The sequence below is a fragment of the Bradyrhizobium sp. HKCCYLRH3099 genome (assembly GCF_051167855.1).
Taxonomy (GTDB): Bacteria; Pseudomonadota; Alphaproteobacteria; order Rhizobiales; family Xanthobacteraceae; genus Bradyrhizobium.
Genome location: NZ_JBNPTW010000009.1, coordinates 112,762 through 169,086, shown reverse-complemented (window position 1 = coordinate 169,086; position 56,325 = coordinate 112,762). Strand labels below are relative to the sequence as shown.

Genomic DNA, 56,325 nt, shown 5'->3' with positions numbered 1-56,325 from the left:
CTGGTAGTGATGCGCGCGGTCAAGGCGGGGCTGCTGGCGGTGGCCCATCTCGACCTGCCGAAGCGGCACTTCTACAGCCTGCGGCACAAGGAGCATCACCAGACGCAGGCGGCGCGGGAGTTTCTGCGGATGGTGGGAGAGGTGGTCGCTGTTTGAGGCACCGTCATCGCGAGCGTAGCGACGCGATCCAGACTCTCACCACCCGTGCGGTCCTGGATTGCGTCGCTGCGCTCGCAATGACGGCAGAGAGGTCAGTGCCTGCCCAACGACGCAAGCACTTCCTTGGCCGCCCGCTCGCCCGAGTCGCGCGCGCCGTGGGCGGTGGAAAAGAAATCCGGCGGCGTGGCCTCACCGGCGAAGAACAGCCGATTGTCGACCGGTGCGGCCAACACCGCGCGTTTGTCGGCGTGGCCGGGGAGCGCGTGCGAATAGGCGCCGCGCGCGAACGGGTCGGCACCCCAGCGCGACTCGGCCAGCGGACGCAGGCTCTTGCGGACACCGTTGCCGAGCAGGGCTGCGACATCGTCGATCGCCTGCGCAGCCAATGCGCCCTCGCCCGCCGCCTCGATCTCGCGCGCGAAGCTGCCGCCGTAAAACCCTTCGATACAGGGCTGGCCGAAGGGGCGGAGCTGAAAGCTGCCGACGCGCGCGGTGTGGCTACGGCCGCGCATGCCGGAATCCTTCGGCAGGTGATCCCAGCCGTCGAGCGCGAGCGTCACCTTGTTGTCGAGGCCGAGCGGCAGGCCGGCGGCGGCTTCGACCTTCGCCGGCAGGGCCGGCATGAAGCGGAGCGCTTCGTCGGCGATCAGATTGGTCGGCACGGTGACGATGACCTTGTCGGCGGTCAGCGTGCCCTCCGACGTCGTCAGGCGGACTCGCTTGTCGCTGTGGTCGATGAGGGTCACGTTGCAGTTCAGCGCGATCGGCAGGCCGGCCCCATAGGCCGAGACCAGCGCGCCATAGCCGCGGCGGATGCGCCAATTCAGCTCAGTGTCCTCATAGGCCTCGAAATCGAGCAGCGACATCTGGTCGAGCTCGCAGCCGTTGAGATAGGTGCAGATCGCATCGATCATGCCGTTCCAGCGATTGCCGGGCTCCAGGCAGATGCTCGCGGGCGCGTCGCGGTCGCTTGCGGCAGCCTCCGCCGTGCGCGTGAAGAAGGCCTCCAGCGCGCCGAGGAAATCGTCGCGCTCGGCACGCGGGAACGCCGCCTCATAGGCCTGGTCGCGCCAGGGCGGACGGGATTTGTCGATGGTGAAGGCGAGCCGCTCGGCGATGGCGACGAAGGAGTTGCGGTCGGCCGAATGCAGCCAGCCGCAGCCGAGGTCAAAGGTGACGTCGGGCGACGCCATGATCGTGTGCGCCCGGCCGCCGATGCGGCCGCGCGCTTCGAGCACGATGAAGGAGACGCCCTTGTCGCGCAGCGCATGCGCGGCGCCGAGGCCGGCCGCGCCGGCGCCGATGATGGCGATGTCGATGGAGGATGGGAGGCTGCTCATGAGGCGGCTGCGGCTCCTACGATGGAGGCCCGGCTATCACCTCACCACTGCTGTCATCACCCGCGAAAGCGGGTGATCCAGTACGCCGAGACGGGCGTGTGACCCCGAGGGGCCGCGGCGTACTGGATGCCCCGCCTGCGCGGGGCATGACGGCGGAGGATGTCGAGACACTGCGCTCGACAAGCGAGGCATGACGAGAGCGGATGTTGCGCCACCACGCCCTGCCCCACTGAAGCGGTCGAGTGGCTTACGCCACCGCTTCCTTCTGCTTCTCGGCGCGCTTGCGCTCGTTTGGATCGAGGTGCTTCTTGCGCAGCCGGATCGACTTCGGGGTGATCTCCACCAGCTCGTCGTCCTCGATATAGGCGAGCGCCTTTTCCAGCGTCATCCGGATCGGCGGGGTGAGGCGGACGGCCTCGTCCTTCGAGGTGGTGCGGATGTTGGTGAGCTGCTTGCCCTTCAGCACGTTGATCTCGAGATCGTTGTCGCGGGTGTGCTCGCCGACGATCATGCCCTTGTAGACCTTCCAGCCCGGCTCGATCATCATCGGGCCGCGATCCTCCAGCTTGAACATGGCATAGGCCACGGCCTCGCCCTGGTCGTTGGAGATCAGGACGCCGTTGCGGCGGCCCTGGATCGCGCCCTTGTAGGGCATGTAGTTGTGGAACAGGCGGTTCATGATCGCCGTGCCCTTGGTGTCGGTCATGAGTTCGCCCTGGTAGCCGATCAGGCCGCGGGTCGGCGCGTAGAACACCAGGCGCAGGCGGTTGCCGCCGGACGGGCGCATCTCGATCAGCTCGGCCTTGCGCTCGCTCATCTTCTGCACGACGACGCCGGAATGCTCCTCGTCGACGTCGATCACGACCTCCTCGATCGGCTCCAGCGTCTGGCCGGTGGCCGGGTCCTTCTCGAACACGACGCGCGGACGCGACACGGAAAGCTCAAAACCCTCGCGGCGCATGGTCTCGATCAGGATCGCGAGCTGCAACTCGCCGCGGCCGGACACTTCCATCGCGTCCTTATCCTGGGACTCGACGACGCGCAGCGCGACGTTGCCCTCGGCCTCGCGCAGCAGGCGGTCGCGGATCAGGCGGCTGGTGACCTTGTCGCCTTCGGTGCCGGCCAGCGGCGAGTTGTTGACGATGAACGACATCGACACCGTCGGCGGATCGATCGGCTGCGCCTGCAGCGGCGTCTCGACGGTAGGGTCGCAGAACGTGTCGGCCACGGTGCCCTTGGTCAGGCCCGCGATGGCGACGATGTCGCCGGCCTCGGCGAAGTCGAGCGGCTGGCGCTCGAGGCCGCGGAAGGCCAGGATCTTGGTGATGCGGCCGGTCTCGATCAGCTTGCCGTCGCGCGACAGCACCTTGACGGCCTGGTTCGGCTTCACCGAGCCCGACGCGATGCGGCCGGTGATGATGCGGCCGAGATAGTTGTTGGCCTCGATGATGGTGCCGAGCAGCCGGAACGGGCCTTCCTCGACCACCGGCGGCGCCACGTGCTTGAGCACGAGATCGAACAGCGGCTTCATGCCGTCCTCATGGGAGCCGTCGGGCGAGGTCGCCATCCAGCCGTTCTTGCCCGAGCCGTAGAGGATCGGGAAATCGAGCTGCTCGTCGGTCGCGTCGAGCGCAGCAAACAGGTCGAACACCTCGTTGACGACCTCGGTGATCCGGGCGTCGGGGCGGTCGACCTTGTTGATGGCGACGATCGGCTTCAGGCCGAGCTTGAGCGCCTTGCCGACCACGAATTTTGTCTGCGGCATCGGGCCTTCGGCGGCGTCGACCAGCACGATCACGCCGTCGACCATCGACAGGATGCGCTCGACCTCACCGCCGAAATCGGCGTGGCCGGGGGTGTCGACGATGTTGATCTGGGTGTCCTGCCACTGCACCGAGGTGCACTTGGCCAGAATGGTGATGCCGCGCTCGCGCTCCAGGTCGTTGGAATCCATCGCGCGCTCAACCGTGCGCTGGTTCTCGCGATAGGTACCGGACTGCTGCAGGAGCTTGTCGACCAGGGTTGTCTTGCCGTGGTCGACGTGGGCGATGATAGCGATGTTGCGGAGGTTCATGGTCGGTGTCTTCTAAGCTTTCTCAAGAGCCCGTGCTCTGTCCCCGGCGGGGCGCGCGCTTTATGATAGTCGAATCAAGCTGTTAGCTTTGCGACGCGCGCTCGCGAAACTCGTTCGGCGGAAGGGGCCGGCAGCCCCAAATAGGAAACCCGGCCAATCGACCGGGCAGACCTCGCGCGTTGCGGCGCAATATAGGCAGAAAATGCCAAAAAACAATGACTGCTTTCAGGAATGAGGAGCGGATCCGGGCGGGTCGGCCGGGGGATCGACGGACGCTCCGTCCCGCATGCGCTGCCGGGCCGCCCGGAAATAGAGGATTCCGATCACCCCGGCGGGGAGCCCGATCGGCAGCAGGGGAGACTGCAGATGGTTGATCCAATAGAGGCGGCTGAAACCGTACAGGACGGCATACGCGCCGGGGATCAGGAGCAGGAGGCCGGTTGCCAGGACCAGTCCGGCGGCGCCAGAGGGAATACTGTCCCAGGTGATCAATGTGATGCCGGCCGCACCGGCCAGCAAGCCGGTGAGGATCATGCCTTGCGAGGCCATGTCGCCGCCTTCAGGCAAGCTGAGCGCAGATGAACCGAACAGCAGCGAGCAGAGCCCCGGCAACAGGAGCAACAGTCCGATGAACCCGAGCAGCGCGGTCAGCCCCTCTCGTGCCACCGACGCGACGAAGGTCCGCGGCCTGGGTGGCCGACGGCCGCGGCCGTAGCCGATGAAGCATGCACCGAGCGCCACCGCAGCAAGACCCGCCAGGAAAAACCCGAAATAGCCGCCCATCGTCCATCTCGGCACGAGGGCGAGATAGATGGCCGCGTACAGCCCCCAAGCCATCAAGCCGAGGCTCCCGACCATGATCAGCGGGGTGAGGCAGCCTTTGCCGCGCGGCCGCTCCTCATCCGGAATGCCGCCGGGCGGGCCCTTCCAGCGCTCCTTCGGCAGCGGCGGGATAGCGCGAGTCTCCGAGCCAGGACGGTCGGGTGACGTCATCTGACCGGACTCAGCCCCAACGGCGGCGCACCGCCAGCACGATCATCACCAGTCCCGCGACGGCCATGCCGGCCAGGATCACCCCGGGGCCGAACAGGCCGCCGAACTCATTCCACTCGCGGCGCATCAGCGCCATCACGCAGCCGAACGGAAACATCAGGGCAAGGCCGCCGAGGATCGCTCCGACCGTCGCCGCCAGGCCGGCGGGCTCCCGCGCCCGACCCACCTCCTCCAGGAAGGGCGACAGTGGCGGACGGCGGTGGAAGGGATCATCATCCATGGCGGCGCGGCATCATCAGGCGAATCGCGGCAAAGACCAGCAACAAGCCGAGCATCACGGCACCAAGCGCAAGCGCGGCAAGCAGGCCCGAGAGATTCCGCTCGATGATCAAACATAGCAAGCCGGGCGCGAGCAGCACCAGCCCGATCAGCAGCATCAGGATGGACGCCACCGCCGTAAGGCAACCACGCGCAGCCGACGGCGGCGCAGGCGACGTCATGCAGGCCCCCGCCCCCGCCTGACGGCGAGAACGATGAGCACGACGCCGGCGAGTGCAGCGCCGATGAACAGCAGTCCGATCGGATCGACCAGATCATTGCGCGTGATCTGATTGGGGAAGATGACGAGGACGCAGGCCATCGGAAACAGCAGGATCAGGCCGGCAATGATGCCAAGCGCAGCAAGACAACCGGAGCGTTGCTGCTGCGGCGGGAGCTCGGGGGGAAGAATCGGGCGTTCCGTCATGGCGACCACGCTTGAAGCGGCCGAACGACACGGATGGGCGCTTTGCTCATATCGGCCCCTTCCCCATACGCGCGCGGATGCCGTCGATGGCGCCGTTGCGGTAGAACAGGTTGTAGGTGTCGAACGGGATGATCTCGCCGCGCTCGGTGACGAAATGGATGCAGGAGCGCTTGACGTTGCCGACACAGAAATTGAAGCGGTCGAGAAACTGCACGATGGTGACGCGGAAGACGTGCTCATAGCCGAGATTGTCGGGCACCTGCACGGATGGCAGGCAGCAGAGGAATTCGGCGACGCGCTCGCCGGTGTTCAGCGGCCCCGACGACAGCGAGAACAGCTCGACGAATTTGTCCCGCAGCACCGGATATTTCTCCGGGCTGATCGTGTTCGGCATCACCGACAGCAATTCCTCTTGCGGCACCATCGAGGTCAGCGGCAGCACGGTGGTGCCGTTGCGCAAACCATAGCCGATCGAGATGCTCTCGGGATTGCAGGGCAGCGGGATCATATCCTGCTCGCCGAACACGCCGGTCTCGATCACGCGGCGGCGGATCTCCGACAGCATGATGCGGTCGGTGTCCTTGTTGAAATCGGCGTTGCGGCCGGCGTCCTGCACCGGCTGCAACGTCACGCCGCGCACGCATGTCCATTCCAGCGCGTGGCGGACGATGTCGCCGATCTCGTCGTCGTTGACGCCGCGCTTGATGGTCGCGACCAATGTCGTCGAGAGGCCCGCGCGCTCGAGGTTCTCCAGCGCCTGCTGGCGGATGCGGCGCAGATCGGCGCCGCGGATGTTGGTGAGGCCGGCGCGCGACAGCGAATCGAACTGCAGATAGACCTCGAGCCCGCGCTTGTTTTCCGCGAGCTTCGCCACGAACTCCGGCTCGCGCGCGATGCGCAGGCCGTTGGTGTTGATCATGACGTGGCGGATCGGGCGCGCACGCACCGCGGCGAGGATGTCGAAGAACTGGGGATGCAAGGTCGGCTCGCCGCCGGAGATCTGCACCAGGTCCGGCTCGCCCTCGCTTTTCACCAGCGCATCGAGCATGCGCTCGACGGTCGCCAGCGGGGTGAAATGCGCGCGCTGCGGCGAGGACTCGGCGAAGCACACCGGGCAGGTCAGGTTGCAGTGATCGGTGATCTCGATGAGCGCCAGGCAGGAATGCTGCTCGTGATCGGGACACAGGCCGCAATCATAGGGGCAGCCATATTCGGTGCGGCGCTGGAAGCTGAGCGGCGTGTCGCCCGGCTTGATGAAGGACTTGCAGCGCCGCCAATAGGCGGCATCGTCGGAAACCAGGGTCGACTGTACGCCGTGCTGCTTGCAGCGCTTCTCGTACCAGACCTCGTTGTCGAGGATCTGGATCTTGGTCGGCACCAGTTCGAGGCAGGTCTCGCACAGGGATTGCGTCTGCCCCCAGAACACATAGGGGCGAGACTTACGCAGCGGCGCGTTCATGCAGGGCCTTCGGTTGCGGCGCGGTCGACAGCATGACCGCGGCGTAGGCGGCGATCGCGAGCGACAGCAGGTGAAACAGGGTGAGCGGGCCGATCACCGGCCCGTAGGGCTTGAGGAATTCCCAGGCGAAGCGCTGCAGGCCGTAGACCAGCAGCGCGAGATAGAAGCCGTTGGCGATGATGGAGCCGCTCCGCCTGAAGACCGCGATGATGTAGAGCACCGCGAAGGCCGCCATCGCCAGACTTTCATAAAGCTGCACCGGATGACGCAGAACGCCGTCGCCAAAATCGTGGCCCCAAGGCAGGGACGTCGGCGTGCCATAGGTGAAATCATCGAGCCCTGCCACGTAGCAGCCGATACGGCCGACCGCGATGCCGACCGCCAGCGGCAGCGCGAAGCGCGCACCGGTGCGCAGGGCAATGCCGTGCCGCCATTTGTAGAGCTCGACCGCCACGATGCCGCCGGCGAGCGCGCCTTCGACCGAGCGCGCCAGCCCGGTCATGCCGGACAGCCACAGGTTCAAGGTCCCGAACAGATAGGCGCCCAGCCCGGCGCCGAACACGAGCGCGGCGACATAGGGCCATTCGGTCGACTGCTTGGGAAAGCTGACGCGCGCCCCTCGCGCGAGCCACCAGCCGGCAGTGGCCGCGCTGAGCCAGGCGGCGACGTCGAAGATCGCATGAAGAACGGCGCCGTCCATGACTCCCATCGTCCGGTTTCATCCGGACTATGGCAAGGTCCCGGCGCCGAAGGCAATGACGTGTTCGTCTCAGCCTCGGTTGATATCAGCCGGTGGCCGCCTGCTCGGTCGGATAGACGCCGCGCAGGACCTCCTCGAAATGGGTCTTCACCGCCTCGTTGCACAGGCAGGAGCGCTGCTTCAAGGCATCGAAATCCCGCACCATGAAGGCGCCGCGCCTGGTTTCGAGAATGCCCTCGGCGCGGAAGGTCTGGACGACACGGCTGACATAGGAGCGGCCGACGCCGAGCAAGGTCGCGAGTTGCTCATGCGTCAGCGGCACGATCGGCTCGCCATCGGTGCGGTCCATCGCCGCCACGATCCATTTCGCCGTGCGCTGCTCGATCGAGTGAATGGCGTTGCAGGCGGTCGACTGGAACATCTGCGCCAGCATGCAATCGGCATAGCGCGCGAATACGTTGCGCAGCGTCTTCGATTGCAGCTTGGCCGCGGCGAGGCGTGACAGGGGCAAGCGGACGAACGGGCCGCCGAACTTGACGACGATCCGCGTATAGGCCGGCAGGAAACCCTCGCTGACGATGCCGCCGACCGCGCCCTCGCGGCCGACCAGAATGGTCTCGACGTCGCGACCGTCCTCGTTGGGAACCAGGTAGGATGTCAGCGCCGGGCCGCAGGGAAAATGCACGATCTGCACGTCGTCGCCGGGGCGATACAGCAGTTCGCTCGGCATCGCCTGGTCCTCGACCAGGTAGGGCGCGATCAGAGCATAATCCGGTGGACTCAACCGGCGCAGCAGATTGTTATAGGGTCGCTCACGCGCAAGTGTCGTCACAGTCTGGGTCGGCATCGAAATCCCCCGCGTTACGCATGTGCGTGATCTGTGCTTCTTGTGTTCACAAGTGCACAGACACAGGAACTCCGATATGATGGCTTCGGTTCCAGGACCCGCCAGCGTGCTTGCGATGAGGCGCCGGCTGCGGGAGCCAGTTTCACCTTGGAACCCGCAGATCACATGACCCGCTCGCAACCCAGCGTGCCCGAGCTCTATCAGCATGTGCTGGTCGTCGAGGACGACCCGATCATTGCGCTCGGCTTGGAAGACACCATCACTGATCTCGGTGTGGCCGAGGTCAGAATCGCGGCGAACGTCGCCACGGCGCTCGCCATGATCGAGGAGCGGGCGCCGGAGTTCGCGCTGCTCGATGTCGGCCTGGTGCGCGAAAAGAGCTTTGCGATCGCCGAGCGTCTCAGCACGCTCGGCATCCCCTTCGCATTTTCGACCGGCTACGGCGCCGACGGCGTGCCCACAGCGTTTTCCGACCGGCCGCGCTTGCCGAAGCCCTGCCCGACCGATGCCCTGGAGGTCGTGCTGCGGCGACGCGACTAGTCGTCGCCGCAGCGAAACGCCGTCAGCCCAGCTTCGGATCGAGCGTGGTCGACCACAGCGCAACGTCGGCACGGTCGCGCAGGGTCACGGTCATCTGGCCGCTCGCCCCGTCGATCTTGACGTGACCGAAGAACTGCATGCCGGCCGACGGCGGCAGGTTCTGCTTGTCGAGACCGGGCGCCTTGATGAAGCGCACCTCGGGGCCGAAGGTGTTGTCGAGGTCGTTCGGACCGAACGTGCCGGCATGCAGCGGACCCGAGACGAACTCCCAGAACGGCTCGAAGTCCTGGAATTGCGCCTTGTTGGGATCGTAGTAGTGCGCGGCGGCGTAGTGCACGTCGGCCGTCAGCCATACGGTATTCTGGATCGGCGCCGTCTTGATGAAGCGCAGGATCTCGGCGATCTCCAGCTCGCGGCCGCGCGCCGGACCGTCGCCCTGCGCGATCGCCTCGGAGCCCTTTTTGTTGGCCGCGTCATCATAGACGATCAGGCTGAGCGGCATGTCGGAGGCGATCACCTTCCAGGTCGCGCGCGAATTCAGCAGCGCCCGCTTCAGCCAGCGCATCTGCTCCGGCCCGATGAAGTAGGACGACGGGCCATAGCTGTCCTCGAGGTTCGGACCGTTGGCACCGCGATAGCTGCGCTCGTCAAGCACGAACACATCGAGATGCGGGCCGTAATTGATCGTGCGATAAACCCGGCCCGGCTCAACGATGCTCTCGCGCATCGGATACATTTCGTGGAAGGCCCGCGCGGCGCGCGCCGCGAGCAGCTGGATGTTGCGCTCCTTGTAGGCCGCCGGCAGGTCCTTGGAGGCCGACCAGTTGTTGGTCACCTCGTGATCGTCCCATTGCACGAAGATGGGCACCTCGGCATTGAAGGCCCGCACGTTCTCGTCGAGGAAATTGTACTTGTGAGCGGCGCGGAATTCGTCGAGCGTCTCGGCGACCTTGGCCTTCTCCTCCACGGTGAGGTTCTTCCAGACCTTGTTGTCCGGCAGCTTGACTTCGGACTTGATCGGACCATCGGCATAGATGGTGTCGCCGGAATGCAGGAAGAAATCCGGACGATGCTTCTTCATCGTCGCGAAGGTGAACATGCCGCCATCGTCGGGATTGATGCCCCAGCCCTGGCCGGCGACGTCGCCGCCCCAGACGAACGACACGTCGCGTTTGTTGCCTGGCGCGGTGCGGAAGCGGCCGACCATTGGCTCGCTCTCGACGGCGGTGTGGGAGAGGTCGCGGAATTTGACGCGGTAGAAGATGTCCTGGCCGCTCGGCAGATTGTCGATCAGCATCTTGGCGGTGAAGTCGCTCTCCGGCAGCACCGCGATCGGCGGCAGCGCGCGGGCGTCCTTGAACGATTCGGTGGTCGCGACCTCGACCAGCATCTGCGACGGCCGGTCGGCACGCGCCCACACCACGCCGCCGTCCATGCTGACATCGCCGGACTGCACGCCATGGGTGATCTGCGGCCGGTCGGCCGCGCGGCTGAGATAGGGGGTCGCAAGCGTCGTGACGCCGGCGGCAGCGGCCGTCGAGAGGAAGCGGCGGCGCGACAGACGAAGCGACGGCGGGCGGACAAGATGAGCGGTCATGGGAATCTCCTGATCGGCTCGCGCGCGAAAAAGGACGCGCAGCGCCATGGCCGGCAGACCTAGGAAAGATTGATGACGCTGCAATTACACGGCTGGTCGAGACGCACGCGGCAGGCGCGGCGCCGGCTCACGTCCCGGCGGCGCGGAGCTGAGCGCTGGTCCGCTGCAGGTTGGCCGGCATGCTCATCAGGATCAGCTTGCGGTCGGCCACCGCGTTGTGGAACTGCTCGAGCGCGATGTTGAACGCGGTCAGCGCGGCGTGCTCGATCGCGCCGTCCTCGAAGCAGGTCAGCGTGTTGCGCAGGATCTCGTCGGCCTCGGCCTGGAGCTGGTCGAGCTCCTCGGTCGAATCGCTCTTGCGCGCGATCGTGATCATCTCCAGCAGCCGGTCGCGCAGCGAGGTGTTGATGGTGCGCTCGTCGCGCTTGAGATAGCCCGCGAACCAGGCGCCGGCCGAGCCCATCGCAGACAGCGCCATCAAGCTCCACCAGATGTAGTCGCTGTAGCGGTCGAGGAAGGTCTTCTCCTCGCCGTCGACGAATGCGGCGGCACCGGGATGAGCGGGAATCGCGGCGTCCTTGTCGGTGTCGGGCGTTTCGATCTTGGCGGTGAGCGGGAATTCCGACAGCAGCTGCTGGCGGGCCGAGAACAACTGATGCGTAAAGGCCGAGACGGTGGAATCGGCGAGACCCTTGCGGGCAACAACGTGGTGGTTGAAGCTGATCGTCTTGACTTCGTCTTCCGGACGGTCAGGCGAGCCGCCGAACGCGCCCGAGGGAATCTCGGCGGCCTCGTACTCCGGATGGTTCTGCGCGATGGCCTCGGCCGAATCGATCGCCAGGAAGGTCGGCGTGCCGCCGTCCTTGGTGGCGGCCGCGATCGCATCGGCGGTGATCTTGCTGTTGATCGGCCCGGCGGCGAGATAGACGTCCGCCTTCTGGTTACGGACGGCTTCGGCGGCCTCGGTGATCGGGAATTGCACGATCTCGACCTTGCCGGCATCGACGCCATACTGGTGCAGGATCACCTTCAGCAAGTTGGCGTTGGCCGGGGTGCGGCCGATGATGCCGACCTTGTGGCCGGCGAGCTGGGAAATCTTGGTGATCTTGGCGCCGCTCTTGCGGCCCTTGCCCTTGCCGGCCGGCGGCACCCAGAGCACGGCCACGTTCTTGCGCAGGGTGGCGACGGCCTGCGCGTTCTTCGGCACCTCGAGATCGCCGCGCACGATCGCGAGGTCGACCTTGCCGGCAGCCAGCGCCTGCGCACTCTCGCCGGCGCCTTCCGTCGGTACCGGGCGGAGCCGGACATAGGCGTGGTTCTGCGAGAACGCCTGGGTGAGGGCCTGGACGACCTTGAGGTCGTCACTGTTCGGCGGACCGACCGCGATCTTGAGCACGACCGGCCGCATGGCAAAATAGTACGCACCCGCCAGCGCGCCGACGATCGCGAGGATCCCGGCGATGACGATGAACACGGCAGGGCGCATCTGGGAGCGCTGTGCTGGCGTGGTCTGGGTGTCTGCCAGGTCCGTTCCTCCGGTCACCTCGAGCCGGGAAACGACGCCAGGGGCGGCTTCGTCCGGCCTCGACCTCCGATAATGCCGAACTGTAGCAAATTTCTTGTCCGCCCGGGGTGACATCTGCGTCATGGTTACCGTGGCACGAGTGCTCGGGCAGACAACCATGGCGAGACGGCGATCCGGCGGCGCTGCTGTGACAAGGCTCTGACGGGGAAGCGGTTTCCAGTCACCGGCCCGAGAGGATCGGGGCGCGTGATCCGGACCGGCGCGATGACCGTAGGGATCCGGACGGATCGATCTGTGCGAGGAAGAGGACGAGAGGAGGACATCGAGATGGCCCAACCACTTTCAGGGGACGCACGCGCCCATGCCTTGCGCGAGCTTTCCGGCTGGTCCGAGCTGAACGGCCGCGACGCCATCACCCGCACCTTCACCTTCAAGGACTTCAACGCGGCATTCGGCTTCATGACGCGGGTCGCATTGATCGCCGAGAAGCAGGACCATCATCCCGAATGGCGCAACGTCTACCGCACGGTCGAGGTGGTGCTTGCCACCCACGACGCCGGAGGCGTGACCGCCCGCGACATCGCGCTTGCCACCGCAATGAACGCGATCGCAAGCGAGATCGGCGACTGACCGAGATCGCTGCCCAGCGACGTCTTGCAGCAGAGGTCGTCATCCCCACATGTCGGCTCGATGGCTGCGCCACCGCGCAGCCTCGGAACCGGAGATCGGACATGGTGTCGGATTCGGCCGACTACAGCGTCGGCTTCGAGCCGGCGGAGCGGCTGGCGCAGGATCGCGAGACGCTTCGCCGTCGTTTCTGGGTGAAGTTCAAGAAGGTCGTTGCGCGGCTTCCGTTCGCCGAGGAGCTGCTCGCGGCCTATTACTGTGCCTTCGACAAGGAGACGCCGCGGCACGTGCAGGTGTCCCTGCTCGGCGCGATCGCCTATTTCGTGCTGCCGTTCGACTTCGTTCCGGACGTGCTGCCGATCCTCGGCTTCACCGACGACGCGGCGGTGCTCGCCACGGCGATCCGCATGGTGACCTCGAACATCACGCCCGATCATCATGCCGCCGCCCGCGCCATGCTCGCGCGACTCGCATCGGACAGGTCCGCGAAAGATTCGGCGGATGACGATCATCGCGACTGAGGGTGGCCACGTCAGGCGGCATGCCCAGGAGACCAAAAGCCCCGCTCGGACATCCGAGCGGGGCTTTTCAGTTCATGCCGACAGAGCCGAGGCGTGCCCGGCGGGCGGTCTCGTCAGCGGCCGCGCGCCTGGGCGCGGGCGCTGCCGGTCTTCTCGGCCTCCCAGGCCTGGTACTGCTTGAACAAGGCTTCGCGATCCGCCTCGCTCGGCAGCGCCTTGCCGGCGTTGCTCTGCTTCAGGAAGTCGTCGAACCGATCGCGCTGCGCGCCCTCCATCGCGTGGCTCTCCAGCCATTTGCTGGCGGCGGGCAGGCGCTGCCAGCCGGCGAGCGGCGCCGACAGCGACACTTCCTTCCACTTCGGATGGAAGGGCGGGTTCTGGAACGCCGGGAATTTGGTGAAGAACGCATCGACGAAGGTCGCGAGCTTGCGGTAGCGGTCGGTGTTCGGCGCCCAATTATAGGCGGCAAGCACCGCGGGCACCGCGATCGTATCCACCTTCTCACCTTCGGCGATCAGGTTCGGATAGTCCTTCGCCGTCAGCGTCGCCGGCAGATAGTCGGTCTGCAGCGGGCGGTCGTAGTCGACATTGACGAGGTGGAAGCGGCCGTCGTTCACGAAATTGCTGACCGACTTGTAGGGCTTGCCGCCGACGACGATGACCGCATCGAGCTCGCCGCGCTTCAGCTTCTCCATCGCGATGCGCTGCTCGATATAGGCGAAATTCGCGCGCAGGCCGAGGCGCTCGAACACGGTGAGCGCGGTGACGAAGGTGCCGCCATTGGGCAGGTCGACGCTGACGCGGCGGCCTTCGAGGTCGCGCAAGGTACGGACCGCGCGCGGCGCGATCACCTGCATCTCCTCATTGTAGAGCTTGGTGACGTAGGTGAACTGCCGCTTGATGTCCTTGGCGAACCCCTTGCGCTCGAGATAGTCGAGCGTGTCGGCGCGGACCACGCCGAGATCGACACCCTGCAGGAACAGGATGTCAGCGACGCTCTGCACCGAGCCGCGGCCGACGATCGGCAGCACGCGCAGGCTGTTGCCGTCGTCGAGCAGCGAGGCGAGGTCGGCGCCGAACTGCACATAGGTGCCGCCGATGGTGCCGGTGATGAGCGTCACCGTGTTGGCGTTCAGTGCCTGCTTGGTCTGCACGGAGCCGAACTGAAAGATTGCCTTCAGGCTGTCGCTCACCTTGGCGGGATCGAACTCGCTTTCCTCGGCGTGGGCGGCGAAACCGCACGCCATCATCACTGCGGCCAGGGCCGCTCCAAACAGACGTCGCATGTGTCCCCCTTGGTGAAGGCTGGCACATGATTGCGGGCCGGCACGCGCGCAGCGCCGGACTCTCCCGGCACGGCCATGAACGGCTCGAAAATCATGCGTGAAACAAAAAAATCAAACGGGGACGGCATCACTGCCGTCACGAGCTTCAATTCTGCAGCTGGTCGAGCCGGCGCTGCGCCTCGGCCGAACCGAGCTGGGCGGCGCGGCGGTACCAGTTGCGAGCCGCCGCCGGATCGGCGTTGATGTTGCGGATGTCCTTCGTGCCCAGCACGTGGGGATCGTAGGTCTGCGCCAGCATCAGGGCAGCGGCGGGTTCCTGCGCCTCGGCAGCGCGCTCGAGCAGCAGGCGGGCGGGCGGGATGTCGCCTGCGGCGAGCAGGCTCTTGGCGCGCTTCATGATGCCCGCGAGTTCATCCGGATCGAGCCGGCGGACCTGGGCGGGCGGCGGAGCCGCGGTCACGGCGCCGAGCCCCGGCGCGGTGATCGCCGATCCGGCACCGGGCGACGTGATCGAGGACGGCACCATCGCGGCGGGGGCCGCGGCCGACGGCACCGGAGCCGAGGGCGCCGTCGCAAAGCTCGGCGCGGCCGCGGATGGCGTGGGCTGCGTCACGGCGCGGTTCTGCAGGGCCGTTTGGTAGGCGTTGGCGATGTCGTCGCGTGTCGGCGCCACGGCTGCGGTCTGCACCGGCGTCGCGGCCGCGGCCGGCGGCTCGGGCGGCAACCGGGCCGGCTCGTTCAGCTGCATGTCGCGCGCGGTAAGCTGGGTGTTGGTCGGCTGCGGCGGCGCCGTCGGATCAGGCGTGGCGCCGATCATCGACGCCTTCGCCGAGGCAATCAGATCGCGGGTCGCATCCGATGTGACCAGCGCGAACAGCACGGCCACGCCGGCCGCGGCCACGACCGCAAGCAGGATGCGCGAGGAGATCGACGTCCGGCGTGTCCGGACCGGCCACTGGTCCTCGAACTCCGTGCTCTCGATCTGGTTGCCGCCGTCATATTCCGACAGGAACATCGGCATCGATTCGTCGTTGGGATAGTTGTCCTGGGTCGACCGGCCGAACCGATAGTTCGACGGACGCTCCTGCGGTGGATCGTCAGGGAAGGGCCTGTAGTCGGGGCCGGAAGGAGCCCGCTCGTTGAACCGTCCACGCGTCGTCCGCTCAGCCATGGCCTTCATCCCCATCTCAACTTCACGCAACAAACTTTGAGTCCCAAGCCCGCCAGAAGCTCGAGACACGTCACGATTGCTAGAGGCACCCCACTGCCGACAACTAATTGACTAATTGAATCCGACTAAAAGTGGACGAGAGCCGGCATGATTCTGGAAATATTTTGATCTGATTGTGACGACGCACGTGCGATATCGGGCGGCGGAAAACCCGGAAACATCGAGATTACAATGAGAAAGTCATACTATTAACCTTGCCACAATGTGTCGAGGTTGCGTTAACCAAGAAACGCTCGTTTTCGGATTTGCGGCCTGAGGTTGCATCGTGCCCACGCGAGAATGCGCCTATCGCACGATAGTCCGACAAGTTTGCGCCGTATCGCCGTCACGACGCCGTCCATCGCGATCCATCCTTCGCGTAACGGATGAGCGCGGGCGTGCTGGAGACCACACCCGCTAGCCCGGGCCAGGCAGGCCCGAGGCCGCAGCATCTCATCCCGTCACGGATGCAGGATCACCTTGCCCATTGCCTGGCGACCGGCCAGCACCTTCAGCGCATCGGCGGTCTGCGCCAGCGGGAACGTGCGGTCGACATGCGACGACAGCTTGCCTTCGGCGGTCCACTGCACGAGCTTCTCGAGATTGGCACGGTTCTTGGCCGGGTTGAGCCGGGTCCAGGCGCCCCAGAACACGCCGCGAATATCGCAGCCCTTCAGCAGCGCCAGGTTCAGCGGCATCTTCGGAATGTCGCCCGCCGCGAAGCCGATCACCAGGAAGCGGCCTTCCCACGCGATCGAGCGCAGCGCCGCCTCGGCATACGTGCCGCCGACGGGATCGAAGATGATGTCGGCGCCCTTGCCGTCCGTCAGCCGGCGCAGCCCCTCCTTCAGATCCTCCTTCGCATAGTTCAGCGTCAGGCTGGCGCCATGCTGCCTGGCGAACTCCAGCTTCTCGTCGGAGGACGCGCAGGCGATCACCTTGAGGCCCATCAGCTTGCCGAGCTCGCAGGCGGCCAGCCCGGTGCCGCCGGCCGCACCGAGCACGGCGAGCGTTTCGCCAGGCTTCGGGCTGGCGCGGTCTTCGAGCGCATGCAGGGCCGTGCCGTAGATGATGATGATGCCGGCAGCGCGGTCGAAATCGAGATTGTCCGGAATCTTGACGATCGACGCTGCCGGCAGCGCGATCTTCTGGCGCGCGCCGTTATGGCCGCAGGAGGCCACCACGCGATCGCCGACCTTCAGCTCGGTCACGCCGTCGCCGACGCTCTCGATCACGCCTGCGACTTCCGCGCCCGGCGAGAACGGGAACGGCGGCTTGATCTGGTACTTACCCTGGATCATCAGAATGTCGAAGAAGTTGAGCGCCGCAGCCTTGATCGCAATCACAGCCTCGCCGGGGCCGGCCACCGGATCGGGCACGTCGGCGAAGACGAGATCGTCGGGCTGGCAGAATTGCGAGCAGAGAATGGCTTTCATGGGCGCTCCTTGTTTCGTTGCTGCCGGCTTGGATCCGGCTTGGGAACGTCATGCCGGATTTGCCGGCGCGCCACAATCCATGATGACGGCATGGGCCGCGGGCCGGCCATCGCGATGCACCGGCTTTGCAAGCGAAGCATTTAGCCGCTATCCATCGCGTTCGAGGTCAGCGATTCCGGGCCATTTTCCAGTCACAATATTGGTGGAACGAAGTCGCGGGGGAACTTAGCACATCATGTTTGGGCGATTGTTGACAGCGCTGGTCGGCGGCGCGCTGCTGGTCGGAGTGCCGAGCCTCGCGGCGGCGCAGGGTTCTGCATCGAAGGCCGGCGCTCCGCAGCCGAAGGCCGCGCCGAAATCGGACGCCAAGCCGGCCGTGCCGAGCATCGGCGGCGCGGAGCCGACATTGATCGGCCAATTCGGTGGCTGGGGCGCCTACACCGCTTTGCCTGGCGGCAAGAAGGTGTGCTTCGCGCTGGCCAAGCCGGCCTCGTCCAAGACCAACCCGCCCAACCGTCCGCGCGATCCCGCCTATGCCTTCGTCTCGACCCGGCCCTCCGAGAAGGTTGTGAACGAGGTGTCGATCATGATCGGCTACGCGCTGAAACCAGGCACCGACGGCTCGCTCGATGTCGGCGGCGCGTCCTATTCGATGTACGCGCAGGGCGACGGGCTCTGGATCAAGAACGCCGCCGAGGAGGAACGCATGGTCGAAGCCATGCGCAAGGCCCCGGAGGCGGTGGTGAAGGGTGTCTCAGCCAAGGGAACCGAGACCACCGACGTGTTCTCGCTGAAGGGCCTCGCCCAGGCGCTCGACCGCATCGCCCAGGATTGCCGGCGCTGAACGGCCGGCTGATACCGCCGGCGGCCAGACCGGTCGCATTTGCCGGCCGAATTGTTATATAGACCCGCTGAACGCCTTCGGCCGCGACGGCCGGGCAGCAATTTGGGCCCATCGACATGGCAACGACTGCCGGGCTGCGCGACACCGCCGCGCCCCTCGAAAAGATTCCGCTCGAAACCTACGTGCCGCCGGCGAAGCCGTCGTTGATCGGCCAGTCGCGCGCGGAGCTCGCGGCGCGGCTCGGCGAGATCGGCGTGCCGGAGCGGCAGCAGAAGATGCGGGTGCAGCAGCTGTGGCATTGGCTGTATTTCCGCGGCGCCAGATCCTTCGACGAGATGACGTCAGTATCCAAGCACACGCGCAACGGACTGGCCGAGCGCTTCACGGTCGATCGTCCCGAGGTCGTGGCCGAGCAGATCTCCAATGACGGGACCCGCAAATGGCTGCTGCGGCTGCCGAGCGGCGACGGCCTGCAGAAGGCCCATGAGGTCGAGTGCGTCTACATCCCCGAGACCGACCGCGGCACGTTGTGCGTCTCCTCGCAGGTCGGCTGCACGCTCAACTGTTCGTTCTGCCACACCGGCACCCAGCGGCTGGTGCGCAACCTGACCGCAGGCGAGATCGTCGGCCAGATCATGGTGGCGCGCGACCGGCTCAACGACTGGGCCGACCGCGAGACGCCGCACGGCAATCGCCTGATCACCAACATCGTCATGATGGGCATGGGCGAGCCGCTGTACAATTTCGACGCGGTCCGCGATGCGCTGCTGATCGTCTCCGACAATGAAGGCATCGGCATTTCCCGCCGCCGCATCACGCTGTCGACCTCCGGCGTGGTGCCGAACATCAAGCGCGCCGGCGAAGAGATCGGCGTGGCCCTGGCGATCTCGCTGCATGCGGTGCGCGACGAACTGCGCGACGAACTGGTGCCGCTCAACAGGAAGTACCCGATCGCCGAGCTCTTGCAGGCCTGCCGCGACTATCCCGGCGCGTCGAACGCGCGGCGCATCACCTTCGAATATGTGATGCTCAAGGGCGTCAATGATTCGCTCGACGATGCCAGGCTGCTGGTCAAGCTGTTGAAGGGCATTCCAGCCAAGATCAATCTGATCCCGTTCAATCCGTGGCCGGGCTCGGCCTATGAATGCTCGGACTGGGAGCAGATCGAGAAATTCTCCGAATACGTCTTCAACGCCGGCTATTCCTCGCCGGTGCGCACCCCGCGCGGCCGCGACATCCTCGCCGCTTGCGGCCAGTTGAAATCGGAGACCGAGAAGCTGTCGGCGAGGGAGCGCCAGGCGCTGCGCGCGATGGCGATGACGGATTGATGATTGTCCGCGCCTGCATCTCCCAGCACCATCGTCATGCCCGGGCTTGACCCGGGCATCCATCCCTCACCGCGAAAAGTTTTTTAGTGATGGATGGCCGGGTCAAGCCCGGCCATGACGAATGAGAGAGAAGCACTTTCATGTCTGACATGAGATTGACGCCATGGCGCTGATCGGCCGGCTCATCGTGATCGCGTTCGCGTTCCTGCTCGCATCCTTCGTCGCGGGGCTTGTCGTCGTCACCGCGATCCTGATCCCGGAATTCTCCGACATCGGCATCGGACCGATCGATCAGAGCGCGCTCCAGGTCGTCATCGGCTTCGGCTTCATCTTCGTGTCGGGCTTTGCGCTGATCCCGGCGCTGCTGATCGCGCTGATCACCGAGGCGTTCTCGATCCGCAGCGTGCTGGCCTATGCGATCGGCGGCGGTCTGGTCGGCGCGGCCTGCTATCTCGGCCTGATCCCGTTCGATCCGGAGACACTGCACTTCGAGGGCATCGTCCGCCGCCAGCTCGAGATCCTGACCGGCGCGGGCATCCTCGGCGGCCTGATCTATTGGCTGATCGCGGGCCGCAATGCCGGCCGCTGGCGCGAGCCGCCGCGATTGGCTCCCCCTCCGCCGCTGCCCTCGGGATCGCCGCGGTGAGCCTTTCCATCGCCATCGGCTTTCGCTAAACCGCGCGCCATGAACCGCAACGGACTCTTCATCGCGTTATCGCTCGCACTCGTCATCGGCGTGCTGTTCGGCGTCTATCCCGAGCTCGACCTCAAGCTCGCCGCGCTGTTCTACGATCCGCACACGCGCAGCTTCCCGCTCAAGCTCGACGGCACCGCCGCCTTCGCGCGCGACGCCGCGATGTGGATCGCCTGGGGGCTCGCGCTGCCCTCGATCATCGCACTGGTCGTGAAGCTGATCCGCCCCGATCGGCCGCTGTTGATCAAGGGCCGCACCATCGCCTTCCTGCTGCTGACGCTGACGCTGTCGGCCGGCGTGCTCACCAACTTCACCTTCAAATCCTATTGGGGCCGCCCGCGTCCGGTGGTCGTGACCGAGTTCGGCGGCGACATGCAGTTCGTGCCGTATTGGGATCCGCGTGGCGGCTGCGGCCGCAACTGCTCGTTCTTCTCCGGCGAGGGCGCCACCGCGTTCTGGACGCTCGCCCCGGCCGCATTGACGCCACCCGCGATCCGCCCCGTCGCCTATGCCGCCGCCGTGCTGTTCGGCCTCGCCACCTCGGTGCTGCGGATGGCGTTCGGCGGCCATTTCTTCACCGACATCGCCGCCGCCGGCCTCGTGACCTTCGTCGTGATCTGGCTGGCGCATGGCTACATCTACCGCTGGCCGTCGACGCGCCTGACCGACGCCGGCGTCGACGCCGCGCTGACCCGCTTCGCCATGCCGGGCTTCCGCCTGATGCGCCGGCTGTTCGGCCGCCGCCGCGAGGCCGATACCAGCCCCGCCGCCTGAGCACGGCCGGCCGAGATTAATCGCGTGCCCCCCGGGGCGAAATCTGCTATCCGCGCCCGAATTTCGGCAACGAAACGGCCATCAACACCGGTTGGACTCCCATGACCACGATCCTCAAAGGCCTGCCTACGGGCGAGAAAGTCGGCATCGCCTTCTCCGGCGGGCTGGACACCAGCGCCGCGCTGCTCTGGATGAAGCAGAAGGGCGCGCGCTGCTTCGCCTACACCGCCAATCTCGGCCAGCCCGACGAGTCCGACTATGACGAGATCCCGCGCAAGGCGATGAGCTTCGGCGCCGAGAAGGCGCGCCTGGTCGATTGCCGCACCCAGCTGGTGCACGAGGGCATCGCCGCGATCCAGTCCGGCGCCTTCCACATCTCGACCGGCGGCATCACCTATTTCAACACCACCCCGCTCGGCCGCGCCGTCACCGGCACCATGCTGGTCGCCGCGATGAAGGAGGACGGCGTCAACATCTGGGGCGACGGCTCGACCTACAAGGGCAACGACATCGAGCGGTTCTACCGCTACGGCCTGCTGACCAATCCGAGCCTGAAGATCTACAAGCCGTGGCTCGACCAGCAGTTCATCGACGAGCTCGGCGGCCGCGCCGAGATGTCGGCGTTCCTCACCGCCAACGGCTTCAATTACAAGATGAGCGCCGAGAAGGCGTATTCAACCGACAGCAACCTGCTCGGCGCGACGCATGAGGCCAAGGATCTCGAGAATCTCAACAGCGGCATCCGCATCGTCAACCCGATCATGGGCGTGCCGTTCTGGCGCGAGGACTGCGCGGTCAAGCCGGAGACGGTCGTCGTCCGCTTCGAGGAGGGCCAGCCGGTCGCGCTGAACGGCCAGAGCTTCAGCGACGCGGTGGCGCTGTTCCTCGAAGCCAACGCGATCGGCGGCCGCCACGGCCTCGGCATGAGCGACCAGATCGAGAACCGCATCATCGAAGCCAAGAGCCGCGGCATCTACGAGGCGCCGGGCATGGCGCTCTTGCACATCGCCTATGAGCGTCTCGTCACCGGCATCCACAACGAGGATACGATCGAGCAGTACCGCATGAGCGGCATGAAGCTCGGCCGCCTGCTGTATCAGGGCCGCTGGTTCGACTCGCAGGCCCTGATGCTGCGCGAGACCGCGCAGCGCTGGGTCGCGAGCGCCGTCACCGGCGAGGTGACGCTCGAGCTGCGCCGCGGCAATGACTATTCGATCCTCAACACCGAGAGCCCGAACCTGACCTATCAGCCGGAGCGGCTGAGCATGGAGAAGGTCGAGGACGCCGCCTTCACGCCGGCCGACCGCATCGGCCAGCTCACCATGCGCAACCTCGACATTGCCGACACCCGCACCAAGCTGAAGCTCTATTCGGACACCGGCCTGCTGTCGGGATCGGACGGCGCGCAGATCTTCCAGCTCGGGCATGACAAGGGCTGAGCGAATCCGCCGAGAGCGCGGCACATGACGAATGGCCGGGACCACTCCCGGCCATTCGCATTTGCAGGACTCGCTTCAGGCGAGGTGCACGACGGGCGGCCGTGCCGACAGCGGCTGGGTTGCAGCCACCGGATTCGCTCGTGGCATGACCACGGACGCCAGCACGATCGAGAACGGCAGCGGCGGCGCGCCGAGCAGAGACAGATAAGTATCCGGCATGTGCTGGTGCAGATTCTCGATGACATAGGCGACGAGCTCACAGCCGATCACGATCGGCTGCACCTTGCCCGTCAGCGCCACCGGCGTGCCGATCGGCGCATAATGATAGCCGCCGAGCTCGAGACGGGCCGCGGTCGCCAACAGCATCGCTGCAACGAGTGGACCGCCCTTGGGCGCAGGCTGATAGAAGTCGTGAGTGGCCCACACGGCATTCCAGCCGTAAGCCACCGTATCCAAGGTGTTATAGACCCGGCGCACCCTGCCCTCCAACGGCGAGCCGCTGCCGAACAGCGCGGCGAACGCCGTGTTGCCCGGCGTCATCCCTGCGAAGCTGCTGACATAGACATCGAGCGCCGGGCTGCGCTGGACGATCGAAAGCGCGAGCACGGGCGCGAGCGTGCCGCCCAGGCTGTGCCCGGTCACCGCCAACCGGCTGCCGGCAGGTAGACGGCCGACCGCGTCTTGCAGCGTGACGCCGGCCTGGTCGGTCAGGGCCAGGAGATTGGTCAGACCTTTGCTGGTCCCGGCGGAGATCTTGGCGCCGCGCGCAGCCGGCCACTCCACCATGTCGCCGAACGGGCTGTCCTCGTCGCCATCGTCCCAATAGGCCGGCGAGAACGGGTTGGGGTAGGTGCCGCGGATCGCGATCGCATAGGTCTTGGTGCGCTCGCTGTAGGCGATGAAGGCGAAGTTATCCGGCGGGTCCGGCGGGGCCGCCAGCCAGACGACACGCCAGTCGTCGGCGCTGAGGGAATCCTGCGCGAGATATGTTGCGATCGATCCCGGCGCACCGTAGGCGATGCCTGCGAGGGTCATCAGCACGGCGTCGGACACCGGCGGGACGAGCGGAGAAGAGACAGCTTCTGACATCAATGTCGTGCTCCCGTCTTGGCCACCAGGGCACGCCGAGGCGCGCCGGCGGCATGGAGAAATGTGGTCAACATCGTCAATCATTCCGATGCAGCGAGGCTGATCGCGCTCGCGAGCCCGCGCGGGCTCGTTCGCGCGACGCATCTCGCGCGATTGCGCTGGCAGGATCGGCAGAAGGCGCCGGCCGAAGCCGGCGCCCGAGGTCGTCATGGAAGGTTGTCGTGGATCGTGCGCGTCCAGCTGCCATCCGGCTTGCCGGTGATGCTCTCGATGTCGGATGACACATTCCAGAGCATCATGCCGCGCTTGGCGCCGGCGCTGGGATTCCAGCGGCAGAGCTGCCTGGTCTCCTCCAGCGACGTGCCCTGCGTGATCGGACCGACCTTGTCGGACTTCACGCCGATCGAGATCCTGTCCGGGCTGATCACGGTCGCGTACTGCTCCACCAACTGCGTCATCGATGTGAAGTCGCGAAAGTAGGCCATAGTGTTGATGCTGGTGAGCGTCGACGCGAGCTGCCTGATCACGTCCTTGTCACGATCGAACAGATAGGTATCGAGCGTGAGGATCGCGTTCGGCATGGCCTTGCGCATGCCGGTCACGGTGTCGACGAACTGCTGGCAGGGGAAGCTGTCCAGATCTTCGTTGTCGATATCGAAGCCGTCGAGATTCCATTGGTCGGCCAGATAGGCGCACCATGCGCCGAACTGATCGGGATCCGTGATGCCGGTGTTCCATCCCACTGGCGGCTGCGGCGTGCCGATCAGTGACAGCAGGATCTTCATGTTGGGCGCCGTATGGCGCAGCGAGGCGATGCCGGCGCGAATGCTGTCCCCGGTGTTCGACTTCTGCAGGAACGCCTGACAGGTCGTATTTCCCGGGAAGAGGTTCGAGAACGCGAGGATCAGTACGTCCACATAGGACGGTGTGTCCGCGAGCAGCGGCCCGTGCCCTGGCCCGGATGGAATATATCCGAGCCAGAAGGCCGTGAAAGTTTGCTGGGCCATGATCAGATCCGTGTACCGCCGGTGAACGTCGGGACCGGATAGACGACGGCGTCGAGCGGCGTGGACGACGTGATCGAATCGCCGTTGAGATAGAACAGCCGCTGCGTCGGCGTCGCGATTAGGTTGCCGTTGATATTGGCGTCAATGCGCACCGTGCCGCGCCAACCCGTTCCGCCCTGCGGCAAAGACTGGCCTTGCGTCACGGTCGATGGAATGCACTGAACGCCGTAGATGATGGTCTGGCCGGCGTTGATCTGCTGGTTGAGGAAGCCGCGCCCGGTCGAGGCGAAGAACTGTTGGTAGATCTCGACATTGCCCGCGGCGTCGATGAACTGCGCCATCAGGCTGCTCTTGCCTTCGCCTTGATTGAAGTCGGTCGTCTCCTCGAAGATGACGTTGTAGTAGACCGAGGAGACGGACGCGCCGGGCACGAGCGACACCTGCACCCAGTAGCCCTGGATGAGGAAGGGATTGGCGGCGCCGGGAGGAAGAATGCCGTCGGGGACGAGAGTCTCGGCAAGCACTTCAAATGCGGACAACAGCGGCATGATGAATCTCCTGAGTGAAAATGATCGATGTAATCGAGACGCGACAAGTAATGGCGTAAAGATCGCTCAACACCCTCAGATTGTATAGTCAAGGGTGCGTGATGATGAGTTGAGTCAATTTGGAGCGCTTCGGAGACGACGCTTCGTGAAGCGTGAGCAGGCCGCCGCAAGGGGATGGCAAAGCGGCTCACCTCGACAAACAAAAATGGCCGGGATCGCTCCCGGCCATTTTCATTCTCGACTAATCGCCCCGCCTCACCGCGGCGGCGCCACGCCCGGAGGCGGCGGCGGCAGCGCGGCCTGGCCGCCGTTCAGCAGCGGCGTGATGCGGCGGACCGTGACGCGGCGGTTGATGCGGCTTGGGCCCTGGGTCTGCTCCTTCAGGTACTGCTCGCCGTAGCCCTGAGAGGTCAGGTTCTCGGCGGGCACGCCGAACTGCTGCGTCATCAGCGTGGCGACCGATTCGGCGCGGCGATCGGAGAGCGACAGATTGTCGGTCTCGTTGCCGACCGCGTCGGTGTGGCCCTCGATCAGGAACACCTCGCGCGGATTGCGCTGGATCGCCTGATTGAGGCCGTCGGCGATGACCTGCAGCTTCGCCGCCTGGTCCGGCCCGATCTCCCACGAACCCGTCTCGAAGGTGATCGTGTTGAGATCGATCGACGGCATCAGCTGACGCACCGAGGGCGAGTAGCGGACTTCGTCGAGCGAGTAGCGGCGCTGCACGCGCTCCACCGGCGGCGCGACCAGCGTGTCGTAGATGACATCCGGCGGCGCCTCCTCGGCGTCGACGATGTAGCGGTTGTAGGGGATGCGGATCTCCGGCGGCGGCAGATCGACATAGAAGCCGCCGACTGCCTGGGGATCGCGGTAGGTGTTGTCGATGATGATGATCTCGCGGCCGCCGATGTCGCGGCGGATGCGGCGCAAGAGCCGGCCGTCGGGCGCGGTGATCGTCACGATCTGGCTGCCGTCGGGACGGATCACGACGGTGCGCGTCTCACCCCGCTCCTGCTGCACGCGGATGTCGCGAGCACCATAACGGAAGCGCTCGAGCTCATCGTGACGTACGAAGGCCTGACCGCTCGGATCGCGCACGATGACGCGGCCCGGCTCGTAGATCAGCGTGCGACCGCCCTCCTGCACCTCGCGGCGCTGGCCGCGGAAGTCCTCGAGCCGCTGCGGCCCGGCCATCGGCGCGCCCGGCGCGATCGGCGTGAGCTGCTGCGGCGTCGGCGGAGGCGGCGCGGGAATGGGTGCTGCGACCTGCGGCGGCGGCCGGTTGGACATCGCCGGAGGACCGGCAGGAGGCACGGCGCCCGGTCCGGCCTGCGCCCCACCGGGTCCGCCACCTCCGCCTGCCACTGGAGGCGGAGGCGGAGTCCCAGGAGCACCAGCGGGGCCGCCCGGAGGCAGGCCCGGACGGCCACCGCCCGGCGGCGGGTTGCCGGCAACCGGCGGAGTGCCGGGCGACGGTGGCGTCCCTGGCGAGGGCGCCTGGGCGGCCGGAGGCGTTGCCGGCGACGGCGATCCGCCAGGTGCAGGCGCGACCGTGCCGGCCGGCGGCGTCGGTGCGCCACGCGGCGGCAGGCCACCTTGCGGGGCGCCCGGCGGAGGACCGCCAGCACCGGGGCGGCCGCCTGGCGGCCGTTCTCCGGCAGGTCGCTCCCCCGGAGGCCGCTCGCCGGGCTGACCGGGGCCCGAACGCGGCGGCTGCGGCGGCGTTGCCGGGGCCGCGGATGGCTGCGGCGACGGGGTCGCGGCCGGCGGCGGGGGCGGGGAATGAGGTGGCTGCGTCGCGCCAGCCGGCGGCGGCGCTCCGGGCCGCTGCGAGCTCGGGGCTGCGCTCGGCGGCGCCGGTGGTGGAGATGGCGGGGCAGCCGTCGGCGGAACGGGCGGCGTCGGCCGCGACGGGGCTGCAGCAGGCGGCGGCGGCGCGGGCGGGGTTGCGGGACGCGGCGGCTCACGCACGACCGGGGGCGGCGCCGGCGAATGCGCCGGAGGCGCAGCGGCGGGAGGCGTCGGCGGCGTCGGACGCGACGGCGGAGGTGAAGGCGGTTCAGCCCGCGGCGGCGGCGGTGCGGGGCGCGGCGGCTCCGGACGCGGCGGTTCGGCCCGCGGGGGAGCCGGCGGCGGGGCAGGTGCGGGGCGCGGCGCTGCAGCCGGCGGGGGCGGCGGAGGCGGCGGTGCAGCAGGACGCGGAGGGGCCGCCTGCGGCGGTGGAGCTGGCGGCGCAGCCTGGTGAGGCGGCGCGGGCGGCGCCCCACCCGGCGCACCCGGGCGCTGCGGCTGTCCCTGCGGCGGCTTGGGCCGGCCGTCCGGACCGACCTCGCCGCCGGGGCCGCCCTGCCCCTGCGCAACGACCATGGGCGCGCTCTGCGCAAAGGATCCGGAGCTCGTCAGTTGCATCGCCGACAGCGCGGTCGTCGCCAGCAGCAGAACGCGAAGTTTGCTCATGTGTTTTGGTATCCCGAAACGTTCTTTTTGAAGCACGGAGTGATCAACGTTTATGCGTTAGGCTGGATTGTGGCGCAGTTCAAATCTGCGGGGGGATTTATTTCGACGCGAAACAGCCGCGCGGCCGCCGCCATTCATGTTACATTCAGTCTTGAATTTCAAAGGGTTGGCGGAACACGACGCGCCAAAGGCCGGCTCTTGGCCGGCCCTCCTGTCTGCATCATGATGAAGGTTCAATCGCGGTCAATCCGTGACCGGACTGGGCGTCGTCGGGCCGAGCGGCCCGCGTCCCGGGATTTCGTCCGGTGTCTGTCCCGGCAGCTCGCGCGGCGGCGCCGGCGCATCGGGCTCGTGCATCGGCGGTGGAATGTCCGGCTGGGGATTGCCGACCGGATCTTCCGGCGGCGGCTCGACCGGGCGGCCCGGCGTCGCCGGCGGAATCTCGGGCGGTTCGATCGGCATCACATCGCCACCTTGCGGTTGTCGCCGAGATCGGGTCGCGTATTGGTCACGGCTGCGGCCGCCATCTTGATGTAGCTGACCACCGTGCCGGGCGAGTCCCAATATTCAGCGTCGTCGGGCGTGATCTTGAGCAGGCGGATGTTCGGATCCTCGGCGCTGTCCCACCACGCCTTGGCGGTCGTCGTGAACAGCTCGCGAATCTTGGCGCGATCGTTCGAGATCGCCGCGGTGCCTGTCAGCGAGACGTATTTCTGGGCGCCTGCATCGGCGAAGGACAGGTTGACCTGCGGCGCGCGCGCGATCTCTTCGTCCTTGTGGTGACGGGCGTCGGTCAGGAAGTAGATCATGTTCTCGTCGCGCTGGAGATAGGCGCTCATCGGCCGTGCGCGCAGTCTGTCGCCATCGCGGGTGACCAGCATCGCGAAGGTGATCTTCTTCATCAGCTCCCAGACGCGATCCTGATCGCGCGTGTCGTCATTGCTCATGGTTCGCTCCCTGGATGTCAGGGGCGGTAACGCGGGGCGTGCCTGCGATGTTCCGGAAACCGCGCAGGAAAGCGAGCGGCGTGAGGTCTCAGCCGCGGACCAGCAGAGTGTTGCTGCGGGTGCGGCCGACCTCGCGGTAACCACGGCTGATCATGTCCGCGAGACAGTCCTGCCGCCATTCGTCGCGCGACAGATGCTCGATGACGACGGCGCGCGGCCACAGCGCTGCGGGCGCATCGCGGAAGAAGCTGATCAGCACGCGATCCTCGAAGCCTTCGACGTCGATCTTCAGCACATCGACCTTGGTCGCGCCGGCCTGGTCGAGAATCGCCTGCAACCGCATCGACGGCACCTTGAACGCGTCCGCGCCGGCCGTGCCAACCACGATATGGCTGGCGCCGAGATTGTCGCCGTCGGTCTCGATCATCACCTCGCCGTCGCTGTCGCCGGCCGCCGCCGCAACGAGCCTGACCTGCGACAGTCCCGAGGCGTCGCGGTTGAAGCGGAGCCGCGCATGCGTCACCGGATGCGGCTCGATCGCGATCACGAGGCCATCGGGGCCGACGTGACGCGCCAGCGGCAGCGCGAAGGTGCCGACATTGGCGCCGACATCCACGGCCACGCCGCCGGCCGGCAGATGGCTGCGCAGGAAATCCAGCTCCTCGCGATTGTAGTCGGGATTGAATACGGCGCCGCGCTCGGTGGCGCTGACCTGGTGATAGAGGCGGAAATTCGCACCCTGGTAGTCGACGTCGACCGGACCCGCGCGAAGCAGATTCAGGGCGCGCGTCAGCATCGGCCGGAACGCGCCGCGCTTCAGCCCGGAGCCATGCGCCAGCCGGATCACCAGCGACTGGGCGGCGTTGGGAGCGAAGGTCCCGAAGGGCGGCGGAGAAGGGTCGTTGTCGGGCGTCAAGGTCGCATCCTGCACATGGGGCGGCGAGTGATAGCCGGTTTTGCCGGGCACTCCAATGCGGCTGAGATGGCGGCTTTGTGACCCCGCAGCGACGAGAGCTTGAATGCGTGGCTCGGCTCACACCGCCTTGCGCTGGCGCAGGAAGCGCCCGATCAACCGCCGCTTGCCCTTGCGCGGGATCAGGTCGATGTCGCTGACGAGCTTGGCGCCGCCCTTGCGGCGTTCGAGCACGATCTTGCGGCTGTGGAAGGCCTCGAGCTCGACCCGGTGCGCGACGCTGACGATGGTCGCCTTCGGCAGCTCGGTCGTCACCATTTCCATCATCCGGTCCTGACTCTTCTCGTCGAGCGCCGACGTCGCCTCGTCGAGCACGACGATATCGGGACGGTGCAGCAGCAGCCGCGCAAAGGCGAGGCGCTGCTTCTCGCCGCCGGAAAGCGTCTGGTCCCACGGCGCCTCTTCCTCGATGCGCTCCTTCAGATGATCGAGCCCGGTCTTCTGCAGGGCCTCCCCGACCTGCTCCACGCTCCAGTCCTCGGCGGCACCGGGATAGGCCACGGCGCGACGCAGGCTGCCGGAGGGCACATAGGGCCGCTGCGGCAGCATGAAGAGCCTGCGGTCGGGATGGAAATTGATGCTGCCGCCGCCCCACGGCCAGAGGCCGGCGATGGCGCGGACCAGCGTGCTCTTGCCGGTGCCGGATTCGCCGGCAACGAGCAGCCGCTCGCCCGGATCGACCACGACCTCGGTTTCGCCGACGACGGCCGTGCCGTCATCAAGGGTGACGGAGAGGTCGTTGAGGCTCAGCATCGCATCACCGGTCGTCTCGCCGCGCTTGATGCGGCCGAGACCGTCGCCCTGCTCCGCCCGCTCCAGCGCGTCGAGCGACATCATCAGCGAGGCGATGCGGCGGGCACAGGCGTTCCAGTCGGCGAGGCGCGGATAGTTGTCGACCAGCCAGCCGAACGCGGTCTGCACGATCGTGAACGCGCTCGCCGCCTGCATGACTTGGCCGAGCGTCATGCTGCCGTCGAGGAATTTTGGCGCGCACAGCAACAGCGGCACCACGGGGGCAATGAGGCTCGAGCCCTGCGAGACCAGCGTGGTGCGCATGTGCTGGCCGGCGAGCCGGGCCCACTGCTGCAGCACGTTGCCGAACGTCCGGTCGATCCCGGCGCGCTCCTCGCTCTCGCCGCCGAGCAATGCGATGCTCTCGCCATTCTCGCGGACGCGGGTCAGCGTGTAGCGGAAGTCCGCTTCGGCCTGGTTCTTGTCCTCGGAGACCTGCACGAAGCGGCGGCCGATCGTCATGATCGAACCCGAGGCGATGGCGGCGTAGACGATCGCTGCAATGACCAGGAAGCCCGGAATCGTGATCTCGGTGCCGCCGAGATGCAGCGTCAGCGCGCCGCCGATGGTCCAGAGCACGACGATGAAGGTGGCCGCCGACAGCAGCGCCGAGGTCACGCCGGCGACGAAATCGACCGGCGAGTCCGCGGCGATGCGCAGATCCTCGGCGATGCGGTATTCGGGGTTCTTGTGGTCGCCGCTGACGAGGTTGAGCTGGTAGTAGCGTCCGCTGGTGAGCCAGCGCGTGATGACGCTGTTGGTCAGCCAGGCGCGCCAGCGGCGCTGAATGCCCATGCGGGCATAGACCTGCGCGACGCCGAGCACGACGCTGCCGATCGCCAGCGGGAAGAAGATCGCCGTGAGATGGAAGACGGTGGCGGAATCGCGCTTCTCGATCGCGTCGAAGATCGAGCGATTCCAGACATTGATGCCGTACTGAACCGCAACGGTCGCAACGATCAGCAGCAGCAGGCCGATGGTGAACATCCATGCCAGCCGGTCGCCGCTCTTGCCCCAGAAGCCGCGGGCGCTGATCCAGAAGCGCGTCAGCAGGTAGCGCTTGCGGAGCTGCTCGGCTTCCTCGGGCGAAAGCTCCGGGTCGGGCTCCACCAGTTCAGGCGGCGGCGGCTCGACATGGGCACCGCTTTCGGCCGCGATCTCGATGATCGGAGCCTTCTCCGGCTCTGACCGAGCGGGCCGCGCGATGTCCTGAACCTGTCCCATGGCGCGATAACCGCAACCTGAGTTGAAGGTTCCCGCTTGAGTTCCCCGGCACCGTGGGCTCAGGAGAGGTCGGTGTTTGGTGCAACGGGCGGCGCGCGGTAGAGCGGGACGGGGACGACCTTGTGCAGCACGCGCGACAACTCCTCGATCGAATAGGGTTTGTGCAGCAGCTCGAAGCCATGCGTGCCCTGCTGCGCCAGCACGTGGCTGTAACCGCTCGCGAGCACGACCGGCACGTTCAGCTCGAGGCGGCGGATCTCCTCGGCGAGCTCAAGGCCGGTCATTCCGGGCATCACGACATCGGTGAACACGACGTCGAACCGGCTGGCGCTGCTGATCAGCTCCTCCAGCGCATCCTGGGCATTGTCGACCAAGGTGGTGCGATAGCCGAGTTCGGCCAGCGCTTCGGTGGCGGACCTGCCGACATCGATGTTGTCCTCGACCACCAGCACCGACATACCCTCGCCGCCGATCGGAACGGCACGGTGACCGTCGACGCCGCGCTGCGGATCCGCTGGAGCCACGCGCGGCAGATACAGCGTGAAGGTGGCGCCGTGCCCGACCTCGCTCACCACCCCGAGCTCGCCGCCGGACTGCTTGGCAAAGCCGAACACCTGCGACAGGCCGAGGCCGGTGCCCTGGCCGATGGTCTTGGTGGTGAAGAACGGCTCGAAGATCCGGCTGAACTGCTCCTGTGGAATCCCGACGCCGGTGTCCTTGACCGCAATGGCGACATAGCCGAGCGGCGGTCGCTCGTGCGGCGCGGCGGGGGTCGGCAGATCGGCGGCGGGCGCCACCGCGATGCTGAGAAGCCCCTGCCCGGCCATGGCGTCGCGCGCGTTCACCGCCATGTTGATCAGGGCGGTCTCGAACTGCCCGGCATCGGCATTGACGTAGCAGGGCTCATCGGGAACGGAGGTCACGACCTCGATGCGCGATCCCACCAGCGTCTTGGTCATGTCCCGCAGCGTGACGACGCTGCGGCCGATGTCGAACACCTCCGGCTTCAGCGTCTGCCGCCGGGCAAAGGCGAGCAGCTGCGAGGTCAGCTTCGAGGCGCGCGCCACCGTGTCCGAGATCGCATCGATGTAGCGCTGCCGCCGTTCATCGGGAAGATTCGGCCGGCGCAGCAGATCGGCCGAGGCGCGGATGACGGTCAGCAGATTGTTGAAGTCGTGCGCAACGCCGCCGGTGAGCTGGCCCAGCGCCTCCATGCGCTGGCCGTGCTTGAGCGCGTCCTCGGCCTCGAGGCGTCGGGCCGCCTCGACGTAGAAGTGCTCGGTGCGGCTGCGCGCCAGCATCAGGAAGACGACGAGCAGCGCGGTCGCAGGAATACCGAAGATGAGGTGCCGGCTGATCGTGCCGAGCCAGCGGTCGCGGATGGTCGCCGTCGCCAGCCCCGCGGAGACGTAGACCGGGTAGTCCGCGAGCCGCTGGTAGCCGACGCGACGCTGGATCCCATCGAGCGGCGAGGTTTCCGTGACCAGCTGCTCGGTATCCGCGGCCCCCGCCGGAATGTCGTTCGCGACCGGCCCGGCTTCGTCCGGCGCGGCCGGATAGCGCGCCAGGACCCGGCCATCGTAGCGGCGCAGCGCGAAGTAGCTGCCGGGCGCGCGGCCGATCCGGGCATAGAAGTGCTCGAAGTAATCCGGCAGCACCGAGGCCTGGACGACGCCGGTGAAGCTGCCGTGGTCGCCGGGGCGGCGGCGGCTGACGCTGAAGAACGTCGCGCCCTGATAGGGGGGACGGGGTGCCAGCTGGGTGCCGATGAAGGTGCCGATGCTGGTTTTCACATGGGCGGAGAAGTAGTCGCGGTCCACGAACGAGGTGTCCGGTGCCGGGTAGACCAGGCTGTTGACGAGCGGCCGGCCATTGGCGTCGAACACCCAGGCCGACTTCATCTGCGGCAGCGCATCCGACAATTGGCGCAGCCGCAGATGCAGCGCCTGCTCGCGGGCCTTGATGTCCGCGTCCGACAGGTCGCGGACGATCTCGTCGATCTCGGACAGGCTGCGGTCGATGGTCTCGAACACCTTGAGCGCATGCTCGTGGACCACATCGAGCGAACGGCGGATCTCGCGGTCGGCCTCTTCGGTCGTCGCACCGTAGGAGACGTAGGCAGCGACCAGGAACAGCGCGACGGGCAGCGCGAGCGACGCGACCGTCATCCAGCGCAGCATCATCAGCGATTTGCGTTGTGCGGTTTGCACAGGTGCTCCGGCCCAAAGGGCTGAGAGCTTAACGCAATCGGCGTCGGCTACAAAGTAGCTGCGCCCGGAACTTCTGACGGTTCCGGGCGCGTCTTATCTAGTTCTCGGTCAGATCTGCCGTTCGACGAGCTTCAACTTCAGCTCGGCGATCGCCTCGGCCGGGTTGAGCCCCTTCGGGCAGGCCTTGGCGCAGTTCATGATGGTGTGGCAGCGATACAGCCGGAACGGATCCTCGAGATTGTCGAGCCGCTCGCCGGTCGCCTCGTCGCGGCTGTCCTTGACCCAGCGGGTCGCCTGCAGCAGCGCGGCCGGTCCCAGATAACGCTCGCTGTTCCACCAGTAGCTCGGGCACGAGGTCGAGCAGCAGGCGCACAGGATGCACTCATAGAGGCCGTCGAGCTTCTCGCGGTCCTCGTGGGTCTGCTTCCATTCCTTCTGCGGCGTCGGCGTGGTGGTCTTCAGCCACGGCTCGATCGAGGCATACTGCGCGTAGAAATTGGTGAGGTCGGGTACCAGGTCCTTGACCACCGGCTGGTGCGGCAGCGGGTTGATCTTGACCGCGCCGTCCTTCACGTCGTGCATCGAGCGGGTGCAGGCCAGCGTGTTCTGGCCGTCGATGTTCATCGCGCAGGAGCCGCACACGCCCTCGCGGCAGGAGCGGCGGAAGGTCAGCGACGGATCGATGTGGTTCTTGATCCAGATCAGACCGTCGAGGACCATCGGACCGCAATCGTTGACGTCGACATAGTAGGTGTCGACGCTCGGATTCTTGCCGTCGTCCGGATTCCAGCGATAGACCTTGAACTCGCGGACTTCGGTTGCGCCCGCCGGCTTCGGCCAGGTCTTGCCGCCGGTGATCTGCGAATTCTTCGGAAGTGCGAACTCAGCCATTTCGGGAGGCCTTCTTTGTTATGACGGACGGGCTCAGTACACGCGCGCTTTCGGCGGGATGTACTGCACGTCGTTGGTCATGGTGTAGTTGTGCACCGGGCGGAAATCGATCGTGGTCTTGCCGTCCTTGTTGTCGATCCACGCCAGCGTGTGCTTCATCCAGTTCTTGTCGTCGCGATCCGGGAAGTCCTCGCGCGCATGCGCGCCGCGGCTCTCGGTGCGATTGACCGCCGAGTCCATCGTCACCACCGCTTGCGCGATGAGGTTGTCGAACTCCAGGGTCTCGATCAGGTCGGAATTCCACACCAGCGAGCGGTCGGACACGGCGATGTCGCCGATGCCGCCATACACCTTGTGGATCAGGTTATGGCCTTCCTGCAGCACCTCGCCGGTACGGAACACGGCGCAGTTGGTCTGCATCACGTGCTGCATGCTCTCGCGCAGCTTCGCGGTCGGCGTGCCGCCCGAGGCGTAGCGATAGTGGTCGAGACGGCCGAGCGCCTTGTCGGCGGAGTCCTTCGGCAGATCGGGCTGCTTGCCGTTCGGCGTCAGCTTCTCGGCCAGCCGCAGCGCGGCGGCGCGGCCGAACACGACGAGGTCGATCAGCGAGTTGGAACCGAGCCGGTTGGCGCCGTGCACCGACACGCAGGCCGCCTCGCCCACCGCCATCAGGCCGGGGACGATCGCGTTGTCGTCGCCGTCCTTCTTGGTCAGCACCTCGGCGTGATAGTTGGTCGGGATGCCGCCCATGTTGTAGTGCACCGTCGGCACGATCGGGATCGGCTCGCGGGTCACGTCGACATTGGCGAAGATCTTGGCCGATTCGGAGATGCCGGGCAGACGCTCGGCCAGCACCTTCGGATCGAGATGGTCGAGATGCAGGAAGATGTGGTCCTTCTTCTTGCCGACGCCGCGGCCTTCGCGGATCTCGATGGTCATCGCGCGCGAGACGACGTCGCGCGAGGCGAGATCCTTCGCCGACGGCGCATAGCGCTCCATGAAGCGCTCGCCCTCGGAATTGACGAGATAGCCGCCTTCGCCGCGAGCGCCTTCGGTCACGAGACAGCCCGAGCCGTAGATGCCGGTCGGGTGGAATTGCACGAACTCCATGTCCTGGAGCGGCAGGCCGGCGCGCAGCGCCATGCCGCCACCGTCGCCGGTGCAGGTGTGCGCCGAGGTGCAGGAGGCGTAGGCGCGGCCGTAGCCGCCGGTGGCCAGGATCGTGGTCTGGGCGCGGAAGCGGTGCAGCGTGCCGTCATCCATGCGCAGCGCGATCACGCCGCGGCAGGTGCCCTGATCGTCCATGATCAGGTCGATGGCGAAATACTCGATGAAGAACTCCGCCGCATGGCGCAGCGACTGGCCATACATCGTGTGCAGCATCGCATGGCCGGTGCGGTCGGCGGCGGCGCAGGTGCGCTGCGCCTGGCCCTTGCCGTAGTCCATGGTCATGCCGCCGAACGGGCGCTGATAGATCTTGCCGTCCTCGGTGCGCGAGAACGGCACGCCCCAATGCTCGAGCTCGTAGACCGCGTCGGGCGCGTTGCGCACCATGTATTCGATGGCGTCCTGGTCGCCGAGCCAGTCCGACCCCTTCACGGTGTCGTACATGTGCCAGCGCCAGTCGTCCTGGTGCATGTTGCCGAGCGAGGCGGAGATGCCGCCCTGCGCCGCCACGGTATGCGAGCGGGTCGGGAACACCTTGGTGATGCAGGCCGTGCGCAGGCCAGCCTCGCTGCAGCCGACTACGGCGCGCAGGCCCGCGCCGCCGGCGCCGACCACGACGACGTCGTAGGTGTGATCCTCGATCGGATAGGCTTTTCCGTTCGTCGCGGGCGCGCCGTTCGCGCTGCCATTTGCTCCGCCGGCCATTCGCTAGACTCCAGTGGACAGTTTGATGAGGGCGTAGATCGAGGCGATCGCCACGGTCACGGCAAAGAAATTGTTGGCCATGATCGCGATGAGCTTGAGCGACTCGGTGTGGACGTAGTCCTCGATGATCACCTGCATGCCGATCTTCATGTGCCAGCAGCTGGCAACTACGAACAGCAGCATGATCAGCGCGATCGGCAGCGAGCCGAGAATCTGCGCCGCACCCGCCTGGTTGCGGCCGAGCAGCATGATCACGACGACGACGACCGGAACGATCAGCAAGGTCATCGCGACCGCGGTGATGCGCTGGCGCCAGAAGTCGCCGGTGCCGGAATGGGCTGCACCGAGATTGCGGACGCGGCCCAGCGGGGTCCGCATCGATTTTGCGCGTGCGTTGCTCATCGACCGCCTCCGACTGCGTAGGCCACGATCCACACCAGAACGGTCAAGGTGATGCCGCCGATCAGTGCGCCCCAGGTCAGCGTCTCGCGCTCATTGGGCTTGAAGCCGTAGCCGAGGTCCCAGACGAAGTGACGGATGCCGGAGAGCAGATGATGCAGCAGCGCCCAGGTGTAGCCGAACACGATCAGGCGGCCGAGGAAGCTGCCCATGAAGCCCTGGACATAGGAATAGGCGCTGGGACCGGACGCGGCGGCGATCAACCACCAGGCCAGCAGCAGCGTCCCGAAGTACAATGCAACCCCGGTGGCGCGATGGACGATCGACAAGATCATCGTCAGCGTCCAGCGGTAGGTTTGCAGATGCGGCGAAAGCGGTCGTTCGATCCTGGCTGTCATTGCTTGCTTTGATGATTTCTTGTGGGCCGTGAACGGAAGGGGCTTGCGGCCGTGTGGGATCGGCAGGCGGGCCTTATTTACGGAGAAGGAACAGGTGTTGCAACGAACAAATGGCCCAAAACCGAACTGCGATTCAGTACTATCACCTCGGTGAAAAAAGGATCAATCTCCGCCGTGGTATACCAGGACCCAGCGCCCCCATTTAACGGCGAATGATGGTTCATTTCTATCTCCTCACCAAGCCCGGTCGAACGCGGCAGACCTCGAAAATAACGCAGGTCGTAGAGCATTGATTCACCGCTTAACTACGGACCGGGGCCGGCCGGTTTCGCCATACACCCGGCTGCACAGGCTCTCGATTCTGCAAACCTGACCGGAAGGATTCGCGGGACGAGCGTCGCCCTGACGCCGCCGGACCCCGAGGCAAACAGGCGCGGATGTCGCCCGTTCCCGATGCTCGACACCCGGATCTCGCCGCTGGTCGATTTTGCCGCATGTCAGGGTCGGACGCCGTGGCCTAGTCTGCGGCGAGACGCGATCCAAAAAAGCGCGCTGCAGGGAGGTCCGATGCCCGTTCCCACGGTCCGGCCGACAACCACCGAACGCCCGGCGGCGCTGCCGGTGCGCAATGCCTCCTCGCGCGAACCCGCCGAGGAGCCGTTGACCTGCGTCCTCGGATTCGCGGCCGCCGGCCTGTTCGCCGCCTGCGTCGCCATCGCCCTCCAGCACAACATCGCCTCGCTCGCCGTGCTGGAGTTCGTGGTGATCTGCGCCGCGCCGCCGCTGGCCGCACTCGCGGGCCTGGCGATCGGACGACGGCGCTAGGCCGTCGCTACTTCGTATAAATGTCCTTGTACTGGTCACGCAGCACGTTCTTCTGCACCTTGCCCATGGTGTTGCGCGGCAGCTCGTCGACCACGAACACGCGCTTGGGCATTTTGAACTTGGCAAGCCGGCCGTCGAGGCCCTTGAGCACGCCGGCCTCGTTCACATCGGCGCCGGGATGCTTCACGACCACGGCGGTGACGCCCTCGCCGAAATCGGCATGCGGCACGCCGATCACGGCGGACTCGACCACGCCCGGCATGGCGTCGATCTCGCTCTCGATCTCCTTCGGATAGACATTGAAGCCGCCGGAGATGACGAGGTCCTTGCCGCGGCCGACGATGTGGACGTAGCCCTGGGTGTCGATCTTGCCGAGGTCGCCGGTGATGAAGAAGCCGTCGTCGCGGAATTCCGACTTGGTCTTCTCCGGCATCCGCCAATAGCCCTTGAACACGTTCGGGCCCTTCACCTCGATCATGCCGATCTCGTCGCGGGCGAGCTCCTTGGCCGTCTCGGGATCGGTGACGCGCACGGAGACGCCGGGCAGCGGGAAGCCGACCGCACCGGGCACGCGCTCACCCTCATAGGGGTTCGACGTGTTCATGTTGGTCTCGGTCATGCCGTAGCGCTCGAGCACGGCGTGGCCGGTGCGCGCGAACCATTCGCGATGGGTGTCGGCGAGCAGCGGAGCCGAACCGGAGATGAAAAGACGCATGTGGCTGGTCGTCTCCTTCGACAGCCGCGGGTTCTGCAACAGGCGCGTGTAGAAGGTCGGCACGCCCATCAGCACCGTGGAGCGCGCCATCAGGTTGATGATGAGGTCCGCATCGAGCTTCGGCAGGAAGATCATCGACGCCCGGGCGAACAGCGTCACGTTGCTGGCCACGAACAGGCCGTGCGTGTGATAGATCGGCAGCGCGTGGATCAGCACGTCGTCCTTGGTGAAGCGCCAGTAGTCGATCAGTGTCAGCGAGTTCGAGGCGAGATTGTCGTGAGACAGCATCGCGCCCTTGGAGCGGCCGGTGGTGCCCGACGTGTAGAGGATCGCGGCAAGATCGTCTGATGTGCGCGGCACCGTGGTGAACGCGGTGTCGGCCTTGTCGGCCGCCTCCGTCAGCGAGCCCTTGCCGGAGGCGTCGAGCGTCTCGACCTTGGCACCCACTTTCGCCGCGAGCGCGCCGATGCCCTCGGCCTTGGAGGGATCGCACACCACCACGGTCGGCTCGGCGTCGCCGATGAAATAGTCGAGCTCGTTGAGCGTGTAGGCGGTGTTGAGCGGCAGATACACGCCGCCGGCTCGCACCGTGGCCAGATAGAGCACCAGGCCCGACACCGACTTCTCGGTCTGCGCCGCGACGCGATCGCCCGGCTTCACGCCACGCGCCACCAGCACATTCGCCATCTGGCCGGCACGCGCGACGAGGTCGCCATAGGTGATGCGCTGGCCGTCGTGGGTCTCGATGGCGAGCCGGCTGGGATCGTCGAGGCCGTCGAACAGGCGGGCGAACAGATTGGCGTTGGCGGCGTGGTTCATGCAACATTCCCCTGGAGCGGTGGCCGCCGGCAGTGCCAGCCGGCGGAACATCGTGCTCGACGAAGACGAAAAGGGCCCGGACGGCTGAAAGCAGCGGCTGAAGCGCCGGGGCTGCCGTCTCTGATCGAGGCTGCCTTAGCAAAAACGCCCTTTCGAAGGCAACGGGAGACGCTGGGAAATGACCAAGGGGAAACGGATCGCGTGGATCACCGGGGGCGGCACAGGGATCGGCGAGGCCGGCGCGCTGGCGCTCGCCGCCGAGGGCTGGACCGTCGTGGTGTCGGGCCGGCGCAAGACGGCGCTCGACGCCGTTGCGGCCAAGATCGCGGCTGATGGCGGCGCCGCCGAGGCCGTCGTGCTCGATGTCGCCAAGGCCGCCGACGTGCAGGCGGCTGCCGACGCCATTCTGATGCGTCACGGCCGCATTGATCTCCTGGTCAATTCGGCCGGCGTGAACGTGCCGCGCCGACGCTGGGACGACATGACGATCGACGGCTGGAATCAACTGGTCGAGATCAACCTCAACGGCGTGCTGTACTGCATGAAGGCGGTGCTGCCCGCGATGCGGGCGCAGAAGGACGGCATCATCATCAACGTCTCGTCCTGGGCCGGGCGTCACGTCTCGAAGATGCCAGGGCCGGCCTACACCTCGACCAAGCACGCGGTGCTGGCACTCACGCACTCCTTCAACATGGAGGAATGTGTGAACGGCCTGCGCGCCTGCTGCCTGATGCCGGGCGAGGTCGCGACACCGATCCTGGAGCAGCGCCCGGTGGTGCCGAGCGCGGAGGAGCAGGCCCGGATGCTGCAGCCGGAGGATCTCGGCCGGACGATTGCGTTCGTCGCGAGCATGCCGCCGCGGGTGTGCGTGAACGAGATCCTGATCAGCCCGACATGGAATCGGGGGTTCATCCAGACTCCGGCGAACAGGGAGTGAGGGGGATTGGACTGGTCGCATACTGGGTTCGCGATGAACCGAGCCGGTTGAGGACTCCAGGGCAATGCCAGAGCGCCGGCGTTTGCTCCTAACGAACCATGTGATGGAGGCACGTCTCTCGTCACCCCCGCTGTCATCGCCCGGCTCGACCGGGCGATCCAGTACTCCGAGACGCCGGCGATGGAATCGCGAAGCCGCGGCGTACTGGATGCCCCGCCTTCGCGGGGCATGACGATGGGATATGCGGAAACGTCCTCGCGACACGATGCGCCCGAGCTATTCATGAAATTCGTCGCCCCCTCAAACAGAGGGCGCAGGGAAGGCCGGGCGCTGGCCACGCCCGTGGCCCGCCTGCAGAAAAGAAAGCAGGCGGCAGTCACCACAGGTCTGGCCGAGAACGCCCGGCCTTCCCCGCGCAACGGTTTTAACGGCTGCTTCGCGTTCTCCCTGGTGCGCCGGCTTGCTGGCCACCATCCCCCCGCGAAGCGAAGCCTCAACGTGAGTTGATATCAGCGTCGGGATATCAGGACCGCGCGACTTGACCGTGCGTGCCTCGCCGTTCGTCCGCGCAGATGAACTACGCTGCGTCGACACACGCCCATCGCATCCCACTGCCAACGATCCGTGACGGTCGCGAAACGCCCCTCATGCGGCAGCAGGGACGCGCGGAAATGTGCCGGTGATTTGCCCGACGACACAAGGGGACACGCTGCGGCAAACTAACACGACGGGCAATTTGAGCATGGGAGGGATGCGGCAATGCGCATGCGATGGACATGCGACGGATGTGATCTTGCCAAGAGACCATGTGAGCCGAGATGTCCGCCGCGCAGACGGTGCGCTCCCCTCCCCCTTGCGGGGAGGGGTTGGGGGTGGGGGTCTGCGCGCGATGATGTCAATGGCTTGCGGGGCGTCCGAACAACAAATCGGCGCCCTCATTGTTGAGAGCAAGCGACGAGTCCGACTCTCATCAAATGCGGGGTTCGCGGACCCCCACCCCCGACCCCTCCCCGCAAGGGGGAGGGGGGCTCACCGCCGTTGTGGTCAGCAGCGGGGCTCGAGCATCTTCAGGAACTTAGCCGCCTAAACAGAGCGTCGTCCTGCACTCCACCTCAGAACGACGTTCCGCCGCCGAACCTGAACTCCTGCGTGACGTCGTATTTGCCCTTGGACAGCGGCACCGCGTAGTCGAAGCGGAGGGGACCGAAGGGGGAGGCCCAGATCAGGCCGACGCCGACGGAGGAGCGGATGACCTTGCTGTCGTCATACTGCATCGCGCATTTGCAAGTCGACGTGTTGACCTCGCCGGTAGCGGCCCAGGAGGTCGGGCCCTGATAGCCCCACAGCGAGCCGGCATCGGCGTAGACCGAGCCCTTCAGGCCGACCTCCTTGGGCAGGAACCAGAACGGCATCTGCAACTCGGCCGAGGCGCCCCAATATTTGGTGCCGCCCAGCGCATCGCCGGTCGCGCCCAGGCTGCGATAGGTGATGTCGCGCGGGCCGATGCCGTTGGTGGCGAAGCCGCGCACCAGGGTCGGGCCCATCTGGTAGTGGTCGAGCATGCGCAGGTCCTTGTCGCCGACCTTGTTGAGGACGCCGCCCTGCAGATGGATGACGCTGACGATGTCGGCGACCAGCGGCGTGAAGTATTTCGCATCGATAGCCGACTTCAGATAGCTGACATTGCCGCCGACGCCGGCGAAATCCTGGCGCCAGTCGATCAGCAGACCATCGGTCGGGTTCTTGGTGTTGTCGAGCGTGTTGTAGTTCAGCGTGTAGCCGAGCGCGGAGGTCAGCGCCGCGCCGTCGTTCAGCTCCTTGCGGACGGCCAGGCTCGATTCGCCGTCGCCGTAGCAGCCATAGCCGTAAACGCCGGATGAGGTCGAATTGGTCGGATCGACGCCGCCGAGCACGCTCTGGATATAGGCCGGGGTCGGATTGAAGGCGAGCAGGCCGTTGGCGGAGTTGTTGTTGCAGTTGGCGAGATAGGACGGCAGCGTGATCTCCTGCCGGTACAGCGAATAGCGCAGCTGCAGCGACAAATCCTCGCGCAGCTGGAAGCCGAGCCGCGGGCTGAAGCCGACGGTGCGCGTGCCATAGCTGGTGTAGCTGTTGGCGAGCTGCTGGCGGTAGGAGACGTCGAGGCCGAGCGCGATCCGGTAGTCCAGCAGATAGGGCTCGACGAAGGACAGCGACACGCCGCGGGTATATTGTCCATAGGTGACCGCCGCCTTGGCATAGAGTCCGCGCCCGAGGAAATTGCGCTCGGAGATCGACACCTCCGCCAGCGCGCCATCGGTCGTCGAATAGCCGCCGGAGATCGAGAAGTCGCCGGTCGACTTTTCCTCCAGCAGGACGTTCAGGATCACGCGGTCGCTCGACGAGCCCGGCTCGGTCGTGATCTTGACCTCCTTGAAGAAGTCGAGGTTCTTCAGCCGGCGCTCGGCGCGGTCGACCAGCGCGCGGTTGTAGGCATCGCCCTCGGAGAGGTCGAACTCGCGCCGGATCACGTAGTCGCGCGTGCGCGTGTTGCCGCGGATGGCGATGCGCTCGATATAGGTGCGCGGGCCTTCGTCGACGGAGAACACGATCGCGACCGTGTGCGCCTCGATGTTGCGGTCGCCGCGCGGACGCACGACCGCGAAGCTGAAGCCGCGGCGCGAGGCCTCGATCTGCATCTCCTCGACGGACTTCTCGAGCTGCTCGACATTGTAGAGAGCGCCGACACTGACCCGCGAATAGCCGCGCAGCGCATTGGCATCGAGCGCGGCGACGGTCGACTGGAAGTCGACCGAGCCGACGCGATATTGCTGGCCTTCCTCGATCTGGAACGTGACCAGGAACCCCTTCTGCTCCGGATCATATTCGCTGAGCGCGGCCACCACCTGGACGTCGGCATAGCCGTTCTTGAGGTAGAAGCGGCGGATCAGGTCGCGGTCGGCCTCGACGCGATCGGGGTCGTAGACGTCGTTGTTGCCGAGGAAGCTCAGCCAGTTGGTCGCGCGGGTCTTGATGATGTCGCGCAGACGCGCGGCGGAATAGGCATTGTTGCCAACGAACTCGACCGACTTCACGCCGGTCTTGACGCCCTCGACGACCGTGAAGATGAGGTCGACGCGGTTGTTGGGCTGCTCGATGATTTCAGGCGTGACGCGCACGTCGTAGCGGCCGGAGCGGCGGTAGATCTCGGCGATGCGCTGCGCATCCGACTGCACCATCGGCCGGGACAGCGTGCCGCGCGGCTTCGACTGCACCTCGGCCTGGAGCTGCTCGTCCTTGACCTTCTTGTTGCCCTCGAAGGCGATGCGGCCGATCACGGGGTTCTCGACCACGCGCACCACGAGCCGGCCGCCCTGGCGGTCGATCCTGACGTCGGCGAACAGGCCGGTCTGGATCAGCGCCTTCAGGCCGTCATCGACCTGGCCGGCGTCGAGCGCGCCGGACGGCCCCGGCTTGAAGTAGGAGCGGATGGTGTCGGCTTCGATGCGCCGGTTGCCTTCGATGGTGATCGAGGTCGCGGCCGCCGCAGGGGCCGCCGCGGCGGTGCGGGGCAACGCGGTCACCGGCAGGGCCAGCAGCATCAGGGCAAGCACGCCCGGCAGTCTCAGACGCATCATCGACGCTCTTTCGAAAAGTCAGAGTCCTCGGCGCGACGCAGATGCCGGCACGCCCATGTGAATCGCTGATGCCCGCGAAAGATGGTCGTGATGCGCCATTCTCGTTTCGTGAAATGTCGGATGATGCCAGATGTGACGGAGTGTTTCCGGTCAGACAAACTTGCGCGGCGGGCGGAGCGACCGAGGCCGTGGCCTAGTATGAAGTCCAACTCCGGCACTGCGGCCAGAAGGCAACGGCCGCTGCGGACATCTTCGTTAAGCAATTGGTCCGCCCGCGCCGCATTCGGCGGCTACCGACATCAAATTCTACAAATCTTAGGATGTCGGCAACACCAGGGAAAAACCAGGGTGCTATCTGATGATCACCCGAACTAAGCCCCCAAGTAGTTCGGCCAAGGCCCGGTGCGCGTAGATTCCCATACTTATTCCGGCGCACCGGGCCGCCCTGGTTAGAGCTTGATAGCATGCAACAAGCGCAGTGCCCGTGAATGCGCCCTCGCCCCCAAGCGAAGCAAAGCTTCGCCAGGGTGGGAGAGGGCATGTGGGACAGCGCTGCAAGCTCGGTTGGGTGAGGGGTTCTGTCCAAGAGCGCCGTTCGCCGAGAGAGACCCCTCACCCGATCACATGTGTTGATCGGCCGGCGATGCCCTCTCCCACAAGGGGCGAGGGCGCTGTATCGGACAGCCCGCTCGCGGCTGCTTGGCTCACCCCGCGCGCCGGAGGTTCCCTCTCCCCCCGCCCGAATCACCACAATGTCCGCCGCTGTTGCGAAATTGCCTCTGGATCGACTGGCGAAAAACGATCAAAACGTGCGGCAGCGCCGATGGTTAATCGCGTCTTAACCTCGCCCCACCTATGGTGACCTCCAAGGCACCGGTTCATGGGCGATCGGCGGCTTCCACTGGTTTGGCGCGCGTTTTACGTATGGCAATGACCGCTTCATCCCCCGCGCCCGCTGGCGCCAGCCATTCGGAGAGCGAACGCTCGCCGTTTGCGCGGCTGAACGAGCTGCTCGCCCCCTATCAGCCGGGCAGGCCGATGATCACGCTCGCCGTCGGCGAGCCGCAGCATCCGGTGCCGGATTTCGTCGGGCCCGTGCTGGCGCAGCACATCGCCGATTTCGGCCGCTATCCCGCCGCCAAGGGCATCGAACCGTTCCGGAAAGCGGCGAGCGCCTGGCTGTCGCGCCGATTCGCGCTGCCGCGCGCGGTTGATCCCGAACATGAGATTCTCGTTCTGAACGGCAGCCGCGAGGGCCTGTTCTTCGCCGCGCATGCCGCGCTCCGCCATGTCGGCCCGCGCCGCGGCAAGCCGGCGATCCTGATGCCGAACCCGTTCTATCCGGTGTATGGCGTCGGCGCCCGCACCGCAGGCTGTGAGCAGGTGTATCTACCGACGATTCGCGACAACGGCTTCCTGCCCGACCTCGACGCGATCGACGAGGCGACCTTGGCGCGCACCGTCGCGTTCTACCTCGCAACGCCGGCGAATCCGCAAGGGTCGGTGGCCTCGGTGGACTACATGCGCAAGCTGGTCCGGCTCGCCAACGCCTACGGCTTCCTGATCTTCAGCGACGAATGCTATTCCGAGATCTACACGCGACAGGCGCCGGGCAGCATGCTCGAGCATGCCGGTCCCGACTACAGCAACGTCGTCGCGTTCCAGTCGCTGTCGAAGCGCTCCAACGTGCCGGGCATGCGCATCGGCTTCGCTGCCGGCGATCGCAAGTTCCTCGCGGCCTTCCATGAGCTGCGCAATGTCGCCGCGCCGCAGGTGCCGGTGCCGCTGCAGCATGTCGCGGTCGCGGCCTATGCCGACGAGGCGCATGTCGAGGAGAACCGGCGGCTGTACCGCACCAAGTTTGACCTCGCCGACCAGATCATCGGCAACCGCTACGGCTATCAACGCCCCGACGGCGGCTTCTGCGTCTGGCTCGACGTCGCCGATCGCGGCGGTGACGAGGAGGTGACGCTGCGGCTGTATCGCGACGCCGGCGTGCGTGTCGTGCCCGGCAGCTATCTGGCGCGGCCACAACCCGATGGCTTCAATCCGGGTGTCGGCTATATCAGGCTGGCGCTGGTGGCCGATGCGGCCTCGACCGGCGAGGCGCTGCACCGGCTGGTCGAGACACTCGGATAATCGCGGGGCGGATGCGGATGCCGGCGATCGAACGAGTCATTCCCCTGGTCAACCACCTGCCGACCTCGCTGCGCGAGGCGCTGGTGCGGCGGCTGCGCGAGCTCGCAGGCCTCGGCCTGATCGCGCTGTGCGGTGTCGCGGCCGCGGCGCTGATGACCTGGTCGGTGCAGGACCCGAGCCTGTCGCATGCCACCTCGCGCGCGATCCGCAACATCCTCGGCTATCCCGGCGCGATCAGCGCCGATCTCCTGATGCAGATCCTCGGCCTCGGCTCGATCATGGCGATCCTGCCGCTGGCCGTCCGCGGCTGGCGGATGATGACGCACCGCCCGTTCGACCGCGAGGCGCTGCGCTTCGGCGCCTGGGTGCTCGCGGCCGTCATCGCCGCCGGCTTCGCCAGCTGCTGGCCGCGCTCGCATGCCTGGCCGCTGCCGACCGGCCTCGGCGGTGTCGTCGGCGATGCCCTGGTGCGCGCGCCGGCCGTGGTGTTCGGTCCGCCTGGCGTGATCTACCGCATAGTGCTCGGCACGCTGCTGCTGGTCGCGATGATCGGCTGCCTGCTGGTCGCCGGCGGCATGGGCGCGAAGGAAGCCGATCCGAGCCTGGTCGACGAGGAAGAGGACGACACGCCGCTCGCCGATCCCGAGGATGACGACGACCGCAAGGCGATCCGGCTCGGCTGGATCTTCCACGCGCTGATGAGCGCGAAAGCGCAAATCGGCTGGTTCCTTTCGACCGCCTATCGCGCACTGGTTTCCTCCGGCCCGCAACCGCGCACGGCCGCCGCCGGCCGGCAGGAGCCGAGCCTCGCCCGCGGCCAGAAGAAGCCGACGCTCGCGCCCGAAATGGAGGGTGACGAGGACGAGGAGGAGGAAGAGACGGCCGGCGACGAGGAGGACGACGAGGAGGAGGAGCCGGCACCGAAGGCACGCAAGAAGCCGGCGCCGAAGACTCCGCCGAAGAAGTCCAGCGACAAATACGATTTGCCGTCGGTCTCGATGCTGGCGGCGCCCAAATCCTCCGACCGCCAGCCGCTGTCGAAGAGCGAGCTGGAGGCCAATTCGCGCGCGCTGGAAGGCGTGCTGCAGGATTTCGGCGTGCGCGGCGAGATCGTCAAGGCGCATCCCGGCCCCGTCGTCACCCTGTACGAACTGGAGCCGGCGCCGGGCATCAAGTCGTCGCGCGTCATTGGCCTGGCCGACGACATCGCCCGCTCGATGAGTGCGCTGTCGGCGCGCGTCGCCGTCGTGCCCGGCCGCAACGCCATCGGCATCGAGCTGCCGAACGTGCATCGCGAGAAGGTTTACTTGCGCGAGCTGCTGGTGGCGAAGGAGGCGACGGAGAGCGTCGCCAAGCTGCCGCTGTGCCTCGGCAAGAACATCGGCGGCGAGTCCATCATCATCGATCTCGCCCGCACCCCGCACATGCTGATCGCCGGTACGACCGGCTCGGGCAAGTCGGTCGCGATCAACACCATGATCCTGAGCCTGGTCTATCGCCTCAGGCCCGACCAGTGCCGGCTGATCATGGTCGACCCGAAGATGCTCGAACTCTCCGTCTATGACGGCATCCCGCATCTGCTCACGCCCGTGGTGACCGACCCGAAAAAGGCCGTCGTCGCGCTGAAATGGGCGGTGCGCGAGATGGAGGAGCGCTACAAGAAGATGGCCAAGCTCGGCGTGCGCAACATCGACGGCTACAACGCCCGGCTTGCGGAAGCCCGCAACAAGGGCGAGGAGCTGACGCGCACCGTCCACACCGGCTTCGACAAGGAGACCGGAAAGGCGATCTATGAGGAGGAGAAGCTCGACCTCGATCCCCTGCCCTACATCGTCATCATCGTCGACGAAATGGCCGACCTGATGATGGTCGCCGGCAAGGACATCGAAGGCACGGTGCAGCGCCTCGCCCAGATGGCGCGCGCCGCCGGCCTGCACGTGATCCTGGCGACGCAGCGTCCGTCGGTCGACGTCATCACCGGCACCATCAAGGCCAACTTCCCGACCCGCATCTCCTTCCAGGTGACGTCGAAGATCGACAGCCGCACCATCCTCGGCGAGATGGGCGCCGAGCAGCTGCTCGGCCAGGGCGACATGCTCTACATGGCCGGCGGCGGCCGCATCAGCCGCGTCCACGGCCCGTTCTGCTCCGACGAGGAGGTCGAGAAGGTGGTGCGCCATCTCAAGGCCCAGGGCTCGCCGGAATATCTCGAGGCGGTCACCGCCGAGGAGCCGAGCGAGGAGGACGGCGCCGTGTTCGACGCCACCGGCATGGGTGGCGGCGGCGGCGGCGACGACCTGTTCGCGCAGGCGGTGGCGGTGGTGAAGCGCGACCGCAAGGCCTCGACCAGCTACATTCAACGCCGGCTGCAGATCGGCTATAACAAGGCCGCTTCACTGATGGAGCGGATGGAACAGGAAGGCATCGTCGGCCAGGCCAACCACGCCGGCAAGCGCGAGATCCTGGTGCCCGAGGAAGAAGGCGGGTTCTGAGCCCTGCCCGCCTCGGTCCCAGATCTGCCGTTTCCGTGTCGTAACTTCACGCAATTACGATCACGCTGACCGACCGAACCACGATAGAAACGCGGAAACATCAGGACGCCGTTTTGAAAAGCCCCTTGTTGAACAGCACGTTTTCATCTCCAGCGGCTGGCCCCGGCCGCCGCTTGTCGGCCTGGATGGTGGCCGGCGCCATCACCGTCCTCACAGCGGCCGGCGCGACCGGCCATGCGGCCGCTCAGGGCTCGCCGGCGCCCAAAGCGGGGCAGAAGAGCGGCGGCCCGCTCAGCGCCTCCGAGCCGCAGCGCGGCGGTCCCGTGGCCACCCAGACCACGCCGCCCAACCCGATCATTCCCGATCCCCGGCGCAACGTGCCGGCAAGCATCTTCACCTCGTTCGACGCCAACCAGAAGGCGCAGGCCGCCAAGGTCAGCGCCTATCTGTCGTCGCTGCAGACCCTGGTCGGAAACTTCGTCCAGGTCGGCCCCGACGGCAGCAAGACCAAGGGCGATTTCTACATCCAGAAGCCCGGCAAGGTGCGCTTCGAATATGAGCCGCCGACGCCGATCGACATCATCGCCGACGGCTCATCGCTGGTGGTGCGCGACCGCAAGCTGGCGACGCAGGACGTCTACCCGCTGTCGCAGACGCCGCTGCGCTATCTGCTGTCGGACCGCATCGACCTGCTGAAGGACACCAACGTCATCGCGGTCTCGGCGGACGATCTCTATGTGACGATCACGATCGAGGAGAAGCAGGCGCTGATCGGCACCAGCCGGCTGATGCTGATGCTCGGCGCCAAGGACGGCCAGCTCAAGCAGTGGACCGTGACCGACCCGCAGGGCTACGACACGACCATCGCCGTCTACAATCTCGACACGACGAAGAAGCTCGATCCGGCGATGTTCAAGATCGACTTCACCAACTACAGCACGCCGCCGGGCTGACGCCGGGCGGCGCACCGCTCAGCGCGATTCGAGGCCGCGGACCTTCCACTGCGCCTCGGACAGCGCCAGCTTCTCGAAGCGCTTGCGCGCCTCCTCGACGTCGTCGGCGGCAAGCGCGTCGCAGCCGGGACGCGCGCGCAGGATCATCGCGGTCGTCGCCCAACCCAGCCGCGCCGCCTTGCAGGCCAGCAGCAGATCCATCAGGCGATCATCCTGCAGCAGCGATTCGATCGTCTCGATCGAGACCACGCAGAGCAGCGCGAGCGCCGCGATCACGGCGGGAAAATCGCCGGTGACGCAGAAGCGATTGACGGCGGAGTCGCCGAGCTTGCCGCTGCGGTTGAGCGCGGCGACCTCGGCCTTGACCTGCTCATAGTCCCACATCGCCCGCATCGCGGCGCCCGACGACCGGGTCGGCGCGGCCTGCAGCGTGGCGCGGGTCGCCGGCGGCGCGGCCTTGATGAAGCGGGTGCGGGCGGCCTCGCTGGCGGCGGCGACGAAAGCGCGCGACAGCTTGGCCGGGAGATCGGTGCGCAGCGCCAGCTTCTCGGCCAGGTCCTCATCGCGCTCGGCGATCTTGAACAGGCTGCGATAGCCGTCCTCGGAGAGTTTCGCGGTGAGGTTCTGCGCCAACGCCATGCGCACGGCCGGGAAGCCGCGGGCGATCAGCTGCGTCGTGAGACTGTCGCCGATGCCCCTGCGGCTGGCGATCGCGGCCAGATGCGCCGGGCTGCCGGTCCGGATGAACTCCGCGAGATCGCGTTCGGTCAGCACGGCCGCCTTGGCCAGCATAGGACCGGCGACCCGCAATTCGGGATGCACCGCGAGCAGACGGACGGTGGCGTAGGGCGCACGCTCGACACCGGCGAGCGCCATGCTCAATTCGGCTACCAGCTCGGTCGCGACCTGCGGCATCAGCCGGGCGAACATCTGGTCATAGAGATCGAGCTGCTCGTCCGACGCCGGACGCGGGCCGGCGAGGAACAGGCTGGTGGTCCGGCGCAGCATGTCGGTGGCGAGTTCGGACACCGTCCTCGCCTCACCGGCGGGCGTTTTGACGGATGGAGCTGCCGCAGGCGCTGGGGGCATTGCAATTCTCTCATGGTCGGCGCCGGCCGGCTGTCAGGCGGCGCGCATCGCTCATCAATTTGCGGAAGAATGCGAAGGCCGGACTAAAGGGGCGTTAAGCCAACCACGGGGAACTACGGAAGCGTCAGGCCGTCGTTAACGGATTTTACCCGGTCCGGGCCAATGTTCTCGTCTTGTTCTTGCGAACACCCTCCGCTTCCGCTAGCCTCTGCATCGGGAGGGGCACCATGGTCCAGCGCGTTTCCACCGTCGCCTTCGAGGGGATCGAGGCCCGCGCGGTCGACGTGCAGGTCCAGGTCGCGCCGGGACTGCCGGCGTTCGCGATCGTTGGCCTCCCGGACAAGGCAGTGTCGGAGGCGCGCGAACGAGTCCGCTCGGCGCTGATCGCCTCTGGCCTCGCGCTGCCGGCGCGGCGGATCACCGTCAACCTGGCGCCCGCCGATGTGCCGAAGGAAGGCAGCCATTACGACCTGCCGATCGCGCTCGGCCTGATGGCGGCGATTGGCGCGATTCCGCCGGATGCGCTGAGCGGCTTCACCGTACTTGGCGAGCTTGGCCTCGACGGCTCGCTCGCGCCCGTCGCCGGCGTGCTGCCGGCCGCGATCGGCGCCAATGCGCGTGAGGAGGGGCTGATCTGTCCGGCCGCCTGCGGCGCCGAGGCGGCGTGGGCCAGTCCCGACCTTCAGATCATCGCGGCGACGTCGCTGATCCAGATCGCCAATCACTTCAAGGGCACGCAGGTGCTGTCGCGGCCGCAGCCGAAGATCCAGGAAGCACCGGCGAGCCTGCTCGACCTGCGCGACATCAAGGGCCAGGAGAGCGGCAAGCGGGCGCTGGAGATCGCAGCCGCCGGCGGCCATCATTTATTGAAATGATGTCCTTTTAATCCGTTGTGCGGTCAGACAATTTGCGCTTCGGGAATCGAAGTGTATTCAGATGCCATCCGAATTTTGTGGGTGGTTGTCGATGTCGGGACACAAATTCCCTGCGGCAGTGAGATATGCGGTCTGCACGGTCCACGGATCGCATTGCTATATGTGCAGCAAGCCCGTCGATCTTCAGACGATGCGGGTTGATCATGTTCTCCCCCGATCGCTGCTGGATCAGCCGGAGCGGCTGTCGACGATTCTCGCCGACTACGGCCTGCCCCAGGACTTCAAGATTGAGTCCTCCGAAAATTGGTTGCCAGCTTGCGAACCTTGCAACGTTGCGAAGGGCGATCGGATATTTCAGCCTGCACCGATTGTGTTGGTCCATATCGAAAGGGCCCGATCTAACGCAGCGAAAGTCGAGTCCGTTGCAGGGCGAGTTATACGAAATCAAGCGATATCAAAGGCATTAAATGTCCTTGAACGAGCGCTGAGTGCGGGACAGATCGATCCGTCGATCCTTGAGCCTCTAATCCGTGACTACCGGCAAGCCGCAAATCAGGGTGATGTACTCGAGTTCCGGATCTCTCCGGATCAGACGGTGATTTATGAGGGCGATTCCTACCGAATCGTGCGCGGACACTATGGGGTTGGATATTCTGCTTCCCGGGGTCCCGTGGATATCTCCTTTGCATGCCCACACTGTGGCAACTATGGCCCATGGAGTGGCGCTCGATGTTTAGGCTGCGGGCATCTCATTGAGCTCGATTAGGACACACTAAAGAGCCCGCACCTGAATGTACGGGCTCTTGCCGTTCAACTATGCTGGATACGAAACCGACGACTCAGCAATTCGCTTCAGCATGTACATCGCCGATCGGAGAGGCTGACACCTCCTGTGAGGTCACCCACTCTATGGCGTCGTGGTCTAGCTTGTTCTGTGAACATAGATCTCGCTAGAGCTCACGATGCGCTAGGATCTCCTCGCTCCTCAAATTCAACCGCAGACAATGCAGCGCTCTAAAGGTCACGGCCGACCGCAGTAAGTTCTTGAAGCAGCCTGACGCGATCATCCCTCTTGATGAACAAGATGCTTTTTGGCCCTTGAATAAACAGATTGTACCCGTCCGACTCCGGCGCTTCGACACACCGATAATCACCGAACGTTCCACCCTCGGTAATCGCCCTTCGAAGATCAGCCACCTCGCTTTCATTAGTCGGCCCATCAGTGATCAAAAACCGATGAACGTCGAACGTGTCAGTCGTTTCTTCCAGACCACCCCGCCAGCCGGCAAGCGGCCCTTTACCTCTACTAGATGCTCTCATTAGTGTTCTCGCTTTGCACATGCAGCACCATGATTAGGCTGCACGAAGCAGAACTATGGCTGTCGAACATCAACTCAATCGGCAACTCTGCACTTCTCGAACACGGGAGGTCTACGTGTTCGAGAACCGTTGGCTCATCGATCGAAAACAGCTCTCAACTCGGCTATAAGGGGCTCTAGTCGCACTCGACGTTTGGCAGTTAATTTCATGTTCCCGGTAATCGCCTTCTTAGCTGCTCGATCAAGCCGCATACGAAGCCGATCAATCGACTTGTCGCTTCCATACTCTGACTGCGATAGAGGATCATGTTTTACGAACGAACGATAAAGGTCGCTTCGCCGCTTCAGTCGACTCGTTTTTCGAAACGCCATGAAACGATGAAGCAGATCGAAGTCCTTATCATCACCATAAACGACATCGGCTATCGACTTCTTGTCAAGGTATAGATGGTCGTAAACTATCGCGCATAGGAAGGCGACGTGATGCTGATTGTTGGGGTCTAATCCGACCTTCTTGAACAGTAGGTCTCTCTTGCGGAATAACTGAGCAGCCTGCCGTCCCTGCAATAGCTCTGGGGGCAGCTCCAGACCAGACTTTCCAGCGACACTCAGCAGCATCGCAAATTCATCAATTATCAGCTGTCCACGAGGCTTCATTGTCCGACCGATGACTCTTTATTGGACCTTTGTAATGATTTTTGGCAATATTTTAGATAAGGTCCAGAACTCTTCTGTTCTGTCCTCTTTTAGAGATGAGACATACGATTCTTCTGAGGATGATCCTGCACCAACACTTACTCCGCGTATGCGGGTCTATTTAGGGCCGAGGAAGACCGCCTCTAGCACTACCGTATCAATCCAGGCCTCAAATTCCGCTTTAGAGCGGTCCTTGGTGAGATAGTAGGACGCTCCATCATCTGCGGCTCTTTGGTGGAGGTTAGTGCTCCAGGGGGATTCAGCCCAAGCGTTCTTTACAGTCTGCAAGAACCGGACCCCGACCACGTGTGCGGGGCGCTCCACGAGAATATGTGCATGCCATCCTCGGTCATGCCCGTACTCCAGGAAAGGTATACGCCGAACTCTTCGGTTGAACCGTTGGACGGACCGTCCATATATCGCCCGATCAACTCGCTTGCAGAGCAGTTCAACCTCACGACGGGCCAAACTCTCGCTCAGATGAACAGGGGACCCGTTTTCGCCTTGGATCGCTTCCTTGAAGTTCAATGAAACGAGGGAAGTGTCCGTCCAGGTGGATAGGTTCCCCTGAACCCAGGTTTGGGTCTCCCATCGCAATCGTTTGAGGAGCCGCAGTTCTTCGTCCGTCCTTAGTTTCTTCAATATATTTGCTCCCCACCGTTCTGGGCGAGCATACCGGCGCCCGATCGCTTTTCGACCGACCGCCGCAATTTACCCGAACATGAGGGTCCCTGGTGTTCGAGATCCCGCATGTGCCTGTTCGCCCCCGGTCTGCCACCAAGCGTGATCACGCAATCAACAGGACGGCCCAAGCAACTGAAAATATTGCCGGCCGGCAGCAGTGCTTTGACCGTGGCGGTTCAACGGATCTCGCTGACTGCCGTTATCGTTGGTTCACCATCGATATCGATAAGACGTATTTAACCGCGAGCAGTTCGAGAAGAGCTCCGACGGAGGTTCAGCTGGAATGCGCCCCCAGCAAAGACGGCGGGAGCATTTGTCGTGCAGAGCCTCAGAAATTGCATTCTCCCGGGAGAGGTTAGGAAAGATCAACGGGGCCAAGAAGCTTTTTTTCTCCCAATTATCGTTGCCCAGATCGCAGATCCGGGGGAGGGCGGCTCCATCGACAACAGGAGCCCTTCAATGGCAAGACCGAGTCTATCCCTGGTTTCCGTTCAGAAGCCGACCGCCAACACACCCGTCCTTCAGCGGCGCAACAAATTCACATCGAGCATCGAGCAGCAGATTATTAAGGTCGGTCTTTTTCGGGAGGGAAAGCGGATCTCTCGCGAGCAGTTTTGGGTCGATGGCAACGGGGCGATCTACTTCCAGCTCCGGTACGGCAAGCAGCCTCTAGAGCTGGAAAAGGGCAAGAGCACGCTGAAAGCATCGACGTTCGAAGAACTGGTCGAACAGCTGGACCAGCTCAAGACTATTGCCGTAGCCGGCGGTCTGGATGACGCACTTTCGGCCTGTGCAAACGCCGTCCGAGCCAACTTTAAGACTGCCAAGGAGAAGAAGGCAGGTCGGGGCTAGGGATCTCGCTCAGCCCTTTGGCGAGCGCTTCGCTGGCTTTTGGAAGAATTCGGCCGGCTCGACGTCCAAAACAGACGCGAGCTTGCCGATGATTTCCAGTCCGACGTGCGGAATCGCCCGCTCCACCCGGCTGAGATAGGCCCGGTCAATCTCTGCGTCATGCGCCAATTGCTCCTGAGAAATCCCTCGGGAGTGCCGTATCCGACGCAAGTTGATCGCAAAAAGTTGGCGCAGGTCCATAGACCGAGCCAACCGCCTTGTGGTTTATTCGCCCACGGCTTTAAAGCCTCAAACATCACCTTCTTTTGCAACAGAGACGGATTCGATGGCAACCGATTCTCGCCCGCCTCACTCCTCAACGTCAGGCAAGCACGTATTGGCCGGCGCAGCCTTTGTTGGCTTAATCCTTGGTATGGCTGCTGCATCAAATCGGCTGCTGGACGACTTGGGGATCGCCGATAGCCCTGCGCTTTCGATCGAGCAACGAAAGGAGAAGGCACACCGTAATCAGGCGTCCTGGCTCCAGCAGTCAGCCCCCATCCTGGCCGTGAAAAAGGAACGCTTCCCGCCGCAGGAATATCCTCCCATGCCTGCGTTCTCCACGTTGGAGATTAAGTCCCTCGACGATCAGGACGTCACGGTCACGGATGTCATCGTGAATAACAAACGGGAATGCGTCGGCGTGATAGCTTCGCTTCCAAAGACGCTCGGCACCGGGGACGCAATCAAGGTTCTACCGCAGTGCGATCCAGTCAAGGTCATCGTTTCCACAGACCACGGCGATCAGCTGTTCACATGGGATCAATGAGCACACCGCAATGTCTGTTGCATAGCAACGCTGATCCGCCTGCCATGGAGATCTCAGCGGAATGCCGGCCCTACTGCTTCATTCCAAGTTGCTCGGCGCAGACGCTGCCGAGCTGGACACCAGTTGGGATTGGCCCGTAGTAAAGACTGCTGTCCTTGTCTTCGGTGTCGAGACTTTTGATCGTTCCATTCTGCGATGCAACGACATTCACCTTGCATGCATACGCCCGCGAGCTTCCTGATGCGCTGGATGGACCATCGCGAGAGACCGAGACCGCACTTCCACTAGCCAGCTGCCAGCTATAGGCGGCCTCGCCACTGTTCATCTTGAAGCTGCTGGCGGGCGGCCCCCAACGCACAACAAGGGCATCTACATTTTTTCCGACGTATTCTTGACCTAACTTGGCGCGGACGTCGGCGCCCGTTGCGTAACATCCTCCCAAAGCCACACAGAGCAAGGCAATCCCCAGCCAACGCATGTACTCTCCCCCCCATTTTCTATTCAAACGCCGCCGTCCCTTTGGTCTCGAGGGGGGCGTCCCCCTCTAGATCGATTTTGCG

At 65.5% G+C, this 56,325-nt stretch carries 50 protein-coding genes and 1 pseudogene (1 of these 51 only partly in view); 18 read left to right on the top strand and 33 right to left on the bottom strand.

The window, feature by feature from the left end; translation table 11 throughout:
• A protein-coding gene (locus ACQR1Y_RS19165; protein ID WP_434877704.1) for a LysR substrate-binding domain-containing protein crosses the window boundary here: on the top strand, positions 1-156 show its final stretch. It extends 735 nt beyond the left edge of the window; only the last 156 of its 891 coding nucleotides appear in the window; its start codon lies off the left edge, out of view; it ends in the stop codon at positions 154-156.
• 95 nt (positions 157-251) lie between these two features.
• Here ACQR1Y_RS19165 and ACQR1Y_RS19160 read toward each other — a convergent pair whose 3' ends face one another.
• From ACQR1Y_RS19160 to ACQR1Y_RS19120, 9 genes are all read right to left on the bottom strand, one after another.
• Positions 252-1,499 carry a flavin monoamine oxidase family protein gene (locus ACQR1Y_RS19160; RefSeq protein ID WP_434877705.1) on the bottom strand — a complete coding sequence of 416 codons (1,248 nt, stop codon included), beginning with the start codon at positions 1,497-1,499 and terminating at the stop codon, positions 252-254.
• A gap of 247 nt (positions 1,500-1,746) precedes the next feature.
• Positions 1,747-3,573 carry a translational GTPase TypA gene (gene typA / locus ACQR1Y_RS19155; protein ID WP_434877706.1) on the bottom strand — a complete coding sequence of 609 codons (1,827 nt, stop codon included), beginning with the start codon at positions 3,571-3,573 and terminating at the stop codon, positions 1,747-1,749.
• Positions 3,574-3,798: 225 nt separating this feature from the next.
• Positions 3,799-4,566 carry a hypothetical protein gene (locus ACQR1Y_RS19150; protein ID WP_434877707.1) on the bottom strand — a complete coding sequence of 256 codons (768 nt, stop codon included), beginning with the start codon at positions 4,564-4,566 and terminating at the stop codon, positions 3,799-3,801.
• A gap of 10 nt (positions 4,567-4,576) precedes the next feature.
• Complete coding sequence (locus tag ACQR1Y_RS19145) at positions 4,577-4,846, bottom strand: hypothetical protein (protein ID WP_434857890.1); 270 nt, start codon at positions 4,844-4,846, stop codon at positions 4,577-4,579.
• Positions 4,839-5,003 carry a hypothetical protein gene (locus tag ACQR1Y_RS19140; RefSeq protein WP_434877708.1) on the bottom strand — a complete coding sequence of 55 codons (165 nt, stop codon included), beginning with the start codon at positions 5,001-5,003 and terminating at the stop codon, positions 4,839-4,841. Before ACQR1Y_RS19140 ends, ACQR1Y_RS19145 begins: the two co-directional genes overlap by 8 nt.
• A gap of 59 nt (positions 5,004-5,062) precedes the next feature.
• Entirely contained in the window at positions 5,063-5,311 is a 249-nt protein-coding gene (locus ACQR1Y_RS19135) for a hypothetical protein (RefSeq protein WP_434877709.1), read from the bottom strand.
• Between the two features lie 46 nt (positions 5,312-5,357).
• Positions 5,358-6,770 carry a radical SAM protein gene (locus tag ACQR1Y_RS19130; protein WP_434877710.1) on the bottom strand — a complete coding sequence of 471 codons (1,413 nt, stop codon included), beginning with the start codon at positions 6,768-6,770 and terminating at the stop codon, positions 5,358-5,360.
• Entirely contained in the window at positions 6,751-7,470 is a 720-nt protein-coding gene (locus ACQR1Y_RS19125) for a prolipoprotein diacylglyceryl transferase (protein ID WP_434877812.1), read from the bottom strand. The genes ACQR1Y_RS19130 and ACQR1Y_RS19125 overlap by 20 nt, the downstream gene beginning before the upstream one ends.
• A gap of 85 nt (positions 7,471-7,555) precedes the next feature.
• On the bottom strand, positions 7,556-8,317 hold the full coding sequence (locus tag ACQR1Y_RS19120; RefSeq protein ID WP_434877711.1) for a Crp/Fnr family transcriptional regulator: 762 nt from the start codon (positions 8,315-8,317) through the stop codon (positions 7,556-7,558).
• Positions 8,318-8,482: 165 nt separating this feature from the next.
• Here ACQR1Y_RS19120 and ACQR1Y_RS19115 point away from each other — a divergent pair, with 165 nt between their 5' ends.
• Positions 8,483-8,857, top strand: coding sequence for a response regulator (locus ACQR1Y_RS19115; protein ID WP_434857896.1), 375 nt, complete (start codon positions 8,483-8,485; stop codon positions 8,855-8,857).
• 22 nt (positions 8,858-8,879) lie between these two features.
• Here the strand turns inward: ACQR1Y_RS19115 and ACQR1Y_RS19110 are convergent, their stop codons facing one another.
• Positions 8,880-10,454, bottom strand: coding sequence for an alkaline phosphatase D family protein (locus ACQR1Y_RS19110; protein ID WP_434877712.1), 1,575 nt, complete (start codon positions 10,452-10,454; stop codon positions 8,880-8,882).
• A gap of 127 nt (positions 10,455-10,581) precedes the next feature.
• Positions 10,582-11,940 carry a TAXI family TRAP transporter solute-binding subunit gene (locus ACQR1Y_RS19105; protein WP_434877713.1) on the bottom strand — a complete coding sequence of 453 codons (1,359 nt, stop codon included), beginning with the start codon at positions 11,938-11,940 and terminating at the stop codon, positions 10,582-10,584.
• 366 nt (positions 11,941-12,306) lie between these two features.
• On the opposite strand from ACQR1Y_RS19105, the gene ACQR1Y_RS19100 reads away from it, so the two are divergent.
• Both ACQR1Y_RS19100 and ACQR1Y_RS19095 read left to right on the top strand, forming a co-directional pair.
• Positions 12,307-12,609: a 4a-hydroxytetrahydrobiopterin dehydratase gene (locus tag ACQR1Y_RS19100; protein ID WP_434857899.1), complete on the top strand. Its 303-nt coding sequence runs from the start codon at positions 12,307-12,309 to the stop codon at positions 12,607-12,609.
• A 101-nt stretch (positions 12,610-12,710) separates the two neighbouring features.
• Positions 12,711-13,127, top strand: a complete 417-nt coding sequence (locus ACQR1Y_RS19095; RefSeq protein WP_434857900.1) for a YkvA family protein — start codon at positions 12,711-12,713, stop codon at positions 13,125-13,127.
• 113 nt (positions 13,128-13,240) lie between these two features.
• Here the strand turns inward: ACQR1Y_RS19095 and ACQR1Y_RS19090 are convergent, their stop codons facing one another.
• The 3 genes from ACQR1Y_RS19090 to ACQR1Y_RS19080 all read right to left on the bottom strand — a co-directional run bounded on the left by ACQR1Y_RS19090 (position 13,241) and on the right by ACQR1Y_RS19080 (position 17,059).
• A complete protein-coding gene (locus ACQR1Y_RS19090; RefSeq protein ID WP_434857901.1) occupies positions 13,241-14,413 on the bottom strand; it encodes a TAXI family TRAP transporter solute-binding subunit in 1,173 nt (390 codons plus the stop codon).
• 145 nt (positions 14,414-14,558) lie between these two features.
• Entirely contained in the window at positions 14,559-15,584 is a 1,026-nt protein-coding gene (locus tag ACQR1Y_RS19085; protein WP_434857902.1) for a hypothetical protein, read from the bottom strand.
• A 500-nt stretch (positions 15,585-16,084) separates the two neighbouring features.
• The gene (locus ACQR1Y_RS19080; RefSeq protein ID WP_434877714.1) at positions 16,085-17,059 is read right to left on the bottom strand and encodes an NADPH:quinone oxidoreductase family protein; all 975 of its coding nucleotides are present in this window, start codon (positions 17,057-17,059) and stop codon (positions 16,085-16,087) included.
• A 235-nt stretch (positions 17,060-17,294) separates the two neighbouring features.
• Here ACQR1Y_RS19080 and ACQR1Y_RS19075 point away from each other — a divergent pair, with 235 nt between their 5' ends.
• The 5 genes from ACQR1Y_RS19075 (at position 17,295) to argG (ending at position 22,138) form a co-directional block, all read left to right on the top strand.
• Positions 17,295-17,903, top strand: coding sequence for an invasion associated locus B family protein (locus tag ACQR1Y_RS19075; protein WP_434857904.1), 609 nt, complete (start codon positions 17,295-17,297; stop codon positions 17,901-17,903).
• A gap of 116 nt (positions 17,904-18,019) precedes the next feature.
• Positions 18,020-19,231 carry a 23S rRNA (adenine(2503)-C(2))-methyltransferase RlmN gene (gene rlmN, locus ACQR1Y_RS19070; protein ID WP_434877715.1) on the top strand — a complete coding sequence of 404 codons (1,212 nt, stop codon included), beginning with the start codon at positions 18,020-18,022 and terminating at the stop codon, positions 19,229-19,231.
• A 163-nt stretch (positions 19,232-19,394) separates the two neighbouring features.
• Positions 19,395-19,877, top strand: a complete 483-nt coding sequence (locus ACQR1Y_RS19065) for a hypothetical protein (RefSeq protein WP_434877716.1) — start codon at positions 19,395-19,397, stop codon at positions 19,875-19,877.
• A 39-nt stretch (positions 19,878-19,916) separates the two neighbouring features.
• A complete protein-coding gene (locus ACQR1Y_RS19060) occupies positions 19,917-20,699 on the top strand; it encodes a phosphatase PAP2 family protein (protein ID WP_434857907.1) in 783 nt (260 codons plus the stop codon).
• Positions 20,700-20,800: 101 nt separating this feature from the next.
• Positions 20,801-22,138 carry an argininosuccinate synthase gene (gene argG / locus ACQR1Y_RS19055; protein ID WP_434877717.1) on the top strand — a complete coding sequence of 446 codons (1,338 nt, stop codon included), beginning with the start codon at positions 20,801-20,803 and terminating at the stop codon, positions 22,136-22,138.
• A gap of 75 nt (positions 22,139-22,213) precedes the next feature.
• On the opposite strand, the gene ACQR1Y_RS19050 is transcribed toward argG, so the two are convergent.
• From ACQR1Y_RS19050 to sdhC, 13 genes are all read right to left on the bottom strand, one after another.
• Positions 22,214-23,227, bottom strand: coding sequence for a lipase family protein (locus ACQR1Y_RS19050; RefSeq protein WP_434877718.1), 1,014 nt, complete (start codon positions 23,225-23,227; stop codon positions 22,214-22,216).
• 206 nt (positions 23,228-23,433) lie between these two features.
• Positions 23,434-24,234, bottom strand: coding sequence for an EndoS/ChiA family endoglycosidase (locus ACQR1Y_RS19045; protein WP_434877719.1), 801 nt, complete (start codon positions 24,232-24,234; stop codon positions 23,434-23,436).
• A gap of 2 nt (positions 24,235-24,236) precedes the next feature.
• On the bottom strand, positions 24,237-24,782 hold the full coding sequence (locus ACQR1Y_RS19040) for a hypothetical protein (protein WP_434877720.1): 546 nt from the start codon (positions 24,780-24,782) through the stop codon (positions 24,237-24,239).
• Positions 24,783-25,037: 255 nt separating this feature from the next.
• Positions 25,038-27,239, bottom strand: a complete 2,202-nt coding sequence (locus ACQR1Y_RS19035) for an OmpA family protein (protein ID WP_434877721.1) — start codon at positions 27,237-27,239, stop codon at positions 25,038-25,040.
• A gap of 243 nt (positions 27,240-27,482) precedes the next feature.
• Positions 27,483-27,701: a hypothetical protein gene (locus ACQR1Y_RS19030; RefSeq protein ID WP_434857914.1), complete on the bottom strand. Its 219-nt coding sequence runs from the start codon at positions 27,699-27,701 to the stop codon at positions 27,483-27,485.
• Positions 27,701-28,186, bottom strand: a complete 486-nt coding sequence (locus tag ACQR1Y_RS19025; RefSeq protein WP_434877722.1) for a pyridoxamine 5'-phosphate oxidase family protein — start codon at positions 28,184-28,186, stop codon at positions 27,701-27,703. Before ACQR1Y_RS19025 ends, ACQR1Y_RS19030 begins: the two co-directional genes overlap by 1 nt.
• An 88-nt stretch (positions 28,187-28,274) precedes the next feature.
• The gene (locus ACQR1Y_RS19020; RefSeq protein WP_434877723.1) at positions 28,275-29,102 is read right to left on the bottom strand and encodes an FkbM family methyltransferase; all 828 of its coding nucleotides are present in this window, start codon (positions 29,100-29,102) and stop codon (positions 28,275-28,277) included.
• Between the two features lie 117 nt (positions 29,103-29,219).
• On the bottom strand, positions 29,220-31,175 hold the full coding sequence (locus tag ACQR1Y_RS19015; protein ID WP_434877724.1) for an ABC transporter ATP-binding protein/permease: 1,956 nt from the start codon (positions 31,173-31,175) through the stop codon (positions 29,220-29,222).
• A 59-nt stretch (positions 31,176-31,234) separates the two neighbouring features.
• Positions 31,235-33,385, bottom strand: a complete 2,151-nt coding sequence (locus ACQR1Y_RS19010; RefSeq protein WP_434877725.1) for an ATP-binding protein — start codon at positions 33,383-33,385, stop codon at positions 31,235-31,237.
• Between the two features lie 108 nt (positions 33,386-33,493).
• Entirely contained in the window at positions 33,494-34,276 is a 783-nt protein-coding gene (locus ACQR1Y_RS19005) for a succinate dehydrogenase iron-sulfur subunit (protein WP_006613010.1), read from the bottom strand.
• A gap of 33 nt (positions 34,277-34,309) precedes the next feature.
• Positions 34,310-36,148, bottom strand: a complete 1,839-nt coding sequence (gene sdhA / locus ACQR1Y_RS19000; protein WP_434857919.1) for a succinate dehydrogenase flavoprotein subunit — start codon at positions 36,146-36,148, stop codon at positions 34,310-34,312.
• A gap of 3 nt (positions 36,149-36,151) precedes the next feature.
• Positions 36,152-36,526 carry a succinate dehydrogenase, hydrophobic membrane anchor protein gene (gene sdhD, locus ACQR1Y_RS18995; RefSeq protein WP_008965546.1) on the bottom strand — a complete coding sequence of 125 codons (375 nt, stop codon included), beginning with the start codon at positions 36,524-36,526 and terminating at the stop codon, positions 36,152-36,154.
• Positions 36,527-36,546: 20 nt separating this feature from the next.
• Positions 36,547-36,945 carry a succinate dehydrogenase, cytochrome b556 subunit gene (gene sdhC / locus ACQR1Y_RS18990; protein ID WP_008965547.1) on the bottom strand — a complete coding sequence of 133 codons (399 nt, stop codon included), beginning with the start codon at positions 36,943-36,945 and terminating at the stop codon, positions 36,547-36,549.
• A gap of 567 nt (positions 36,946-37,512) precedes the next feature.
• Here sdhC and ACQR1Y_RS18985 point away from each other — a divergent pair.
• Positions 37,513-37,770 carry a hypothetical protein gene (locus tag ACQR1Y_RS18985; protein ID WP_434857920.1) on the top strand — a complete coding sequence of 86 codons (258 nt, stop codon included), beginning with the start codon at positions 37,513-37,515 and terminating at the stop codon, positions 37,768-37,770.
• Between the two features lie 7 nt (positions 37,771-37,777).
• On the opposite strand, the gene ACQR1Y_RS18980 is transcribed toward ACQR1Y_RS18985, so the two are convergent.
• Entirely contained in the window at positions 37,778-39,304 is a 1,527-nt protein-coding gene (locus ACQR1Y_RS18980; RefSeq protein WP_434877726.1) for a malonate--CoA ligase, read from the bottom strand.
• A gap of 178 nt (positions 39,305-39,482) precedes the next feature.
• Here ACQR1Y_RS18980 and ACQR1Y_RS18975 point away from each other — a divergent pair, with 178 nt between their 5' ends.
• Entirely contained in the window at positions 39,483-40,241 is a 759-nt protein-coding gene (locus ACQR1Y_RS18975) for an SDR family oxidoreductase (RefSeq protein ID WP_434877727.1), read from the top strand.
• Positions 40,242-40,523: 282 nt separating this feature from the next.
• Positions 40,524-40,748: a hypothetical protein gene (locus ACQR1Y_RS18970; protein WP_434877728.1), complete on the top strand. Its 225-nt coding sequence runs from the start codon at positions 40,524-40,526 to the stop codon at positions 40,746-40,748.
• Positions 40,749-41,353: 605 nt separating this feature from the next.
• On the opposite strand, the gene bamA is transcribed toward ACQR1Y_RS18970, so the two are convergent.
• Positions 41,354-43,858, bottom strand: a complete 2,505-nt coding sequence (gene bamA, locus ACQR1Y_RS18965; RefSeq protein WP_434877729.1) for an outer membrane protein assembly factor BamA — start codon at positions 43,856-43,858, stop codon at positions 41,354-41,356.
• Positions 43,859-44,782: 924 nt separating this feature from the next.
• Here bamA and ACQR1Y_RS18960 point away from each other — a divergent pair.
• From ACQR1Y_RS18960 to ACQR1Y_RS18950, 3 genes are all read left to right on the top strand, one after another.
• The gene (locus ACQR1Y_RS18960) at positions 44,783-45,997 is read left to right on the top strand and encodes an aminotransferase class I/II-fold pyridoxal phosphate-dependent enzyme (RefSeq protein ID WP_434877730.1); all 1,215 of its coding nucleotides are present in this window, start codon (positions 44,783-44,785) and stop codon (positions 45,995-45,997) included.
• Positions 45,998-46,008: 11 nt separating this feature from the next.
• Positions 46,009-48,489, top strand: a complete 2,481-nt coding sequence (locus ACQR1Y_RS18955; protein WP_434877731.1) for a DNA translocase FtsK — start codon at positions 46,009-46,011, stop codon at positions 48,487-48,489.
• A 185-nt stretch (positions 48,490-48,674) separates the two neighbouring features.
• Positions 48,675-49,442, top strand: a complete 768-nt coding sequence (locus ACQR1Y_RS18950; RefSeq protein WP_434877813.1) for an outer membrane lipoprotein carrier protein LolA — start codon at positions 48,675-48,677, stop codon at positions 49,440-49,442.
• 18 nt (positions 49,443-49,460) lie between these two features.
• Here ACQR1Y_RS18950 and ACQR1Y_RS18945 read toward each other — a convergent pair whose 3' ends face one another.
• Positions 49,461-50,531 carry a DUF2336 domain-containing protein gene (locus ACQR1Y_RS18945; RefSeq protein ID WP_434877732.1) on the bottom strand — a complete coding sequence of 357 codons (1,071 nt, stop codon included), beginning with the start codon at positions 50,529-50,531 and terminating at the stop codon, positions 49,461-49,463.
• A 227-nt stretch (positions 50,532-50,758) separates the two neighbouring features.
• Here ACQR1Y_RS18945 and ACQR1Y_RS18940 point away from each other — a divergent pair.
• Positions 50,759-51,400: pseudogene (locus ACQR1Y_RS18940) on the top strand (magnesium chelatase domain-containing protein); the annotation flags it as partial.
• A gap of 1,460 nt (positions 51,401-52,860) precedes the next feature.
• Here ACQR1Y_RS18940 and ACQR1Y_RS18935 read toward each other — a convergent pair.
• Positions 52,861-53,343, bottom strand: a complete 483-nt coding sequence (locus tag ACQR1Y_RS18935) for a hypothetical protein (RefSeq protein ID WP_434877733.1) — start codon at positions 53,341-53,343, stop codon at positions 52,861-52,863.
• A 1,221-nt stretch (positions 53,344-54,564) separates the two neighbouring features.
• Here ACQR1Y_RS18935 and ACQR1Y_RS18930 point away from each other — a divergent pair.
• Positions 54,565-54,957: a hypothetical protein gene (locus ACQR1Y_RS18930; protein WP_434877734.1), complete on the top strand. Its 393-nt coding sequence runs from the start codon at positions 54,565-54,567 to the stop codon at positions 54,955-54,957.
• A gap of 9 nt (positions 54,958-54,966) precedes the next feature.
• Here ACQR1Y_RS18930 and ACQR1Y_RS18925 read toward each other — a convergent pair whose 3' ends face one another.
• The gene (locus tag ACQR1Y_RS18925; RefSeq protein WP_434877735.1) at positions 54,967-55,197 is read right to left on the bottom strand and encodes a helix-turn-helix domain-containing protein; all 231 of its coding nucleotides are present in this window, start codon (positions 55,195-55,197) and stop codon (positions 54,967-54,969) included.
• Between the two features lie 85 nt (positions 55,198-55,282).
• Between ACQR1Y_RS18925 and ACQR1Y_RS18920 the strand changes: the two genes are divergently transcribed.
• Complete coding sequence (locus ACQR1Y_RS18920; protein ID WP_434877736.1) at positions 55,283-55,765, top strand: hypothetical protein; 483 nt, start codon at positions 55,283-55,285, stop codon at positions 55,763-55,765.
• Between the two features lie 70 nt (positions 55,766-55,835).
• Here ACQR1Y_RS18920 and ACQR1Y_RS18915 read toward each other — a convergent pair whose 3' ends face one another.
• Positions 55,836-56,243: a hypothetical protein gene (locus ACQR1Y_RS18915; protein WP_434877737.1), complete on the bottom strand. Its 408-nt coding sequence runs from the start codon at positions 56,241-56,243 to the stop codon at positions 55,836-55,838.
• Positions 56,244-56,325 lie beyond the last annotated feature (82 nt).

Excerpts from the sequence above, each read along its gene's own strand:
- ACQR1Y_RS19160 (WP_434877705.1), bottom strand. The coding sequence starts at position 1,499 with ATGAGCAGCCTCCCATCCTCCATCGACATCGCCATCATCGGCGCCGGC.
- typA (WP_434877706.1), bottom strand. The coding sequence starts at position 3,573 with ATGAACCTCCGCAACATCGCTATCATCGCCCACGTCGACCACGGCAAG.
- ACQR1Y_RS19150 (WP_434877707.1), bottom strand. The coding sequence starts at position 4,566 with ATGACGTCACCCGACCGTCCTGGCTCGGAGACTCGCGCTATCCCGCCG.
- ACQR1Y_RS19145 (WP_434857890.1), bottom strand. The coding sequence starts at position 4,846 with ATGGATGATGATCCCTTCCACCGCCGTCCGCCACTGTCGCCCTTCCTG.
- ACQR1Y_RS19140 (WP_434877708.1), bottom strand. The coding sequence starts at position 5,003 with ATGCTGCTGATCGGGCTGGTGCTGCTCGCGCCCGGCTTGCTATGTTTG.
- ACQR1Y_RS19135 (WP_434877709.1), bottom strand. The coding sequence starts at position 5,311 with ATGACGGAACGCCCGATTCTTCCCCCCGAGCTCCCGCCGCAGCAGCAA.
- ACQR1Y_RS19130 (WP_434877710.1), bottom strand. The coding sequence starts at position 6,770 with ATGAACGCGCCGCTGCGTAAGTCTCGCCCCTATGTGTTCTGGGGGCAG.
- ACQR1Y_RS19125 (WP_434877812.1), bottom strand. The coding sequence starts at position 7,470 with ATGGACGGCGCCGTTCTTCATGCGATCTTCGACGTCGCCGCCTGGCTC.
- ACQR1Y_RS19120 (WP_434877711.1), bottom strand. The coding sequence starts at position 8,317 with ATGCCGACCCAGACTGTGACGACACTTGCGCGTGAGCGACCCTATAAC.
- ACQR1Y_RS19115 (WP_434857896.1), top strand. The coding sequence starts at position 8,483 with ATGACCCGCTCGCAACCCAGCGTGCCCGAGCTCTATCAGCATGTGCTG.
- ACQR1Y_RS19110 (WP_434877712.1), bottom strand. The coding sequence starts at position 10,454 with ATGACCGCTCATCTTGTCCGCCCGCCGTCGCTTCGTCTGTCGCGCCGC.
- ACQR1Y_RS19105 (WP_434877713.1), bottom strand. The coding sequence starts at position 11,940 with ATGCGCCCTGCCGTGTTCATCGTCATCGCCGGGATCCTCGCGATCGTC.
- ACQR1Y_RS19100 (WP_434857899.1), top strand. The coding sequence starts at position 12,307 with ATGGCCCAACCACTTTCAGGGGACGCACGCGCCCATGCCTTGCGCGAG.
- ACQR1Y_RS19095 (WP_434857900.1), top strand. The coding sequence starts at position 12,711 with ATGGTGTCGGATTCGGCCGACTACAGCGTCGGCTTCGAGCCGGCGGAG.
- ACQR1Y_RS19090 (WP_434857901.1), bottom strand. The coding sequence starts at position 14,413 with ATGCGACGTCTGTTTGGAGCGGCCCTGGCCGCAGTGATGATGGCGTGC.
- ACQR1Y_RS19085 (WP_434857902.1), bottom strand. The coding sequence starts at position 15,584 with ATGGCTGAGCGGACGACGCGTGGACGGTTCAACGAGCGGGCTCCTTCC.
- ACQR1Y_RS19080 (WP_434877714.1), bottom strand. The coding sequence starts at position 17,059 with ATGAAAGCCATTCTCTGCTCGCAATTCTGCCAGCCCGACGATCTCGTC.
- ACQR1Y_RS19075 (WP_434857904.1), top strand. The coding sequence starts at position 17,295 with ATGTTTGGGCGATTGTTGACAGCGCTGGTCGGCGGCGCGCTGCTGGTC.
- rlmN (WP_434877715.1), top strand. The coding sequence starts at position 18,020 with ATGGCAACGACTGCCGGGCTGCGCGACACCGCCGCGCCCCTCGAAAAG.
- ACQR1Y_RS19065 (WP_434877716.1), top strand. The coding sequence starts at position 19,395 with ATGGCGCTGATCGGCCGGCTCATCGTGATCGCGTTCGCGTTCCTGCTC.
- ACQR1Y_RS19060 (WP_434857907.1), top strand. The coding sequence starts at position 19,917 with ATGAACCGCAACGGACTCTTCATCGCGTTATCGCTCGCACTCGTCATC.
- argG (WP_434877717.1), top strand. The coding sequence starts at position 20,801 with ATGACCACGATCCTCAAAGGCCTGCCTACGGGCGAGAAAGTCGGCATC.
- ACQR1Y_RS19050 (WP_434877718.1), bottom strand. The coding sequence starts at position 23,227 with ATGTCAGAAGCTGTCTCTTCTCCGCTCGTCCCGCCGGTGTCCGACGCC.
- ACQR1Y_RS19045 (WP_434877719.1), bottom strand. The coding sequence starts at position 24,234 with ATGGCCCAGCAAACTTTCACGGCCTTCTGGCTCGGATATATTCCATCC.
- ACQR1Y_RS19040 (WP_434877720.1), bottom strand. The coding sequence starts at position 24,782 with ATGCCGCTGTTGTCCGCATTTGAAGTGCTTGCCGAGACTCTCGTCCCC.
- ACQR1Y_RS19035 (WP_434877721.1), bottom strand. The coding sequence starts at position 27,239 with ATGAGCAAACTTCGCGTTCTGCTGCTGGCGACGACCGCGCTGTCGGCG.
- ACQR1Y_RS19030 (WP_434857914.1), bottom strand. The coding sequence starts at position 27,701 with ATGCCGATCGAACCGCCCGAGATTCCGCCGGCGACGCCGGGCCGCCCG.
- ACQR1Y_RS19025 (WP_434877722.1), bottom strand. The coding sequence starts at position 28,186 with ATGAGCAATGACGACACGCGCGATCAGGATCGCGTCTGGGAGCTGATG.
- ACQR1Y_RS19015 (WP_434877724.1), bottom strand. The coding sequence starts at position 31,175 with ATGGGACAGGTTCAGGACATCGCGCGGCCCGCTCGGTCAGAGCCGGAG.
- ACQR1Y_RS19005 (WP_006613010.1), bottom strand. The coding sequence starts at position 34,276 with ATGGCTGAGTTCGCACTTCCGAAGAATTCGCAGATCACCGGCGGCAAG.
- sdhA (WP_434857919.1), bottom strand. The coding sequence starts at position 36,148 with ATGGCCGGCGGAGCAAATGGCAGCGCGAACGGCGCGCCCGCGACGAAC.
- sdhD (WP_008965546.1), bottom strand. The coding sequence starts at position 36,526 with ATGCGGACCCCGCTGGGCCGCGTCCGCAATCTCGGTGCAGCCCATTCC.
- sdhC (WP_008965547.1), bottom strand. The coding sequence starts at position 36,945 with ATGACAGCCAGGATCGAACGACCGCTTTCGCCGCATCTGCAAACCTAC.
- ACQR1Y_RS18985 (WP_434857920.1), top strand. The coding sequence starts at position 37,513 with ATGCCCGTTCCCACGGTCCGGCCGACAACCACCGAACGCCCGGCGGCG.
- ACQR1Y_RS18980 (WP_434877726.1), bottom strand. The coding sequence starts at position 39,304 with ATGAACCACGCCGCCAACGCCAATCTGTTCGCCCGCCTGTTCGACGGC.
- ACQR1Y_RS18975 (WP_434877727.1), top strand. The coding sequence starts at position 39,483 with ATGACCAAGGGGAAACGGATCGCGTGGATCACCGGGGGCGGCACAGGG.
- ACQR1Y_RS18970 (WP_434877728.1), top strand. The coding sequence starts at position 40,524 with ATGAAATTCGTCGCCCCCTCAAACAGAGGGCGCAGGGAAGGCCGGGCG.
- bamA (WP_434877729.1), bottom strand. The coding sequence starts at position 43,858 with ATGATGCGTCTGAGACTGCCGGGCGTGCTTGCCCTGATGCTGCTGGCC.
- ACQR1Y_RS18960 (WP_434877730.1), top strand. The coding sequence starts at position 44,783 with ATGGCAATGACCGCTTCATCCCCCGCGCCCGCTGGCGCCAGCCATTCG.
- ACQR1Y_RS18955 (WP_434877731.1), top strand. The coding sequence starts at position 46,009 with ATGCGGATGCCGGCGATCGAACGAGTCATTCCCCTGGTCAACCACCTG.
- ACQR1Y_RS18950 (WP_434877813.1), top strand. The coding sequence starts at position 48,675 with ATGGTGGCCGGCGCCATCACCGTCCTCACAGCGGCCGGCGCGACCGGC.
- ACQR1Y_RS18945 (WP_434877732.1), bottom strand. The coding sequence starts at position 50,531 with ATGCCCCCAGCGCCTGCGGCAGCTCCATCCGTCAAAACGCCCGCCGGT.
- ACQR1Y_RS18935 (WP_434877733.1), bottom strand. The coding sequence starts at position 53,343 with ATGCTGCTGAGTGTCGCTGGAAAGTCTGGTCTGGAGCTGCCCCCAGAG.
- ACQR1Y_RS18930 (WP_434877734.1), top strand. The coding sequence starts at position 54,565 with ATGGCAAGACCGAGTCTATCCCTGGTTTCCGTTCAGAAGCCGACCGCC.
- ACQR1Y_RS18925 (WP_434877735.1), bottom strand. The coding sequence starts at position 55,197 with ATGGACCTGCGCCAACTTTTTGCGATCAACTTGCGTCGGATACGGCAC.
- ACQR1Y_RS18920 (WP_434877736.1), top strand. The coding sequence starts at position 55,283 with ATGGCAACCGATTCTCGCCCGCCTCACTCCTCAACGTCAGGCAAGCAC.
- ACQR1Y_RS18915 (WP_434877737.1), bottom strand. The coding sequence starts at position 56,243 with ATGCGTTGGCTGGGGATTGCCTTGCTCTGTGTGGCTTTGGGAGGATGT.